Below are 49,148 nucleotides of genomic sequence, written 5' to 3'. Positions count from 1 at the left end.
TCTAGGTAATTCCCTGTTTCCTTTGCCAGATTCAAGAAAGAAAATATCATCACTCTCTACAATACCTTCAAAACCATCAGGAACAGCCCCTTCAAAGGCACTTAATATCTTATGCCGCCAGTCAAATGAAGTTTGGAGACAGATACCTGTCTGTTCAGCACATTTCTTTATCGAATTGCCTAATAGCATATGGTACAAATAAACACTAAGCAAGTTCCCCTTTTTTAAACCAAAAGTAACTTTACCTGTAGTTTCCCTAAAATACTTCTTGCACGATTTACAAAAATAACGTTGCACACCATTAGCCTTGCCATTTGCACGGATATCGATGTCTTGACAATTAGGGCAATGTAGTGACTGGATTTGTTGCACCTCGGAATGAACAGTATACAAGTCAGGCTCTGAAGGATCGACCATAGATAATAGCTCCCTAATTACGGTCTCACGACCCAATTCATCTAGGATTTTGAAAAATTCTGTGAAAGATTCTGGTACCATTTGCACTTGTTTTAAAACAAAGATAACTAGTTAAGTCGTATTATAGAATATAGCTTTTATTTATTACTTTTATTGTATTGATGGTAATTATAAAACTAGTGATGTTATTAATCTAGAACAAATTGAATACCTACCCCACAATGATTCACACTAATAAAACTAATACGCTAGTACTTGTCTTATTAAGTCTTGTATTGGACACATACTCCCAAAATTATATAACCAAGGATTTAGACAAGGATAAGATCAAGGATAGTATCTATATTAATCCTCAAAATTCATCTATCGTCTGTAAGCTTTCTACCCAAAAATATACTCCTATTGTAAGTAAAAGCATAGAGTCTACAGCAGACAATTCTTATGTCTCAGAGACAAAAAGCGGCTTTCAATACAACGTAAATTGGATGAGAGCGGGTTACAAAGCTCAATTCTGGTTTGACCCAAAAACAAAAACCATACAACTTATTGGCATGAGTAGATATGAATTTGGAAATGTTGCCAATGATGGTAGTGGTGAATCCAGTATTAATCTACTAACCAACAAATATATTGGAAACTGGAAGTGTATTGATATAATAACAGATTCCTTAATGATTATCCCTACGATACATAGTAAAATGAAACTTCCTAAAATCAGTTTAAAAAAATTTGGTGAAGCTTCCTTTGATACTTATTCTGATAAATGTACCAAACTATACCACAAATATAAGAAGCAAACTATTTGGGTTGCAAGTAAGGATAAGGAGTATAATACCAATATCAAACCACATAAAAATGACATCCTATTAGATAAAATACCTTTTACAAAAATTCCAAAATTTATTTCTTATGAAGGGAAAGCAAAAAATGTGATCAGTTGGAAAGATGCCTACGGAGAACATTTTGTTCTTACAAGTGAAACAGGAATTTATAGTAATTCAAAATTTTCTCATGAAGAGAATCAAGGTGCAGACGCAGAATTGTTTGCGTATCATTATATCAAAAAAAACAATGTACAAAAACGAATCTGGAAAGTCTATGATTTTATTACTGACTGCCCTGTAGAGATAGCATCTAGTTTTATAAAAAACACATTGTCAAGCATAGCAGGGCTATGGTCGTGTTTTATTTTAAAATATTAGACGAAAAAGCGCAGTTTTATTGCGTAAATTTAAGTTAGAAATGGTATAATCTTATTAATTTATTTCAAAACGTATAAAGCCTCGAATATTCGAGGCTTTATACTAATTTAACTTTCTAATGACGCATTAAAAAGACTTTATTTAATCAACTCAATATAACGAGCCCTTTCTTAGCATTTAGTCTAAAAGCTCCCCACCCTATCATTGTAATGAGTAGAGTAAACAACACCAGTACTACTATCTTGGTAGTGATGGTAACTTCTGCTTCTGATTGATATGTGAATTTTGGAAAATCGGCATACTGTTCTTTTGTAAATTCCTTATTCTTATACAATAACGGTATAAAAAAATCCTGCCATTGCTGAGCAAAAGAAGCTACTTGATTTCTATAATCCTCATAATTAGTAGAAGATGTTCCTGCCATTGCATTAAGACTTTGTTGTACTATAATTGCAGGTGAAGTATATTGAAACTGCTGAATCAATTCATGTTGTTTTCTCAATTGGCCATCATACTTATCTTGTAATAATGAGAGTTCATCATTAATAATTCTCTGTGAGGCCATATAACGATGCCAGAAGCTGGTTTTACCTTGGTCATCTTTTGAGGCATACTCTGGGTGGTCTCTGAGGAAGTTGTCTAAAATTTTATCCTGCTTCTTGGTTGTTTCTGCTTTTAATGCTCTCATCTCATTAAGCATTTTTGTTCTAGACGGAATTGGGTAAAAAGAAGAACTTAATTGCCCCATAATTGCAGGAATCAATAATACAAAAACTATCCAAAGCCCTAATAAGCTCATAGCATTTTTGGCAGAACTTTTCCCAAATAAATTAATTGCAAATGCCAATGCAAACCAAAACATCATATAAGCAACTACCAAAATTATACAAGACACAAAAGCACCTAGGTTTTCTGAAAAAGAAAACTCATTTATCACAAATACAATAGTTAGTACCAATATAGTAATCAAAACTAACCAAAAGAAACGTAGAATTACTTTTTGCAACACCCAATTTCGTATTGATAAAGGTTGTGAGGCTAATAAACGTAAAGAACCTGATTCTTTTTCTTGCGAGAGGATATTATACGTAAATGCAATAATAATAAGTGGTAACAAATAGATAACAACAAATGCCAAATCAAAACTACCAAAGAGTAATTGCACAGGGCTTGTCATTTCTGTGTGTTTAATTGTCAAACTATTATCAACAACCTTAGGTCGTGTATAATGGGTAAACAAATCACTTTGTCCAATTGCTACAAAAGCCATATCATGAGGTTGCATGGCCGCAACTCTGGGGTGGTAATTACCAACCGCCATAGGACTTGTAGGAACCCTCCATTTACTCAGATTTACTGTATGTCCCTGCTTTATAGAATCTAATTGCAATAACATCAATTGATCTTCTTGAGATACCTTATTCGTTATATTTTCTATATCTGCATTTCTTTTATCTACTTTTTGTTTCCCATTATATCCAGCAAATAGCATATTGATAATTATAATGACAGATAGCACTTGAATCCACTTATTACGTATAAGTAGCTTTAGTTCATATTTAAAATTATATAAAAACATAATTAAAGATTTTTGGTTGAAAGAAATAAAGCTCCGCTGCTTATACCAAGCCAGAACAGTAACATTATAATAATAGAAGTATTATCATTTAAAACATCAGACAAAGTAGGTGGAGAGTACTCAAAGGCTGGTAAGTTTTTCCAGGTATCTGAGTTTGCTTTATACCCCCAATCTTGATATTTAGAGTTTTTTGCATGATTATCATTCAAATATAACTGTGTATCGATTCGATAGTTTTCTGCTGCATCAGCAAAATCCCAATGTGTCTGGTAATTTGTATTAGCAATTGACATAGATAGGAACCTAACAGGCAAAAATGGAGAAATAACAGCTATTGATTGATAGATTCCTTTTTGATTTTTAAACTGTTCTTTTAGTATCTCATAATGCTTTTTATAAATCTCTGCCTGATGTTCTTCTCCTTTTTGCATTCTATATGCACTAAAATTAAAAGGTAATTGATGCAGACTATCAACTCCATACTCTTTGAGAACTTTTTTCTCTAATAGCTTTGCTTCTTCACTCCATGGATTATGCCCATCAAGTCCTTTCTTTTTTTCATATTCAACATTTTCTGTAAACTCTTGCCTTGTTGGGTATGGATATTTGAGATCTGCCAAATTACTAGCTATTTTTGGTGCTGCAAAACACCCTAAAAACCAAACTGTAAGAGAAATAACCAATGCTATCCCTGATTTTTTTGCTAGAGAAGATATCAATAAAGTAATGCTTGTAAACACCATATAGTATACTATAAATACACTGTATAATGCAAAAAGTGATATCCAACTAAATTCTCCATAATCTGATAAATTAGATAATAGAATACCTGCAATACCAAACAATATTGTTGCTAGGACTACTACAGGAAGTAATGATGCAATCCATTTACCTAGGGTTAATTTCCAATTACGAATACCTTGACTTTTAAGCAATGCTATTGTTCCTCCTTCTTTTTCTTTGGTAAATGTATTATAGCTAATCAGAATAATGATCAGCGGGAATATATAGAGTAACACAAAATCTGGAGTAAGTTCTCCAAATCGAGATAAACCTGTTTGATCAGCCGCTGCACTATATTCTGCTTCGTTTCTCTTATGTGCTTCTAGAAAAACAGAAACGCCTGTATACTTATCTACCCCTTGATCTATAAGAGATAATGGATATTTAGGTTTAAAAGCATAAGTCCCGTAATGAGCCGCAGAGTGTGGTGTTTTTTCTCCTTGAGAATCCCAATTAGCACGCTCTTTGGTTTTAGCTTCTTCATATTGCTTATTCGTATTTTTGTATTGATTACTACTTACAAAAATCGCAACAATAAGGAGCGACACTACAATGAATAAAGAAATTTTAAAACGATCGTCTCGTATTATTTCTTTACTTTCTTTACGTATTATTTTACCTATCATAATGCTACTTCATTATAGTTCATAGTTTGCAAATACAATTCTTCTAATCCTTGAATTGATATATCTTGTGTTTTAAAATTATTTTTTAAAACTCCATCTTTCATTATCCCTATATGGCTTCCTATGCTTTTTGCTCTAAATAAATCATGTGTCGCCATTAATATTGCAACCCCTTTATTACTCATTTCTTTTAGTAACTCTGAAAACTCATTACTTGATTTAGGGTCTAAACCAGAAGTTGGTTCATCGAGCAACAGTACTTTTGTATCTTTTGCTATCGCTAGTGCAATTCCTACTTTTTGTCGCATTCCTTTAGAGAAAGAATGAATACGTTTATGCAATGCTTCTTTTTGAAGCCCCGCTTCTAGAAGATATGTTTCTAGTTGTGATTTACTTATTTTTTTTCCACTAATCCCTGTAAAGTAATCTAAATTTTCTACAGCAGAAAGTGTTGGGTAAAGCATTAAGTTTTCTGGTATGTACGTCAAGAACGATTTTGTTTTTATCGGATCTTTAGTTACATCAATCCCATTGATCAATGCTTCTCCAGAAGTAGGTGTAATAAAATTAAGTAAAAGATTTATAGTGGTAGACTTTCCTGCTCCATTGGCCCCTAAAAGGCATAATATTTCGCCTTCCTTAACATCCAAATCCAGATTATTTACAGCAATGAAATCGCCATATTTTTTTGTCAAATTACGTGTTGTGATCATATATAAAATATATTCATTAGCTTTTGTTTGGATCAAACAATTACTAATCATTAATAAATGTGTTTAAGAAATGTATGCTACGTACCTAAGAATTGTACTGAATTTTAAACTTTTCCTTATTCTAAATTTTTGATCTATTACCAGAACTTTGATAAAAAGCTATAACTGGGTTAGTTATAGAAATAGATCAAAAATTTAGAATATTACAAAAAATTAAACCTCTGGTGGTGGCTTATTATGGTAATAACTAGTATGTACCATTTTTATAAATGGTGCAGTATATCTTATTATAGTATTTAATTCTGTATCAAAAAAATGAATATCAAAGTCAAACTGCGTATCATTTTTAAGTATCGTTGGAAAAGTATGATCTAATAACAGTACATCGCAAACATCACAATCAACAAAAGTTTTTTCATCATCAAAAACATGAGTATAACTATGTAGATCTACTACCTTTATAAATAAAAAAATAGCAATAAAAAATAAACTAATTTTATTTCTCTGTGAATATAGATACATCTTCTACAAAAGAAATTATTAATTAGGTATAGGTAGCCAAAAATATTGTTAATTTTTAGCCAACCGTTTCTATTCTCTTTTCAAAGGTGACTAGTTTATCTTTTTTCATAAAAATTGACGGTATAATCCTACCAAATCATCCTATTAAATCTCATATTTTTTGTCATTAATTATCGATCTATATGTATTATCTCATATTTGTTAAAATAACAGCACTAAGACTCTTTAAGACATTAAGTAATTATCATAATTAATACCATTTAATTAACAATTCAATAAAAATAACCTAAAATAAGCCCTTTATATTAAAATATTGTTAATTTTTCACTTTTACACCATTCATGATTTCTCAATAAAATCATTTTATACCTAACAAAATCTATCTTGTTTCTGGATAGTATTACATAATTCAAACTTCTATCATATTCTTGTTAAAAACTCTTCATTTTATTTTTTGAAAAAAGTTCAATATCAAATAATTGGCTGAATAAAAAGTGAAGTTTTATGTCATTTTTTTAGATACATTTGCCCTCGATTTCAAATAAAAAATTAAATCTGATGATCAAAAAACTACCATTTCTACTTGCAGTTATTGCTATCCTACTTTCATGTGAAAAAGAATCATTTGACGAAAGTGTGGTTTTACCAGAAAGTACTCCTGAGGAAAATATTCCACAAGAAGATTCTCCTCTTGTTCCAACAGAAAAAATTATTGATAATTATAATGAAGTTGACAGAGGATTAAATAACTAGAGTTATTCTCTTTTAAAACTTTGCCCTCAATTTTAAACAAAAAATTAAATCTGATGATCAAAAAACTACCATTCCTACTTGCAGTTATTGCTATCCTGCTTTCATGTGAAAAAGAATCATTTGACGAAAGTGTTGCTTCTCCAGAAAGTACTCCTGAGGAAAATCTTCCACAAGACGATTCTCCTATTATTACAACAGAAAAAATTATTGATAACTATATCGAAGTTGATGGAGGTTTAAACAACTAGTTCATACAACAAGTATGTTCTAAAAGTTTGCCTTCGATTTCAAATAAAAAAATTAAATCTGATGATCAAAAAACTACCATTTCTACTTGCAGTTATTGCTATCCTACTTTCATGTGAAAAAGAATCATTTGACGAAAGTGTGGTTTCACCAGAAAGTACTCCTGAGGAAAATCTTCCACAAGACGATTCTCCTATTATTACAACAGAAAAAATTATTGATAATTATATCGAAGTTGACAGAGGTTTAAACAACTAGTTCATACTTAAATCTCTTCAAAAATAGTTCTCTTTAAACAATTTAGAGTTAGCCAAAAAAATTAAAAAAGAGTCTATAAAAAAAGAAGCCCAAATTGGGCTTCTTTTTTTTATTTCACTATGTTCTTCACATACCTGTCTCGATAGAATTACACTACCTCGCCATACAAATCAAAATCTTCTGCTTCATATATTTTTACGGTTGCAAAATCTCCTGTTTTGAGATACTGCTTAGAAGCATCAATAAGCACTTCATTATCTACATCAGGAGAATCAAATTCTGTACGACCAATAAAATAGTTTCCTTCTTTGCGGTCTACAACAATTTTAAACTCTGCTCCTATTTTTTGTTGATTAAGCTCCCATGAGATTTGGGATTGTATCTCCATAATTTCATTTGCTCGTTGCATTTTTACTTCTTCTGGCACATCATCCTCTAATTTATAAGCATGCGTATTTTCTTCATGAGAATATGTAAAACATCCTAGACGTTCAAAACGCATTTCTTTTACCCAATCTCTCATGGTCTCAAAGTCCGCTTGAGTTTCTCCTGGATATCCAACAATAAGTGTTGTACGAATCGCCATTGCTGGAACAGCTTCTCTAAATTCCTGAAGGAGTTTTGTAGTCTTTGCTTTGGTTGTTCCTCGTCGCATTGATTTTAAAATCGAATCTGATATATGCTGTAAAGGTATATCGATATAGTTACATACCTTAGGTTCTTCTTTCATCACCTTAAGCACCTCCATAGGAAATCCTGTTGGAAATGCATAATGCAAACGTATCCATTCTATACCTGTCACTTTTACTAAAGCTTTCAATAGGTCTGCAAGTTTTCTCTCTTTGTACAAATCCAACCCATAATATGTTAAATCCTGAGCAATTAGCACTAATTCTTTTACCCCATTTGCCGCTAGCTTTTCTGCTTCTATTACTAATTCTTCTATTGGAGTCGATGTATGCTTACCTCTCATCAAAGGAATTGCACAAAATGAACAAGGACGATCACATCCTTCTGCTATTTTGAGATACGCATAATTCTTTGGGGTTGTAGTTAATCTTTCTCCTATTAGCTCATGTCTATAATCAGCCCCTAAAGCTTTTAATAAACCAGGAAGCTCCGTTGTTCCAAAATATTGATCTACATCTGGAATCTCTTCTTGTAAATCTGGCTTATACCTCTCTGATAAACAACCTGTAACAAAAATTTTATCTACCGCTCCTTCTTCCTTTTTCTGTACATATTCTAAAATAGTATTTACAGATTCTTCTTTAGCATTTGCAATAAATCCACATGTATTGATTACTACGATATTTCCTTCTTCTTCATGAACTACTTCTTTATTATTAGCGCGTAATTGCCCCATTAGCACCTCACTATCATACACATTCTTACTACATCCTAATGTAACTACATTGATTTTATTCTTCTTTAATGTCTTTGTTCTCATATCTTTTGGGTAAAGGTTTGCAAAGATACAAGGATTAACTCAAGTTTATGGTATAAATTCGATATCTCTATATCTTGTCCTTTTCAATACAATAGTAAGTATGCCTTAAACCTTTTGTATATTCACAAGTCTAACTCTATAAATCTAACTTCATGAAAAAAAACAACATACTACTTCTAGCAGTCCTGTTGTGTCTCATATCTTCTTGTTCTGATAATGATTCTACAGAAGAGCTTATGGATCAACAAGAAATAGACACCACTCCCGAGGTAAACATATTATATTTTCCTCCTATTGACTCTGACACCTGGGAAACCTCTTCATTACAAGAATTAGGATGGAATACTAGTAACGAACAACCTTTATACACTTTTCTTGAGAAGAGAGGTACAAAAGCTTTTATCATTCTTAAAAACGGAAAGATCGTAATTGAAAAATATTTTAATGGAGCAACCGCTTCTGATAACAACCCTTGGTTCTCTGCAGGAAAAACCTTAACCGCATTCACTATCGGAATAGCACAACAAGAAAATTTATTAAACATTGACGAAGCCTCTGCTACTTATCTGGGCGCTGGATGGACTAATATGACTATAGATCAAGAAAATGCCATTACAGTTAGACATCACCTTACTATGACTACTGGTCTGGACTACACTGTATCTAATCAAAACTGCACCAGTTCAAACTGCCTAACTTATCTAAATGACCCTAGCAGTTTTTGGTACTATCATAATGCTACATATACATTATTGGATAACATTATCACAGGAGCTACAAATCAAGAATACACTACATATTTTACCAATAAAGTCAAAAATAAAATAGGAATGAATGGCGCATGGGTTACTCTTGGTTATGCCAAAATATTTTATAGTACTGCCAGAAGCATGGCTCGCTTTGGTTTATTAAGCTTAAACAAAGGACTTTGGGATACAACAGAAATTTTAAATGACCCTGAGTATTTTACACAAATGACCACTACCTCTCAAAATATAAATCAAGCATATGGGTACTTATGGTGGCTAAACGGAAAAAGTAGCTTTAGAGCTCCTGCCTCAGAAACTCAATACACAGGAGAGTTAATTCCTGATGCTCCCGATGACTTGATTGCTGGACTTGGTAAAAATGACCAAAAACTGTACGTGGTTCCCAGTCAAAATCTGGTTATCATCAGAATGGGAAATGCTACAGGAGAAACATTATTAGGTCCTTCTGGTTTTGATAATGAATTATGGGAGAAAATTAACCTGTTAATTAATTAATGTAATTAACAGGTGCTTTTCTTTCATTTGTAGCTTGCTCATAGCCATATGCCAATTGCAACAATAAAGCTTCAGAAAAAGGCTTTGCTATAAATGTAAGCCCTTTTGGTTCTCCTTTTGCACTATAACCCATTGGCACAGTAAGAGCAGGGTATTTGGCCACAGCTGCATATCCTGCATCATAATTATTTATAGATAGTATTGCATCTAATTTATGTGCATCAATAGAGGTATCAAAATAACTTCTCGCTACCATTTTTAAATTTTCTTTTATACTAGCTAATTCTTTATCTGTGGTAGTATCTTCTAGAATACCTGTAAACATTTGTTGCCCATATGGTATTTGTATCAAAGAATCTTTCTGATTAAATATGGTTATGCCTTTTATATTCTCAATTGTAATATTATCACTTGCGTGTGTGTTTATGTATTTTGGCAAGTCATTTTTCATATCAATATTTAAAATATTTAAAAAACCTGGTAAATCAACTAATTCTGGTTCTATTTCTACAATAGTCCCTCCTGCCTTCTTTATATTTTCTATCGCTTTTTTATAAAGAGAATCTTTTAGTAATTCTTTGACTACTCCAAATCGCTTTTCTTTTAGTGAATGTTCTTTAACTGCCTTTACAAAATCAATAGCTACAGCCACTGAAGCAGGGTCACTAGTATCTTTACCTACTATAGCATTTAGTACAATTGCATTATCTATAACATGTTTTGTCATTGGCCCTGGAGTATCTAATGTACTAGATATAGGTACAATGCCAGTTCTACTTAGTACACCAATTGTTGGTTTTAAACCAACTACAGAGTTTTGGCTAGAAGGAGATAATATAGATCCACTAGTTTCTGTACCGATAGCAGCAACACAAAAATTTGCCGCAACGGTAACTCCACTTCCAGAGCTTGACCCACCACTTTCATAAACCATTCTTCCGTATGGATTCATTGTCTGCCCTCCAATTGCACTATACCCGACTGGACATCCTGAGCATAAAAAATAAGCCCACTCACTTAGATTAGCTTTACCTAAGATAAGGGCGTTGTTTTCTATAAGTTTATCTGTGATAAAAGCATTCTTTGCCTTATTATCTTTCAACACAACTGCTCCCGCTGTGGTCATCATATTCTTTGTACCTATATTATCTTTTAACAGTATAGGCATTCCAAAAACTGAATTAATATCTATTTTATTTTTATCAATCTTATCTAATGCTCTTGCTTGTTCTACAACATTGGGATTCAACGATATTAAAGCGTTTAATGATAATGAATTATCGCTTTCGTATTTTCTGATACGATAAATATAAAAGCATACCAATTCTTCATAAGTAAGATCTCCATTTTTGATATGCTTTTGTATCGTAGGAATATCTTTTTCTATAATAAATGGTTTCAGTAAATCATATTTATCTTTGGAAAAATAATCTAACTCAGGCTCCAAAACTCTCCATATATCATTCTTATCAGACACTTTAGAATTGATCAATTTTAGATGCATTCTCGTCTCCTCAAGTTTCTCTGTAGCTTTTAAGTCTTGTGTTTCATCATAAGCTTGCCATACGATTCTAGGTTCTTTTTGAGGGTGGGTTGTCTTTTTTTCTTGTTTTTTACAAGAAAAAAACAAACAAATTAACGCTAAAACATATAGTATCTTTCTCATTGTGACCGTATAAAAAATTATATTAAAAAAAGTTTCTTATACGCTTTCATACAAGAACTCATATTATTTACTTTTCTGAACAAAGGTTTAATTCTACTTTATCTATTCCGTAAAATACAATCGTTTTACCGTGTTTATAACGCCTTCACCCATAAATTGCAAAGTTCTATTTTACACAAAGTGGGTTTAAAATATAAAAAAAGGCGTTGAGAATATTTCTCAACGCCTTTTTTAACTATTCTGTAACAGTCTTTATTTAAAAAATGAATCTACAAATTCATATTTATTAAACACCTGTAAATCTTCTATACCTTCTCCTATACCTATATATTTAACAGGTATTTGAAACTGATCACTTATTCCTATTACCACACCTCCTTTTGCAGTTCCGTCTAATTTGGTTACTGCCAATGAGGTAACTTCTGTTGCGGCTGTAAATTGCTTAGCTTGCTCAAAAGCATTTTGCCCGGTTGATCCATCTAGAACTAACAATACATCATGAGGAGCATCTCCTACTACTTTTTGCATTACTCGCTTTACTTTTGTCAATTCATTCATCAAGTTGACCTTATTATGCAATCTACCAGCTGTATCTATAATGACTACATCTGCATCTTGATTGACTCCAGATTCCAATGTATCATATGCTACAGAAGCTGGATCACTCCCCATCTCTTGTTTTACGATAGGAACATCTACACGATCTGCCCAAACTTGTAATTGATCAATTGCTGCGGCTCTAAATGTATCTGCAGCTCCTAACACAACTTTTAATCCTTTCTTTTTTAATTGGTATGCTAATTTACCAATAGTTGTAGTCTTTCCTACTCCGTTTACCCCAACAACCATTAATACATATGGTTTTTTAATCTTAGGTATTTCAAAATCTGTAGCTTCTCCTACATTGGTTTCAGACAGCAAGCCTGCAATTTCTTCTCGTAGAATTTGATTTAACTCCTCTGTTCCCAGATACTTATCATTTGCTACTCGATTTTCTATACGCTCAATAATCTTAATGGTGGTTTTGACACCTACATCACTTGTCACCAAAACTTCTTCCAGATCATCCAACACATCGTCATCGACTTTGGATTTACCCGCTACTGCTTTACTTAATTTGGAAAAAAAGTTAGTTTTGGATTTTTCTAATCCTTTATCAAGTGTCTCTTTTTTCTCTGAAGAAAATATTTTTTTAAAAAGCCCCATTTGTACTATTCGATATGCTAAAAATTAAAAACTATAACAGTTAGTTAGATTGCTTAAATATAAAAAGAAAGAGCCATTTCAATACAATTGAAACGGCTTCTTTTTAAAATATCTTGTACGAAATTACTTTTTCTTTAAAAAATCGCTAACCGCCTCTGGCGTCATAATCGATTCTACAAAAGTATACGCTCCTGTCTTTGGAGATTTTACCATTTTTATGGCTTTAGTTAACCTCTTTGACCCTGTCTGTAACGATGCTACTGATTTCTTTGCCATTGCTTATTATTTTATTTCTTTATGAACAGTCATCTTCTTGAGGATAGGATTAAATTTCTTTAATTCTACTCTATCAGGAGTGTTCTTTTTATTCTTGGTTGTGATATATCTTGATGTACCTGGTTTACCAGTTGCTTTATGCTCTGTACATTCTAAAATTACCTGTACTCTATTACCTTTCTTTGCCATTATAAATATCTTTTAGAATAAGGAGATTATTTATTTAAGAAACCTTTTGCTCTTGCCTCTTTTAAAACAGCAGAGATTCCGTTCTTGTTTATATTTTTTAACGCAGCAGTAGACACTTTAAGTGTTACCCAACGATCTTCTTCTGGAATATAAAAACGCTTTTTTATTAAATTCGCATTGAATTTACGTTTTGTTTTATTCATCGCATGAGAAACATTGTTCCCTACCATTGCTTTTTTACCTGTAAGCTCGCAAACTCTTGACATCTCTTCTTAATTTTGGTATTATTTCAAAACAGGGTGCAAATTAACGAATTATTTACCTAACCCCCAATAATATTTTAGTTATTTTTTCTTCTTTTTTATTTTTTTTCTGTCTATCCAAAAAAACAAAAAACAGGTATTTTTACGTATTTCATAAACATCTACATACAACTACCTTTACATCAGTTGGTTTCATAATTGCAACTAACTACTTAATATGGGGTAATTAAGTAGCAAACAAAGTGGGTCATAAAACTATGATCCGCTTTTTTTGATCATCAAATTAGACTAAATTTGATATCAAACATAGTATCTTTTATAAATTATGCAATGGAAAATCAATAAAAGCCTTATAAAAAAGTATGATCTTGATATTGGTACAGTATACTTTTATCAGAATTATGTTGTTACCGAAATAAAAGAAGGCATGCTTCTCAATTATGAAAAAGCAGGTCAATTACTTTTACTTGGCAAAGAATATTATGGAAACAACGTTCCTTTTGTTTATATATCAAATAGGATTCATTCGTATTCTTTTGAGCCTACCGATCACTTTAAATCTACAGAATTGTTTCCTAACCTAAAAGGGTATGCTGTAATTACACATAATGTAATTGGAAACAAAATTGCAGAACTGGAGCAAGCTTTTTTAAACACTCCTACTCAGATCTTTGACAGCTTGGAAGAGGCTATTATATGGGTAGAACAATTAATTTCTCATGATTAACGCTTTTCTTAAACAAATTACTTAAGTAATTCATTATATAACAGCTCTAGTGATTTATTGACAGTTTTTCCTATGGTTCGCTCTCTAAGGTTACTAAATACATGTTTCTCAGAAAAAACACCCTCTGGAGTGGCTATTGCGATAAAAACAGTACCTACCTCTACATCTCCATCTCCTCTTGTTGGCCCTGCATTACCAGTTGTAGCTATTGCATAGTCCGTTTTTAACTTCTCTTTTACTTTCAAAGACATAGCTTCTGCTACTTCTGTGCTGGTTACTGTATATGTTTTTATAAGATCAGCATCTACCCCCAAAATATCAACTTTGGATTGAGTAGCATAGGTAACCACTCCTCCATTAAAATAAGCTGATGCTCCTTCATTAATTGTAAATGAATGTGCTATCATACCTCCTGTACAACTTTCTGCTACAGAAAGGGTCTTATTCTTCTTTACCAACAATTTACCGATCCCCTTTTCGATGGTTTGATCTTCTTCGTAACCAACAATAACATCTCCAATAATAGCATCTAGGGATATGACATTACTATTGATTGTATCTAGAAGGAGTTTCTCATCAGTACCTTTTGCGGATAACCTAAGGCGTACTCTACCTAGGCTTGGAAGATATGCTAATTTTATAAATTGGGGTAAATCATTTTCCCAGTCTTCAATTTTTTCTGCTATTGAACTTTCTCCCATACCATGGGTGAGTATGGTTTTATGAATTATATATGGCCTTTTGAACCTCTTTTGTATTCTTGGCAACACCTCATCTTTCATCAACCCCTTCATCTCATAAGGAACTCCAGGCATAGATATAAAAACTTTGTTGTTTTTTTCTAACCACATTCCAGGAGCAGTACCATATTGATTCATCAGAACCGTAGCCGTACTAGGAACCAAAGCTTGTTGCTTGTTTACTTCTGAAATTGGGGCTGAAATATACTTCGCAAATAATTCTTTTACATGTACTAATACTTCTTTGTTTAACACTAAAGTATCATTAAAATATTCACAAAGCGTATGCTTTGTAATATCATCTTTGGTAGGTCCTAACCCACCTGTAATCAAGACAATATCCGCTCTACTACTAGCTTCTTGCAGAGCATTGAGTATATCTTCTTTTTCATCTTTTATAGATGTGATTCTACAAACATCAACTCCAATCTTACTAAGCTCTTTGCCCATAAAAGCAGAGTTAGAATCAATAATTTGTCCGATAAGGATTTCATCTCCTATAGTAATTATTTCTGCATACATAGTTAGCTAAAATCTACTTTCAGATCATCTAACGCTTCTTTTACTATTGCTACAATATGATCTAATACAGGAAATATCTGTTCTTTTTCTTTTTTGGTTTTTGACCAAGCCTCTATTTGTTTTATTTCTTTTAAGAGATCAATATCAAATAATTGAAGATTCGGTTTCATTTTATGAGCATATTGATAGGCCATTTGTGGATTATCTGAATGTACAGCCTGCACCATACTATCTAAATCGGGAGGGATTTCTTCTAGAAAAGTCTGTACCAAAACAGCTATAAATTCATTATCGCCTCCTGATAACTCATTTACATTTTTTAAACTATATCTTTTGTTCATCTATTTAACTTTTATTGAAAAAAATTGTTGATTATTTATATATCCGCTCAAAATATCATTGGGATTTACCGCCCCAACACCTGCAGGTGTACCTGTAAATATAATATCTCCTATCTTTAAAGTAAAATATTTTGACACATATTCTATCAATTCATCAATCTTCCACAACATAAATCGGGTATTACCTTTCTGAACAACATCTCCATTTTTTTCTAGATAAAAATCAATAGCATCTACATCTTCAAATTCTTTTTTAGACACCCATTTTCCAATTACAGCAGCACCATCAAAGGCTTTAGCTTTTTCCCAAGGCAACCCTTTTTCTTTGAGTTCTGATTGCAAATCTCTAGCCGTAAAATCGATACCTAAACCAATTTCGTTATAATATTTATGCGCAAACTTCTTATCAATATGTTTTCCTACTCTATTTATTTTGACCAGCACCTCTATTTCATGATGTACATCATCAGAAAAATCAGGTATAAAAAAAGGTTGTTTTTTTAATAAGATAGAAGTGTCTGGTTTTATAAAAATAACAGGATCTTTTGGTTTTTTATTTTCCAGTTCTTCTATATGGTCTATATAATTACGACCTATACATATAAGCTTCATGATATAAGAATGATAAATACAATAATTATAAATTTAAACTATTATTAAGTTTACGTAGTCTAACAGCCGTAAGTACTTTTTTGGTATACAATGGAAAATCGGCATTTTGTATCCATCCAAAATAGCCTGGTTCTTCTTCCATTATTTTCTCTACCAGCTTTCCTTTGTGTTTTCCGAAAGAAAAAATTTCTTTTCCATTCTCATCATATGCAATAAAACCAGCAAAATCTGCAAATTGTTTTCTAGAACTAAACTCTGCCAAAAATTTAGCATCATTTTCTAATTCTGGATATCGATCTAGCTGCGCTTTTAGTACTTCATAAGTAGCCATTGTATCTGCCTCAGCAGAATGTGCATCTGTTAAGTCTTTATCACAATAAAACCTATATGCTGCGGATAATGTTCGTTTTTCCATCTTATGATAAATAGTTTGAACATCTATTGCCACTGTACTCTTCATATCAAAGTCTAATCCTGCTCTCAATAACTCTTCTGCTAATAATGGAATATCAAATCGATTAGAATTAAACCCTCCTAAATCACACCCCTTTATCATCTCATTGATCTTGGTTGCTATTTTTTTAAAAGGAGGTTCATTTGCAACCTTAGCATCATCGATACCGTGTACTGCTGTAGTTTCTGGAGGAATTGGCATTTCTGGGTTTACCAACCAAGTTTTGCTTTCCTGAGTATTATTTGGAAAAATTTTTAGAATAGAAATTTCTACAATACGATCTTTAGAAATATTTACACCGGTAGTTTCAAGATCAAAAAAACATATCGGTCTTTTTAAATTAAGCTCCATAAATTGATTGTGTGATACTCAAAGATAACAGCAATTCTCTAACTATCTTATAGAGTAACTCTATTTTAACATTTACAAATCTTATACTACCTTCTTAACGAATACATTATCGGCAAATTTTCTTGTAACAGTTTCTACTGTATTATCAAATTGAATACGAATAGATTTATCAAATTCTCGAATTTCCAGAATTTTTATTTCACTACTCAGTACCAGCCCTATTTTTGAAACATATTTTAAGAAGTTTACAGAACCATCATCTACAGCTACCAACTGACACACATCTCCTTCTGACAAGGAAGATAGTGTAATTCTTGGTAAAATAAAATATTCTCCATCTCCATTTGGAATAATTTCTCCATGAGGATCATTTTTAGGAAAATCCATAAACCTATCCAGCTCATCAATTAATTTCTGAGACTTGATATGTTCTAATTGCTCTGCTACATCATGCACCTCATCCCAAGTAAAGTTTAAATAATTATATAAAAAGGTTTCCCATAACCTATGCTTACGAATTAATCGCACAGCGATAGCCTTTCCTTCTTCAGTTAGGTCTAGTTTACCATACTTTTCACTCATCACATAATCTTTGGCTTTTAGCTTTTTGATCATATTATTTGTTGATGCTGGAGAAACTTTAAGGTACTCTGCCAACTGATTATTCCCCACTTTTACAGAATCATCCTCTATAAGTAATTGAAAAAGAGCTTTTAAGTAATCTTCTTCACTTTTTGTTAAATTGTTTAAATTTATCTTGTTAGTCATAACTAACTTTTTTAGTTTTGCGTAATTAATAGTTAAAGTCACATGTCGATAACATATAACGGTAATATGCACAAATATATTTACTTAATAGGTATCATATTTATTTTTAACACTGGCCTCGCACAAAACGGCACATTAAAAGGTTTAGTGTATGATGATAACGGTTTGCTTCCTTTTGCAAATATATTTATAGAAGGCACTAATTTAGGTAGTTCTAGCAATGAGAAAGGTGCTTTTGAAATTAAGAATATCCCTATAGGAACCTACAAAATAACAGCTTCATTTACAGGATATAATTCTATCAAGAAAAAATTCACCATTAAAGAAGGAAATAACCAAATTCGTTTTGTTTTAATACAAGGTTCATCATTAGATGAAGTGGTAGTTTCTGGTACTCTTAAACCTGTAAAAAGATCAGAGAGTCCCGTACCTGTTGAAATATTCACTTCTGCTTTCTTCAAAAAAAACCCAACACCAAGTCTTTTTGAAGCTTTACAAAATATTAATGGAGTAAGACCTCAACTCAATTGTAGTATTTGCAATACAGGAGACATCCATATTAACGGTCTTGAAGGTCCTTATACTCTGGTTATGATTGATGGTATGCCAATCGTTAGTGGTTTATCTACCATCTATGGATTATCAGGAATTCCTAATTCTTTGATCGAGAGAATTGAAGTTGTAAAAGGTCCTGCCTCTTCCTTATATGGTAGTGAAGCTGTGGGAGGATTAATTAATATCATTACAAAAAACCCTGATAACGCTCCACAAATTAGCACTGATGTTTTTGCTTCTGGCTGGGGAGAAACCAATATAGATTTTGGTTTCAAAGCAAATGTAGGTGCTGCAACAGCTTTGGTTGGTGCTAATTATTTTCTATACGATCAAATTATTGATAATAATGATGATGGTTTTACCGATCTAACTTTACAGGATCGTATATCTGTATTCAACAAATGGAATTTTAAAAGAAAAAGTGGAAAAAACTTTACATTAGCAGGTAGGTTTTATTATGAAGATCGATGGGGAGGAGAAAATGAATGGGATAAAACATATAGAGGCAGTGATCAAGTATATGGTGAAAGCATCTATACAAATCGTTATGAATTATTAGGTAACTATGAACTACCAATACAAGAATCTGTAGCATTGTCATTTTCTTATACAAATCATGATCAAAATTCTTATTATGGAGATCTATCTTATCAAGCTGAACAACGAATTGGTTTCACGCAGCTTACCTGGGATAAGAAAGTAAAATCACATGATCTACTTGCAGGAGTTGCTTTTCGTTATCAATATTATGACGATAATACGCCTGCTACAGCTCTTAATACTACTAATGCTCCTGAAGAAAAAAATGTACCAGGAGTATTCGTACAAGACGAGATAACAATAACTACAAAACAAAAATTATTACTAGGGACTCGATTTGACTATGATAATGATCATGGAACTATCTTTACTCCTAGAGTAGCGTATAAATGGAGTATCAATCCTAATAATATCGTTAGAGTGAATACTGGTACAGGTTTTAGAGTAGTTAACTTATTTACAGAAGATCATGCTGCACTTACAGGATCTAGAGATGTAATTGTTGAAGAAGATCTTAATCCTGAGGAATCTTATAATATCAACATCAATTATGTCAAAAAGATTTTTCTTGATAACGGATCATTCATTGGCTTAGATGCTTCTGCATGGTACACACATTTCTCTAATGCTATTCTACCTGATTATGAGACAGACCCACAAGAGATACGCTATAGTAATCTTAATGGGTATGCGGTTTCTAAAGGTGTAAGTTTAAATTCTAATGTTAATTTTTCTAATGGGCTAAAACTCATGGCAGGTATAAGTGCACTAAATGTTTCTAGAACAGAAAATGGTGTACGATCTCGTCAGGAATTAACAGAGAGCATTACTGGAACCTGGGGAGTAACTTATAAAATACAGCCCTTGCGTCTTACAATTGATTATACTGGTAATCTATACGGCCCAATGCGTTTACCAACATTAGGTCCTAATGACCCTAGAAGAAAAAACTCTCCTTGGTGGAGTATCCAAAATATACAATTCACTCACGCTTCCAAAAACAATCTTGAAATTTATGGCGGAATCAAAAACCTATTAAACTGGACTCCTAACAAAGGAAATCCATTTTTGATTTCACGTGCAGAAGATCCTTTTGATAATAATGTAGAATTTGATCAAAACGGAGATGTTTTGGTAACTCCAGACAATCCTTATGGACTTACATTTGATTCTACTTATATTTATGGTCCAAATCAAGGAATGCGAGCTTTTCTAGGAGTTAGATACAACCTTTTATAATATGAGAACACTAAATAACATAATAGTCCTTGTTTTATTTGTATTATGCCAAAGTGTAGTATCACAAATAAAGATAAATTCTTTTGAGTCTCTTGAAGATGCTATGAAAATTGACCCAAAACCTGTGGTTATTTTTATTCATACAGATTGGTGTATCTATTGTAAAAATATGGAGAGTACCACTTTCAAAAACAATGAGATCATCCAAAAATTGAATACCGCCTTTTATTTTATAACCTTAAATGCAGAAAACCGTGAAACGATTAATTTTCTTGATAACGACTTTCGCTTTAATTCAAATGGTCATAAAACAGGAATACATCAACTAGCAAAAGAGCTTGCAGTAATAAACAATAAGATTGCGTATCCTACATTAACAATACTTAACAAAGAATATGAAATTATATTTCAGAAACAATCTTTTTTAAGCGCAAATCAACTTCTTAAAATTTTAGAAAAAATATCTTAAAAATGATCAAACACATAGTACTTATATGCGCATGTATTGCGACTTTATTTTCTTGTAAAAAAGAGACCAGAGATAAAAACGAAAAACTCAATATAGTTACTACTACTTCTATGATTACAGATTTAGTAAAAAATATTGGGGGTGATCTAATTGAAGTCAATGGATTAATGGGCAGTGGTGTAGATCCACATTTATATAAAGCCAGTGAGGGTGATGTTTCTAAGTTAATACAGGCTGATGTAGTTTTCTACAATGGCCTTCATCTAGAAGGAAAGCTCGTAGAAGTATTTAAAAAAATGGCCCATCAAAATACCAAAACTATTGCTATTGGAGAAAGTATCGACAAAAACACATTGATCGGTTCAGACTATTTTGCTTCAAACTACGATCCACACATATGGTTTGATGTGGCAAATTGGAAAATTACCACCACATTCGTTATTGATCAACTCAAAACTATTGATCCAAAAAATGCAGAAGCTTTTGCTAGTAACGGAAAAATATACCTAGATCAACTTGATAAACTAGAAACTACTTTAAAAAATACGATCAACACACTACCCAAAGAAAAACGAATTTTGGTTACTGCTCATGATGCTTTTAGTTATTTTGGTAAAGCCTATGATTTTAAAGTAGTTGGACTACAAGGACTATCAACAGCTACAGAAGCTGGAGTACAAGATGTACAAAAATTAGCTAGTTTCATCATTGATAACAAGGTGAAAGCTATCTTTGTAGAAAGCTCTGTCCCTAAACGAACTATAGAAGCCTTGCAAGCAGCGGTAACATCCAAAAATCACCAAGTCACCATAGGAGGCACATTATTTTCTGATGCTCTTGGTAATCCTGACACTAAAGAAGGAACATATATTGGTATGTTTGAATATAATGTAAACACAATTATAAATGCACTAAAATAACTACCATATAAAAAAGAAGTATTTATTACTATTTTGATAAGATATGCCATATCCAAATTACATCAAAAAACATTTATTTTTATTAATCTATTCTGTTATATTTATCAATATTTCTCTGATACAGCAATATGTTTGCTATTATCTCTTCAACAAAACGATCAATGATATATGAGTAATAAAATTGCAGTTCAAATAGATGACCTTACTGTAGCATACAACTACAAACCTGTATTATGGGATATTGACCTAGCAATACCCGAAGGAGTACTTATGGCAATTGTAGGACCTAACGGAGCAGGAAAATCTACTTTGATCAAGTCTATTTTAAATATCATAAAACCCATTGCAGGAAGTATTCAAATCTATGGGAAACCATATCAAAAACAGCGTTCTCTGGTTGCCTATGTTCCTCAAAAAGGAAGCGTAGACTGGGACTTCCCTACAACGGCACTAGATGTTGTAATGATGGGCACTTACGGTAGTCTTGGATGGATTAAAAGACCTGGTCAGAAAGAAAAAAAAGCTTCTCTAGAAGCATTGGAAAAAGTAGGAATGCTCGCTTTCAAAAACAGGCAAATTAGCCAACTATCAGGAGGACAACAACAACGTATTTTTCTAGCAAGAGCCTTGGTACAAAATGCAGCTATTTATTTTATGGATGAACCTTTTCAGGGAGTCGATGCAACGACAGAAAAAGCAATTATCAATATACTTAAAGAGCTTAGAAAATCGGGAAAAACAGTTATCGTAGTCCATCATGATCTACAAACCGTTCCTGAGTACTTTGATTGGGTAACGTTTTTAAATGTAAAAAAGATTGCTACTGGTCCCGTAAAGGATATTTTTAATGATGATAATTTAACCAAAACATACGGAATTAATTACAAGGTCAGTGTACAACAATAAAAATTAGTTTTTGGAGAAAAAAAAGAAATGTAATTAGTAGACAAAAATGAGTTATATAATAGTTTATGCAAAAAGTGAAATTTAATTTTGAATACGTAATAACCAACCCTTGTCACAAATTTCCTAAAATAAAAACATTCACCTAAGTACTAATGGATATAAAAGAATACATAGAACTTGTCTTTACAGATTATACACTACGCACCATTACATTAGGAACTGCAATACTAGGAGCTATATGTGGTATGTTAGGTAGTTTTGCCGTATTGCGCAAACAAAGTTTATTGGGTGATGCTATTTCTCATGCTGCACTACCAGGTATTGCAATTGTTTTTCTTATTATTGGCACCAAAAACAGTTCTCTATTTTTGTTAGGAGCATTAATTAGTGGATTGATAGGAACATTCTGGATTCGAGGGATAATTAGTAAAACCCACCTTAAATCAGACACAGCTTTGGGCTTGATATTATCTCTTTTCTTTGGTTTTGGGATGTTATTATTAACGTATATCCAAAAAATGCCTAACTCAAATCAAGCTGGATTAGAAAGCTACCTTTTTGGGCAAGCGGCAACTCTTCTAGAAAGTGATGTATGGCTTATGGTAATCGTTACAGCAATCAGCTTGGTTGTTTTATTACTTTTCTGGAAAGAACTCAAAATATTGTTATTTGATGCTGACTACACCAAAACACTCGGTTTTAATACCCAATTTTTAGATATACTTATCACTACCTTTATTGTCATTGCCATAGTATTAGGCTTACAAACCGTAGGTGTTGTACTTATGAGTGCTATGTTACTTGCCCCTGCTGCTGCTGCAAGACAATGGACCAATAGTCTTGGAGTTATGGTTACACTCGCAGCAATATTTGGAGCTTTTTCTGGGGTTTTAGGAACCGCTATTAGTGCCAGTCATAACAATTTATCTACTGGACCTGTGATTGTATTGGTTGCTGGTGTATTTGTTTTGTTTTCCTTTATATTTTCTCCAGGACGGGGGCTATTATTTAGAGAAATTCGATTTAGAAAAAACCGAAATGATCTACAATTACATAAAACACTCTCTTTTATGTATGATATTGCCAGTACACATGAGGATATTTCTCATCCACATGCGATTAAAATTTTAAATAATTTTCAAGGATTTACCAGAAAATCACTTCAAAAATTAGAAGATAAAGATTATGTAAAAATTCAAGGTAATATGTGGTACATGACAGAATCAGGATATCATACTGCTTCTAATTTATACAACCAATTAATCAAAGAAGAAGATGAGTAGCGCACAAATAGAAATACAACTCATTGCAAGCCTTGTAGCAATAGCATGTGCTATTCCTGGTACTTTTCTTGTATTACGAAAAATGGCACTAATTACAGATGCTATTAGTCATTCTATACTACCTGGGATTGTTATTGGTTTTTTTATTACTCATGATTTATCCTCTCCCTTATTAATTATTTTGGCCGCTGCAAGTGGTGTTCTAACTGTAGTGTTAGTAGAATTTATTCAAAAAACAGGATTAGTAAAAGAAGATACAGCTATTGGCCTTGTTTTTCCAGCATTATTTAGTATCGGTATTATACTTATTGCTCAAAACGCTAATGATGTACATCTAGATGTTGATGCTGTGCTATTAGGAGAACTAGCCTTTGCCCCTTTTGATCGTTTATATATAGGAGACACTGATGTAGGGCCTAAATCTTTGTGGATTATTGGTAGTATTGTTGTGATTACCTTAGGTCTTTTATTCACTTTTTTTAAAGAATTAAAAATTAGCACCTTTGATACTGGTCTTGCCGCCGCTCTAGGATTATCACCAGTTATAATGCATTATGGATTAATGACCGTTGCCTCAATAACTACGGTTGGAGCTTTTGATGCAGTTGGTGCTATTTTGGTGATCGCATTAATGATTGCTCCTGCCGCTACAGCATATCTACTAACAAATGATTTAAAAAAAATGCTTCGACTCGCGGTCTTTTTTGGGGTGAGTAGTGCTATTATAGGATATTGGGTAGCACACACACTAGACACTTCTATTTCTGGATCAATGACTACTGTTTTAGGACTTATATTTTTATTTGTGTATTTATTTGCTCCCAACAAAGGATTATTTTCTGTGTTATATAGACAAAAACAACAACGTATTGAGGTTTCTTTACTTACTTTTCTTCTACATTTGGGAAATCACAAAGAAGAAGACGAACGCCATGTAAAACATTTAAACGAGCATATTAACTGGCAAAAAGTACAATCAAAATCTGTTCTTGATCTGGCTCTTAAAAACAATATGATTACTATTGATAATGATATTGTTTCTTTGACAAAAAAAGGCAAAAAGTTTACTACAAAAGCTATTGATTATATCATAAGCAATAAAAACTCTGAAATAGAAACTATGAAAGATCGTTTTTTCTTATTCAGAGGGTAGTAACCATAATAATTCCAAATAAATTACCTGTATCACATGTCTATAGTACCACCTAAATATTATCTACTTCTATTCGTAACTCTATTCTTTACAATCATATCTGGATATAGCCAAATTGGTACTGTACACTTGATAGAAAAAAAGTTAAAAAAACGTACAATCATTTATATACAAAATGATACCGATAAAGAAAAGAATGTGTTTCTAAAAATAAACCCTGTAGGATATAGAAAAAGTGCACAACGACCAATTATCAAAAATATCCCTGCCAAAAGTAAAATGCAGATGCGCATCCTCATTCCTTTACTTAATGTAAAATCTCACTATACATATGATTTGATTGTAAATAAAGAAGCTGAAACTATAGATATAAACAATGTAAAACTAAAACCAAATGACAGCCTATAACAAAGACTCTTTGTACCTAAACTAATAATTCCTTGCAAAAGATAAAGATATCCTCTTTATTTTCTGCTCACTTACCACCGTTTCTTCTATCTTTTTTAATCTTGAAATAGCTCAGCTTATTTTTTTATTTTCTTACCTAAATCAAAAATCTACCACTCATCTTTAGCTAAATTCAAACAAAAATTGGTACAAAAAGTCTTTTTACTGCTTTTAATTATCAAGTAAAATGCAACAATTCTATAAAAAACCATAGTAATCTTCTTATTTATCTAACAATCTCTTAATAAAATCTATTTTTATTTAGATTTATTACAGATAACCTTGGATAATTACTATCCCCCCACTACATTTGCGCGAAATGGACTACTTAAAATAACAAATAAAAGTAATGAAAAATCAATTATCAATCTTATTCTTTTTGACCTTAGGCGTCCTTGGGTTTTCCCAAAATGGAACAGTCAAAGGAACAATAACAGATAATACCCAAAGTGTATTATCTGGAGTTAACGTTTTAATAAAAAATTCAACTCGAGGAGTACAAACCAATGAAAACGGAATTTTTGAAATAGCAAACATACCTAATGGGGATCATACACTGGTAGTGTCGTATTTAGGATTTAAAACAAGAGAGTTCTCTCTTACAATAGCTAATAACGAAACAAAAGAACTCGGTGGGATCATTTTATATGAAGGAAATGAAATACTATCAGAAGTTTTTCTGGTGGGAGAACAAGCAAATAAATTTTCTAGAAAAAAGACAGCATATGTAGCTAAATTACCATTAAAAGATTTAGAAAATCCTCAAGTATACAGTACTGTTACTTCTGAGTTATTAGAATCTCAACTAGTAACTAGTTTTGACGATGCCTTAATCAATGCTGCTGGAGTTAATAAACTTTGGGAAGCTACAGGACGTTCTGGTCAAGGAACCAGTTATTACAGTATGAGAGGTTTTTCTGGCCAATCTTCATTTATTGATGGTCTTCCTGGATTTACATTTAGTGCTGTTGATCCTTCTTATATAGAACGTATAGAAGTATTAAAAGGCCCTACCGCTACCCTTTTTGGTAGTACTGTACCATCATTAGGAGGGCTAATTAACGTAGTTACCAAAAAACCGTATCAAGGCTTTGGAGGAAGTGTTACCTACACTGGAGGTTCTTTTAATACACACCGAGTATCTGTAGACATCAATACTCCTCTAGGAAACTCAGAAAATCTTTATTTTAGATTAAACACTTCTTATCTTACACAAGATAGTTTTCAGGATGCTGGGTTCAAAAAAACATTCTTTATTGCACCTTCTTTTTCATACAGGGTAAATAATCGACTTAACCTTTCTTTTGGTATTGAATATTCACGCACCAAACAAACCAATCCTTTGATGGTTTTCTTGCGCAGAGGATACCCAATGGTTTCTAATACTATTGAAGAATTTGGCCTGGATAATGACAAATCATTTACCAATGATGATATTTTCTTAACGGTACCAACTTTGACTACACGAGCAATAGGCGATTACAAAATTTCTGACCAATGGACTTCTCAAACTATAGTAGCTACCAGTAATACAGATAGTGATGGATATTACCAATACATGGTAGAAGGAGCAGCGGTACCATTATTAGCTTCTCCTGATCCTAATACTCAAGCTTTTGCTAATCAACTTTTACAACAAAATGTACTTACCAGAGTAATGGATAAAAGAGATGAATATGCCTCTACTATAAATGTTCAACAGAATTTTATTGGAGATTTTAAAATTGGTAAAATACGTAACAGAATGGTACTCGGTTTGGATTATTTCACCAAATCCAGTGGGTTTCGCAATAAATTTAGCAACCCTAACCTTCCAGGGTTTCCATTTTTTGATGCTTTCTTTTTACCAAATGGAGAGGTATTACCAACCCCTTTTACTCCTAACAGTAATTACAGAATTACCAGAGCTGAACTTGATCCTATTTTTGATTTGATGCCTGCTACTGTTATCGATACTAAATCTCAAACTTTTGCAACATATGTATCTGATGTAATCAATTTTTCTCCCAACTTATCTGCAATGATTGGATTGCGTTTAAACTATTTTGATCAGGATGGTGATGAGAACGAACCTTTGGACGACTATACTAAAACAACATTTTCTCCAACTGCAGGAATTGTATATCAACCTATATTAAACAAATTATCTTTATTTGCTAATTACCAAACTGGTTTTATCAATGTTGATCCTAATGTAGGTACTGATGGTACTGTTACAACTTTTGACCCTTTAAAATCAGAACAATTTGAGGCTGGTTTTAAAACCAATTTGTTTAATGGTAAACTTAATGCAGGAATTAGTTATTACCACATAATAGTAAATGATAAAGATGCTGGCGATCCAACTGACCCATTATTAGTACGAAGAATTTCTATTGATGAAACAATAAGTCAAGGAGTTGAAATTGAAGTTAATGCAACTCCAATTAATGGATTAAACATAAGAGCTTCTTATTCTTATAATGAAAGTGAGATTTCTAATACTGATTTTGATGTTTTAAAAGATACTAGACCAGAAGAAGCTGGACCAGAAACTCTTTATAACTTCTGGGCAGATTATAAATTCCAGAAAGGAACATTCTTAGAAAATTTTGGTATCGGAGCTGGTTTTAATGGAGCTTCTGAATACTTTACTTTGAACAATAATATTTCAGGTCAATTTACACTTCCTGAATATACTATAGTAAATGCATCTGTATACTATGATGCTAAAAAATTCAGAATAGGGATAAAAGCAAATAACCTTACAGATGAAGAGTACTATAAAGGTTGGAGCACTATAAATCCACAAGCATCACGTGCGTTTTTAGGTACTATATCATACAAGTTTTAATGTGTTTTATAGTTGACCTTAACTAACATCTTAAGCACTCAAATAACTCTAAGTTAAACTACTTAGAGTTATTTGGGTTATAATAAACAGATGATTACTTATAATATCAAATTACCATATAGTTTTATTTTAAATTCTATTTTTCACATTTTTAATTTTCAAATTTATATTCTACGCCATGCCAGCAAATCCTAAATATTTAAATAAATCACCTTGGCAGCAATTTGCCAAAATTTCGGCAGGAATAGTAGGTGGTTATATTATCAGTGCTTTATTGCATATGTGCTTACCACTATTTTTACCTAATCCTAAAGAAATTTTAATTTCATCAATATTCACTTCATTTATTGTCTGGTGCACGTTTTTGATTATCCCTTTCTTATTCAAAAATGGATGGAAAGTTTGGTTACTATACCTTACTATCACTGGAGTACTCTTTGGAATATATTATCTAGGAAATCAAAATAATCCATTTATCTAATGAATAAAAGAAATCACAACGTATTATTCAACACGCATACTGTAAGTGGTATTGTTATAAGTTTTGCATTATACGTAATTTTCTTTGCCGGTGCATTTGCATTGTTTAGAGAAGAAATCACAATATGGGAAGAGGGAAAAACAAAAACACATATTGAAGGAAAAGACATTGATTATGATCATATATTAAAAAAATTAGATACCGAATATGAATTAACTGGTAGGGATATTCAGTTTAACATAGAGACTCAAGCTAATAAACTTTATGTATCTATGGATGTTAGCAAAGATTCCTTGGCATCCGAAAAAGGAAAAGAGTATCATTATTTATATTTAGACATTAATTCATTAGAGACACAATCATATACCGAGTATTATAGTCTAGGTGAATTCTTATATCGATTACACTTCTTCGATCAGTTCTCCTATATAGGTATTTATCTTGCTGGCTTTGTATCCTTATTTTTTTTATTTGCTATCGTTACTGGTGTTATTGTTCACTGGAAAAAAATTATCCCTAATTTTTATGCCTTTAATCCCAGAGCTACACTAAAACGGCTTTGGACAGATGCACACACCGCTTTAGGAATAATAGGACTTCCTTTTCAATTTATCTTTGCCATAACAGGTGTATATTTCTGTTTAAGTCTATTGGTACTTATTCCTGCAAATTTTCTATACAATGGGGATCAAGATAAACTTATAAAAGATTTACGCCCAGAAAGCGAGGTTATTGAATGGGTTAAAAAAACTGATCAAAATATTCCTGAATTCAATCAATTTGCTCAACAAGCATCAGATCGTTGGGATAACTTTCATCTAAAAAAAGGGTTTATTCGTAATTACGGAGGAACCAATATGAAATATATTTTGAATGGAGAATTGGAAAGTGATCAACGTTTTATTGGTAAAGGACGTCTTTCTTATACGATTACAAAAGGGAAAATTGAAGTAGAAAAAGACCCCTATAAAACGGTTTACAAAGAAGATGTTCAACGAGTACTAGGGCGTCTTCATTTTGCCGATTATGGAAATATTGCTGTAAGAATCGCGTATTTTATTCTAGCATTGATTACTTGCTTCGTTATTATTACAGGTGTTTTAATTTGGATCGAAGCGCGTAATAAAAAGAATATGTCGATTAGTCAACGATTATACACTGCCAAAGTAGGGCATATCTATATGGCAATCTGCTTATCAATGCTTCCTGTTACTGCACTGGCATTTATATTTGTCAAAATATCAAATGGATATTTTGAAGACAAGTTAACCACTATCTATTATTTCTATTTTATCACATGGTTAATCACAATTCTATTTTTTAGATTCAAAAGAGATAATTATTTCACAAACAAATGCAGCCTATTACTTGGTGCAATATTTGGTTTTTTAATTCCAATTATTAATGGATTTGTATCAGGAAATTGGATATGGGACACCTATATCAATCATCAATTTGATATCTTATTTATTGACCTTCTATGGATTATCATAGCAGTATTTTCTTTGATCTTTTATTTTAAAATACAACCTCAGGTAAAAGAGCAAAGCGCATACAACAAAAACCCTATAGACTATAAAAACATTGCTTCTTTAAAAGAAGAAGAAAGACAACTTACTTCTAGAGAAAATATAGATAGCACTCTAGCAAGTGAATCATTAGAAACAGAAAAAAACAATTCAAATTATATAACAATGAAAACAAAAATTATCATACTATGGATGTTTATCATCCTTGGATTTATGTTTCACCATATTTATGGACTAGCGACTGTATTCTTTAATGAATCTGTATTTATTGAAGGGTCTACAGGGGAAACGCCTTTTTGGGCACATCAATGGCGTATCTTGATGGAAGGTCTTGCCTTTTTGTTTGCTGTACTCACGGTGCAACTATCGCAAAAATGGTTTCGATGGGTATCATTCATATGGGCAATTATCGTTGCTCTATTTAACGTATATCATGTAGCAGAAGCAATTATGCATGAAGCCTCCAACTACTCAGAAATATGGATTCTTTTATTGATGGCGGTAGCTAGCATCCTACTCGTTATCAACTTACATAAATGGAAAAAAGAAAATAACTAAATCTATATAATATGATAAAAGCTCAGGTCTGATGAAGACCTGAGCTTTTATCATATTATATAGTTCTTTATTATAAACTGTTCTTCAAACCCTAACCCTAGATATATATTTTTTCCCATCGCAGAGGCTTGTAATGTCATATACTCACTTCCTCTAGTAATAGCATCGTTTATTAATAATTTCATTATTTGTCCAGCAAATCCTCTTTTTCTCATTGCTGGAATAACACCAATACCATGCACTCCTGTAATTTTGCCAGTTTGATGTACTATTATTGTCGCAACAGGTTGGTTTTGATAATATGCTAAATAATACTGAATATCATTTTGAGTTCTCATCAATATATCAGAGGGTATTTTATATCCAAATGCCATGGGGTATAATTCTGCCCATATTCTAGCTTCTTTTTCTTTTATAACAGGTACTATAGTTACTGTTTTTTCTACCTCAAAAAGGGTATGCAACCTTAAATGCATTCCTGTTTGTTCAAATTTTAGTTTAAATCCATTTTCTTCAAAAAGTTGATATGAATCACCTCCTTTTATATCCCAATGAGGAACGATCAAGCCAGAAGTTCTTATTTTTTCTTTAGTTAAGTCAATATTTTTTTGCGCTACTTTCTTATGAAACCACAATCTGTTAGGCCAATCTCCTTTTTTTATTGCTAAACAATAGTCAAATTCTGGCGTTGTTGCATAAGTGTCAAAAGGAACACCTACTGTCTTCCATAAAGAAGTAAGATTATTGATATTAGATACTATCATTTTTGACATTTCTTTCATGTGTCTAATTATATTATTTTTTTAAAATATGAAACTCTTTAATGATTTTACTTTATAGTGATAAGTATGATCCCTATACTCATCGAGACTACTCCTATTATTCTTTTGAGTGTCATAGGTTCTGTAGGCAAATTCAACCACCCAAACTGACCAGCAAGTAGTGAAAAAACTAACTGCCCACATAGTCCAAGTGAGATCATTGTTGCAATACCTAATTTTGGAATTGTATAATAATATAAGCTAACTCCAATAACACTACATAATCCACCTGTAAACCATAAATAAACAGGTACATCCTTTAACTCACTCAAACTCGGTACATCTCTTACACTTACAACTATAAATATAAATGCAAAAATTAGACTGCTAAAAAAAGCTACAGCTGATGCTATCAATGGGTTTTTTAAAATCACTCCAAGATGCGCATTCAATCCCCCTTGCATAGCCAGAAATATACCTCCTACAAATGCTAAAACCACCAAGACATACTGATTCATAGGGTTTCAAATAGTTTATCCATAGGTTTTCTTGTTTTTGGTATGAATTGTGTTTGATCATGATCTGATCGATACCCTATTGTAGCAATAACCGCTGTACTTACCCCTTTTTCTCTAAGCTTCAATATTTCATTATATTTCTCAGAAACAAATCCTTCTATTGGGCAAGCATCAATCCTAAGCTCAGCACAAACATTCAATAAATTACCAAGAGTAATATAAGTCTGTAAAGCAGTCCAATGAGCAATTTCTGATTTTGACTTTTCTTTAATTTTACTTTTTATAAAATCGCCATACTGTACCAAATCATTCTTACTTGCTTGTGTCATTACCTCTTTGAGTGCTATATATTGATCTATATCTTGATCTGTTACTGTAGTATAATTACAAAATACGATGAGATGAGAGGCATCTGTTATCTGGCTTTGATCCCATGAAAATCTCTTTAATTCCTCTCTCAATTCTTGATTCTGTATGATTAATATTTTATACAATTGAAGACCATACGAAGATGCCGATAATCGAAGTACTTCTTTTATTGTAGCTAAATCTATATCAGATATTTTTTTTGAAGGATCAAAAAGTTTTGTGGCATAACGCCATTCTTGGTTCTGTAATACTGTCATAATACTCTATCTTAAATTTAGTACAAAAATAAAATAGAGTACCCAGCTATGCATTTACATATGTTGATTCAAGAGTTTTTCTTTATCTCTTTTCTTATTCTACTAAGCTGAGTAGGTGTCACTCCTATATGTGACGCTATATGTAATTGTGGTATTCTTTGATCTATATTTGGGTATTGTTGCAAAAGTTGAAGATATCTTTGTGTTGCATTCTGCATAACCAAAGAGATTTCTCTTTGCTCTTTTTCTATTACCCAGTTTTTTTCGAGATAAGCGATATAGAAATTTTTGAGATCTTCTTTTTTTGTAATGAGATCTCTATATTTCTTATAATTAATAGCTATTAATACAGAATCTTCTAGAGCTTCTAATGTAAAAGCTGAAGGTGTCTTTTGTAAATAGGATACTGTTGATCCCGCAAAATTATTTTCAAGAAAAATATTTTTATTATACGTATCACCATCACTATTAGTAAAATATGCTCTTAATGCTCCTTTGCATACGTAATAAAAGTTTTTTGCTACCTCTCCATGCCTAAGCAAAACTTCTTCTCTTTTCAATATTTGAAAATCAATAATAGATCGCATCAACAACCAGGATTCTTGTTCTATAGAAGCGTAACTTTCGAATTTTGATTTGAGTTCCACAATACATGCCTCTTTATCGATCATCATTTTTAATACTGTTTATTTTATTTCGGATAACAAATCATCTATAGCCTCATCTACCAAAATTCTTATATGTTTGTCAGAACCTTTGATATTACATATTTCTTTTCTTTCATCTCCTAAAAAATAACCCCATTCATCTTGGCTAAAGTTTACAATGAGTAAAATAACTATAATAAAAATCATTTTTTCTATAATTATATTCCTTTTTTATTTCATAAATTCTACTCAAGAAAAATCTATTTTCCTTGTAGAAGAAAAACAAAAAAAGCGAACGATCATATACATCCAAAATGATACTGATCTAGATAAGAGTTTATTTTTAAAAGTAAGTCCTATTGGGTATCAAAGAAATGCTCAACGACTAATTATAAAAAGTATCCCTACAAAAGCAGGGTGCAACTGCTAATTTTAATTCCACTAACAGATGTAGCATCACACTACACTTACAATCTGATTATAAATAAAAATTAGGAAAGTATAAATGTAAGGCGTATCAAAAGCGAAAAATCAAAAGACAGTATTAGACTAGTTATTGAAAATTATTAACGTTTAGTTCTTAGTTTCTATCAACTTTTTAACTAAAGATTTTAGCTCTTCTATTTCTTTTTGTTGTTGGATAGTCTAAAGTGTTAATTCTTCGACTTTTTGTAATAACTTAGCATCCATTTCTCCTAAAAAAATACCGTTTTCCTCTACCTCTTTTGCACTAGGTATATCTTTTAAATGTCCTTTTTCTTTAATATGATTTTCTACTTCAATTAATGTAGGCAACTCGTAATTATCATAAAATACAAAATCAGACCATCCAGTATCCACTTTGATTTCTTTAGCTCTTATTTTACCATTTACAGCTAATTTATATCCCTGAGTATCTCTTGTACCAATACCAACATCCCAAGGAATCATAACTTTACTATTCCAATCTTCTCTTCCAATCATAATACCTCCTCTAATTGTTTGCGCCCCCATAGTTATCTTAAATGGATCATCCGAAGAATTTGGTTTTTGAATATATAGAGTTGCCTTTCCATCTCCTGAATCCATCGAAACACTACTTAATTTTAAATTACCTTCAACAAATACATTCCCTTTAACTGCCAACTTATTACCTCCAAGATTTGTAGTACCTATACCAACATTCCAAGGGATTAACACTTTACTGCTCCAGTCCTCTCTTCCAATCATAATACCTCCTTTAATAGTTTGTGATCCCATGGTTATCCTAAAAGGATCGTTTGAGGATTGAGGTCTCTGAATAAAAAGCCCGCTCATTCCATCACCCGATGTCATTTTGAATTGGGTTGCACTTACTGTCCCAGAAGTGGTATTATCACCATTAGAATTCCATTGAGCTTGAGCATTATAAAATACACTAAGCAAAGTCATCATCAACATTATTCTTTTCATGATATATTAATATTTATCTATTTAATTTTTAGTATTACCTATTTAATGTCTTGCCGAATACAAATGTTACCGTTTAAACAAATGGTTTTATATTATTCTTTTACTATAATCTTATTAATTATTTGCTCATTAGAAATAGTAACGTTTAAAAAATAAACCCCTAAATCTAAAGTATTAGTATTTATCATAATACTAGTATTCTTATCATTATTACCTGCTAAAACCTCTAAACCTTGACTATTCCTTATTCTCCAATCAATAATTCCTTCTTTATATTCTAGATTTAGCACATCAGAGAAGGGGTTAGGATAAAAAGAAAAAAGTTCAGTTTCCCCTTGGCTAGCACTATTCTCTTTGGATAAAGTGATATTTTGACTTTTAACATTAGAAGATTGTTTGTTAACTGGCTTAATAATTTCACATGGATTAGTTTGAATTTTTAAAGTAATCGTTTTGGTATTACCAGTTGGTCGAATACTTATATTTGATTCTCCTTTTATTGAAATCCCTTTACCAGCAATAATATCATATTTTGGATAAACTCCCCCCTGCACCTGATTAACAATAGAAGGATAATCAGCAGATCTGAGTTCTAATTCATAACAAGCTCCAAATGTCTGAGTATCTGAAGAAGACTTTGAGGTAGTTACATCAATATGTTTATTCACTCTACTTGCATATAATGATTGCTTATCTAAAAGGGAATATGGGCATCCTCTATATTTTTTAATACCTTTTTGGTATCTGCAAAAATCTTCATGATCAGGCACTCCATCTCCATCAGAATCGATTCCATTAGAGTTTTCATCATTCAAATCTCCCTTAACAACTCTACTTCCATAAATACTGCCATTATAACTACCAAATCCATATAAATCCAATACTACAATTTCATAAGTTTTAGCATTTAACACATCATCTGGTTTTATATTTTTTATTAAATCTCCAAAGAAATTTTCTGCGTCAGTGGTAAGTTTTATTTCAAAATTGAGAGGCTCATATACTTTTTTAATTATTGAACGCCCATATTTACGCTCTCTTTTTCCATATTCTGCCACGTATATTCCATCTGGTGTATCAAATGTCATTATAACGTTAGCTTGGGATTCATTTCCAAAAACATCATTAAATTCTTTACCTAAACCTTTCAGCAAGCCCTTTAATCCTTTAGAAATAAGTTTATTTATATCAATATCTATTCTTAATGTATCTAACTTTTTTCCAACATTATGATAAATTTCATAATTAAATCCATTTTTAAAAGGAAACTTTTCAAAAATATTAGTAGTACCCTGAATACCTGTATGCAATGTATTACCATTAATATCAATTACTCGGTTGTAATTATTATCTTTAATTAAAAAACTGTGGTTAAAAGTAGGAGGAGCTGGATATTCAACAGGATACCTAAGAACCACTGTTCTTCCCATCTCTAAATACCTACAAAAATTATCTTTCTTCCAAATAGAAATTCCTAAAATTTTCTTTTTTTTCTGAGATTTTACTTTTGCATATACCGAAGAAAAAAGTAAATAATTCTGGTTTGAAAATTTTGTACGAATTCTCTTATCATTGTTAATATAACTTCTACAGACCTCTGAACTTCCAGGAAGGAATGATTCAAAAAAACCAGAATCATCAAAATTACAATTCTCTAAAGTATAGGGAGGTGCATAGATATCAGTGTTTGATACTTTAGCCTCAAAATTTTCTGGAAGAGCAGAATTTCTATTACTAATAGAATTTTCGTAATTAAAATTAAAAAACTTCACATTGTCTCCTAAATCATATACTATATTATTATTTATCGTTTGAGATGGGAAATTAACATATGATTTTGACGATTTTTTTTTAGCATTTACTTTTTGCTTAATATCACTATTGACACCATTCACAAAATACACTCCATTAGATTCATATTTATAAACATTACCTCCAACTACAATTTCTCTATTATTATTAAGCAAACGTGCTAACCTATCATCTCCAATTAATGGATCATCCTCTATATCTCCCTCAGGGATATCTATTAAATTTTGTTTATAATATTCAAGTTTTTTGGCTTGATTTAACAAGCTTTCAAACCCTTTACTTTCTAACATTGAAACTACACTGATTAACCGATCTTCATTATCATCAGAAGTATAAAATTTTATAAAATCTTGTAGATGTTTTTCTGAGTTAAAAATTAATCGCTTTTTTATTTTATCAACAGTTGGGTTCTCTATTTGGGAATTCCCTATGAACGACATTCCTGTAAAGATTAATAATAAAATAATTTTATTCATATCTGTTTAGTTGTTTATATATTTATGTCTTATCGAATAAAAATGTTACCTACTTAGCACTCTTTTTGTTTTCCGATTTATGTAAAAAATGGAAAACAAAAAACCACAACAAGATTTGCTGTGGTTTTTATAATTTCATTATGAGTAGTATAACTTTAGAACTCTCTATTTACATCCCAAGCTTCGAGGTATTCTTGTACTCGTTGCACAAACTGTCCTCCTAAAGCACCATTTACAACTCTATGGTCATATGAATGCGATAAGAACATTTTATATCGAATACCAATAAAATCTCCGTCAGGAGTCTCAATTACCGCAGGAACTTTTCTTATGGCTCCCAACGCGAGTATACCTACTTGCGGTTGATTGATTATTGGTGTTCCCATGATACTCCCAAATGTACCTACATTGGTTACCGTATATGTTCCTCCTTGTATATCATCTGGTTTTAAAGCATTATTACGTGCTCTATTTGCCAAATCATTTACTGCTTTGGTCATACCTACCAAATTCAACTGATCTGCATTTTTGATAACAGGAACTATCAAATTACCGTCTGGTAATGCTGCAGCCATACCTAGGTTTATGTTTTTCTTTTTAATGATGGTATCTCCAGAAATAGAGATATTCATCATTGGGAAATCTTTGAGAGCTTTAGCTACTGCTTCCATAAAGATTGGAGTAAACGTAAGGTTTTCTCCTTCTCTTTTCATAAAATCTGCCTTTATTTTCTTTCTCCAATTCCAGATATTGGTTACATCAGCTTCTATGAATGACTGTACATGTGCTGATTTTTGAATAGATTCTACCATATGATGAGCAATTAGTTTACCCATTCTGGTCATTTCTATAATTTCATCTTCTCCCGATGCTACTACAGGAGTTACTTTTGATACTTCTTTCTTTTTGACAGGAACTGCTTTTACTTGTACTTCTTCTTTTACAGGCTTAGCTACTATTTTTCCATTCTTACGATCCTCTACAAATTGTAAAATATCGTTTTTGGTTACACGACCATCTTTACCTGTTCCTGATATAGATTCTAATTCGTTTAACGAAATATCTTCTGCTGTTGCAATATTTTTTACTAACGGAGAATAAAATTTACTACTCTCTGAGAAATCTGTAGTAGTTCCTACTACTTCTGTAGCTTCTTCTATTTGCGTTTCTATCTCCACTGCTTCTTTTGGAGCTTCTTGAGATGTTGTTACTTCTTCTACTACTGAATCTACAACTCCTTCTCCTTCTGTCTCTATGATAGCTATCGCCTGGCCTACCTGTACCACATCATCAACCTCAAAAAGTTTTTCGATCAGTACTCCTTCTACCTCACTAGGCACCTCACTATCTACCTTGTCTGTTGCAATCTCTACAACTGCATCATCTAGTTCGATAGTATCTCCAACTTCTTTTAACCAAGTTGTTATTGTTGCTTCTGCAACACTCTCACCCATTTTTGGAAGCTTTAGCTCAAATTTTGCCATATCCTTAATCAAAAGTGTTTATTAGTTATGTTTTTTGCGAATTTAATTAAAATTCAACTTAAAAATTAATTTTTATCCAAAAATTAGCTTTTATATTGTTTTGCAACCTACCACATCTGTCAGCTCAGAAAGCCAAAATCCCTGCAATTATTTCATTCTTCCTCTCTCCTATATTACGAATTTCTCAGTGCTTTTTCAAAAGGAATTCTATTACGTATACTTCTTCCCAAAGTAACTTCGTCTGCATATTCTAGTTCATCATTAACGCCAATTCCTCTTGCTATAGTAGAGGTTGTTATGTCAAAACCTTCTAGTTGTTTATATATATAAAAATTCGTTGTATCTCCTTCCATAGTTGCACTCAGTGCAAATATCAATTCTTGTATTTCTCCTGATTCAACTTTCTGAATCAATGAATTGATAGTTAACTCTTGTGGCCCAATACCATCCATTGGGCTTATTTTACCACCAAGAACATGATATAATCCTCTGTATTGCCCTGTACTCTCAATAGCCATTACATCCCGTATATCCTCTACTACACATACAATCGCCCTATTTCTAGATGGGTTATTACAAATATCGCATATATCAATATCGCTAATACTATGACATGTTTTACAAAACTTGATATTTTGCCTTAATGTTCCCAAAGCATTTACCAAATGCTCAGTTTGAGTCTTAGGTTGTTTAAGTAAATGTAATACCAATCGTAGAGCCGTACGTTTTCCTATACCTGGTAACTGTGATATTTCATATACTGCATTTTCTAATAATTTCGAAGAAAATTCCATAGCGCGACAAATTTAGCATTTTTAATGAACAACTCTTTATAAATAGTATAGTAATCTTACTATGAGATTGAGACGTTTTTTTGTTATTTTTACTTCAAAAGTAAAATAATGCTAAATTCACTTTCTCAAGAAACTCAACTTATTCTTATGGTTATTGCCATAGGAATTCTATTTGCTCTTGTTACTTGGAATACCAAACGAAATAAAAAGAAGCTTTATAATCGTGATGAACGGAATTTTAGGAAAAATTATTCTAAAAAGAAAAGTAGAAAATAGTTACGCTTACTAAAATGAAGAAAACACGTGTAAGAAAAGCTACCTTCAAGGATTTAGCATGGATAAATACCACTTATCAAAATATAGACTTTTTATCTTCAGATTTTAATACAGAATATATTGCTTTAGCAGAAATAGAAGGTATAAAATGTGGCCTAGGAAGAATTATCTATATCGATAAAAACAACCTAGAATTAGGAGGTATATATGTGTTAGAGCAATTTCGAGGAATAGGAATCGCACAAGAGGTTGTCTTACATTTATTAGAAAATCATAAACAATATAAAAAAATATGGTGCCTACCATTTAAACACCTTTATCTTTTTTATTCCAAGCTAGGCTTTCTAGATCAAAAAATACATGACTACAAAATTCCAGACAAAATAGATCATAAACACAAATGGTGTAATCAAAACTATAATAAGGAAGTACTTTTATTAGTTAAGTAATTATCTATCAAAAAAATAAATTTGCAATTCAATGAAAATATATACAAAAACTGGAGACAAAGGAACCACCGCTCTTTTTGGTGGTACCAGAGTACCAAAACATCATATTCGTATTGATAGTTACGGCACTGTTGACGAATTAAATTCTTATATAGGGCTTATCAGAGATCAAAAAATAGATTCTCAAAGTACGCTAACATTAATAGACATCCAAAATAAACTTTTTACTGTGGGAGCTGTTCTTGCGACTGATCCTGAAAAAGCAATCTTGAAAAGTGGTGAAAAACGATTAAATATACCTACAATATCTAGTAAAGATATTGAGTTACTTGAAAAAGAAATTGACAAAATGAATGAATCGCTTCCTCCTATGACACATTTTGTATTACCAGGAGGGCACCAAACTGTGTCATTCTGTCACGTTGCGCGTTGTGTCTGTCGAAGAGCAGAGCGTTTGGCTACGGCATTATACGAGATTGAGCCTTTTGAAGAAACAACACTACAGTACTTAAACCGACTATCTGACTATCTTTTTGTACTGGCACGAAAGTTGACACTCGATCTTAAAGCAGAAGAAATTGAATGGATTCCTAAAAAGAATTCTTAAATTTTAAAAACTGCATAAAATTAACGAGGGAAACCTTATAAAAATTCACGTTCTTATTATTATTGTTGAAATAATCAATTTTTTACTTGACTTTTTAAACTAAAAAATTATTTTTGCAAAAAATTAAACCAGTAAGCATATGTATTGGACTTTAGAATTAGCATCTTATTTAAGTGATGCACCCTGGCCAGCTACAAAAGACGAATTAATCGATTACGCAATTCGTACTGGAGCACCTTTGGAAGTTGTAGAAAACCTACAAGCAATTGAAGATGAAGGAGATTCATACGACTCCATAGAAGAGATATGGCCAGATTATCCTACAGATGAAGATTATCTTTGGAATGAGGATGAATATTAAATTAACGAAATAGTATTAAAAGTCTCGCAAGAGGCTTTTTTTTTGCGTAAATTACGCCTCTCTTGTGATGATTTTACATTACAAAAGTATTGTATAATATGGCCTGTATAGGTCCTGAGATAACAATAGATTTCCAAATATTGGATTAGACTAGAATGTTGCCTATTGAAAAAAATAATAGTTTCTTTTTTGAAACTAAAATCTCATTAAACACACAACCATAAAATTATGGGAATATTAGATTCTGTATTAAAAGTATTTGTTGGAGATAAATCCAAAAAAGATATAAAAGAAATTCAACCCAAAGTTGAACTTATAAAAAAAGCAGAGAAGACCGTAGAAGGGCTTTCTCATGATGAATTACGTGCCAAAACTTTTGAATTTAAAAACAAAATAAATGATGCTCGTACTGAAATCAATGCTAAAATCGAAGCACTTACCGAAGAAGCTAATACTACTGAGGATATTGACAGAAAAGAAGATATCTACGGAGAAATTGATAAACTAAAAGAAGAAGCTTATATAGCTACAGAAAAGGCATTGAATGATATTCTTCCTGAAGCCTTTGCTGTTATAAAAGAAACTGCCAAGCGTTTTGCTAATAATGATTCTATAGAAGTTACTGCTTCTGCATATGATCGTGAGCTTTCTGGCAGCAAAGAACATATCACTCTTACTGATGAAAAAGCTATTTGGGCTACAAGCTGGGATGCTGCTGGTAAAGAAGTAAAATGGGATATGATTCACTATGATGTACAACTTATAGGGGGTATTGCCTTGCATGAAGGGAAAGTTGCAGAAATGCAAACTGGAGAAGGAAAAACACTAGTAGCTACACTTCCCGTATACCTCAACGCATTATCTGGTAATGGTGTTCACCTTGTAACCGTAAATGATTATCTAGCACGTCGAGATAGTGAATGGATGGCTCCTATTTTTCAGTTTCATGGACTTACAGTAGACTGTATCGATAATCACAGACCTAATTCTGAAGAGCGTCGAGCAGCATACAACGCTGATATTACTTACGGAACTAATAATGAATTTGGTTTTGATTACTTGAGAGATAATATGTCTCACGCACCAAAAGACTTGGTACAACGCCCGCATAACTATGCTATCATAGATGAAGTAGATTCCGTATTAATTGATGATGCTCGTACCCCATTGATCATTTCTGGTCCTATTCCAAAAGGAGATATCCACGAGTTTGATGAATTAAAACCTAAAATTGCAGATATTGTTTCTGTACAACAAAAATACCTTACTACAGTTCTAGCAGAAGCCAAAAAACTAATCAAGGAGGGAGATGCAAAAGAAGGAGGTTTCAAATTATTACAAGTATATAGAGGGATTCCTAAAAACAAAGCATTAATTAAGTTTTTAAGTGAAGAAGGGGTAAAAATGCTTCTTCAAAAGACAGAAAACTTTTATATGCAAGATAACAATCGTGAGATGCATAAAATTGATGCAGATTTGTATTACGTTATCGAAGAAAAGAATAACCAGATTGACCTTACCGATAAAGGAGTTGATCACCTTTCTGGAAAAGATGACCCTGATTTCTTTGTTTTACCACAAATTGGTATGGAAATCGCTAAAATCGAAGGTTTAGAGTTATCTAAAGAAGAAGAAGCCGAAAAGAAAGAAGACCTTTTTAGAGAATATAGTGTAAAAAGTGAACGTATTCATACCCTACGCCAGTTACTAAAGGCATACTCATTATTTGAAAAAGATGTAGAGTATGTGGTAATGGATAATAAAGTAAAGATTGTTGATGAACAAACTGGTCGTATCATGGATGGTCGTCGATATAGTGATGGATTACACCAAGCTATTGAAGCAAAAGAAAATGTAAAAATTGAAGATGCTACCCAGACCTTTGCAACAGTAACACTCCAGAACTATTTTCGTATGTATGGTAAACTGTCTGGGATGACAGGTACCGCAGTAACAGAAGCAGGAGAGCTTTGGGAGATCTATGAACTCGATGTTGTAGAAATCCCTACCAATCGACCTATCGCAAGGTATGACCGTGAGGATTTGGTATACAAAACCAAACGAGAGAAATACAATGCTGTTATAGAGGAAGTTACCGCGTTATCTAATGCAGGAAGACCTGTACTTATTGGTACTACCTCTGTAGAAATATCTGAGCTATTAGGTCGAATGCTAACCATTAGAAAGGTACCTCATAATGTATTAAATGCAAAACTTCATAAAAAAGAAGCTGATATCGTTGCCGAGGCTGGTAATGCTGGTATAGTAACTATTGCTACAAACATGGCAGGTCGTGGTACAGATATTAAATTATCTGACGAAGTAAAAGCTGCTGGTGGTCTTGCTATTATAGGTACCGAACGTCATGATTCTCGTCGAGTAGATAGACAGCTTCGTGGTCGTGCAGGTAGACAAGGGGATCCAGGAAGTTCTCAGTTCTACGTATCATTAGAAGATAATCTGATGAGATTATTTGGATCTGAGCGTATTGCTAAGATGATGGATAGAATGGGATTAAAAGAAGGAGAAGTGATCCAACATTCTATGATTTCTAAATCTATAGAAAGAGCGCAGAAAAAAGTAGAAGAAAACAATTTTGGAGTGCGTAAGCGATTATTAGAATATGATGATGTAATGAACGCCCAACGTGAAGTAGTATACAAACGTCGTTATCATGCGCTATTTGGTGAGCGTCTTCGTGTAGACATTGCCAATATGATCTATGATACTGTAGAAGTAATCACAGAAGGAAATAAAGTTACTCAAGATTTTAAAAACTTTGAATTTGAACTAATTCGCTACTTCTCTATGAGTAGTCCTATTTCTGTAGAAGAATTTGAAAAAATGGATCCTCAAAAAATTGCTGGAGAAGTTTATAAAGTTGCATACGTACATTACCAAGACAAAATGGAACGTAATGCAGAGGCAGCTTTCCCTGTCATCAAACAAGTTTATGAAGACCCAGCTAGTAAATATGAGCGAATTTTAGTGCCATTTACAGATGGTGTCAAAAGTATTAATGTAGCAACTGATCTTCAAAAAGCATATGATTCTGAAGGAAAACAACTGATTACCGATTTTGAAAAGAACATTACACTTGCCATTATTGATGATGCATGGAAAACGCATCTTCGTAAAATGGATGAACTGAAACAGAGTGTACAATTAGCTGTTCATGAACAAAAAGACCCATTATTAATTTACAAGTTCGAAGCTTTTGAATTATTTAAAGCAATGATCGAAGAAGTTAACAAAGATGTTATTTCGTTTTTATTCAAAGGAGAATTACCTACAGGAAATACTCAAGATATTTCTGAAGCTAGACAAGTACGTAAAAAAGAAAATCTAGAGACCTCTAAAGAGGAAATTCCTAATATGGATGAACGTGCTGCACAAAATAGAGCTGCTGGAGAAACACAAAACAGGCCACAAGTTACCGAGACAATTACACGAGAGCAACCAAAAATAGGTCGTAATGACAAAGTTACTATTAAGCATGTAATGAGCGGAGAAAACAAAACTGTAAAGTATAAGCAAGCGATTCCATTAATCGAAAAAGGAGAATGGGTTATCGTAGACGAATAAAAAAATAATTACATATAAAAAACCCTGAAGTAGTTACTTCAGGGTTTTTTATATGTAATTATTTTTTTGATTCTGGCGAAAAACAGTTATTTTTTATAGCGAATTGAAAAAAGTTTAAATCACTTCATACTATAAAAAACTAAATACTTACTTTTTCATACAACAATGTAATCTCATTAAACACCTTGGTTAGCTCATTACTCATTTTATACACTTCTGCTTCATCAAACTCTTGATTTGTTAATTTACTCGCATTTTTCTTAATCGTATTCCATTTAGAAAATGCTAATCCAATCTTTTCATCGATTTTAGGAGTATTAAACTTAGATATTAGTAATTTATTAATCGCTCCATCCAATTCATGAAAAACATTACGAAGCATTTGGGTAGAGTTTTTATTTTTAAGTTCTAGTTGATTTGCAAAATAATAAAATGCCAAACGCTGTGATAACATTCTTTGTCTTCCTGAAATATTTATTATAGTCTCTAACTCTATTATATCTTCTATCGCATCAGGCTCTTCGATACTATTTTTATTATTTTGAATGGATTTTTTGGATGCTGAAATAATAGATACCACCACATCATTCGTTGCCTTTAATAAATCTGTATTTATATCTATTAGTTTTTTAGCATTATCATAATTTGGTTGCCCGTCAATAAGGTTTTTAAAATTCTTCCATAACTCATTGACTTTTACTAATCGATCAGTAGTTTCTTTAAACTTACAGTTTTGTATAAGAACTCGGTTTTGTTCTTCAAAAACTATTTGACTTGTTAGTAAATCTCTTTTTGCTTGAGCATCGTCAGTATTGTTTAATAAATATAAATACGCTTTAGATATTTTTTGAGTAAACATTCGTTGTTTCCCAGAAACATTAATAGCATTATTAAATGATAATGATCCGTATTCATTACTTTTCTGTGCATGAAGTTGTATTGAGTTTATATATACTAATCCTATTACAAATAACATTAATACAAACTTAAAAGAGGGATTTTTACTTTTCATCTGGATAGATTCAATTATTTATTATTTTTAAAATTTCCTAGCAAATAATAAGAAGTTAAGCCTGTCTTTTTATCAATCCTCAAAAGCATTCTTATCAATTTGCAACCGCAAAAGTATTCTAGACAATACTCAAGAAATATGACCTTTATCAGTATATAAGTCCGTCTAAATAATTATACCAAGACTTAGCTTACTGTTTAACAGTATTAATTTTGATTTTTATTTAGAGAGTTTTAACTAAAAAATAATTTCGAACTTGTTATTGAGTCCTTTCAAGTCACTTATAATTACAAAAAAGTTTCAGTTATAGTCAAAAAAAACTACAATATGAAAAAGTAGTTCTCTTAAAAAAAGTGTTTATTTTATAAATATGCAGACAATCGTTTTTATGTTTTAGTTATAAGAAATAAAGACCTATAACACCTGTATTACATGGAAAAATTTTTATCTATCCTTCTTTTCAATATTGGTATTTGAACAAAAAACAAAATTGCAAGAAACAAAATACCGTAAATAGTTGATTTAGGAAATATATAGTTCGAAAATGGATTTTTTATATTTGGTAATGATTTTATAAAAGAAAAATCAATCCAACTTAATAATGATATTTTTGTATCTGATAAAAATGGGATGCTACCCAACAACAACACCAATAGTAAACCAATACCCCACCAAACCTTTTTAGAAATCAAAGGCTTATACACAAACATCGATGCATCTTCAGCAATATTTACCTGATTCATAATATTGTCTATAAAATTCACAGGTGGTTTTTCTACTCCTGCTTCTTTGATTAGGTTTCTAATATTTTTATATTTCTCTTCCATTGCTACCACTCATTTCTGGATATATGTAATATTGAATATAGCTTTTTTCTACTACGATACAATTTTATTTTTACATTATCAGCTGTTAAATTCACTATTTCTACAATCTCTTTCACACTTTTTTCTTCAAAATAATAAAGTGTAATAATTGCTGCTTCGTCTTCTGGAAGTTTCATAATACTATCCAAAATAATTTGCTTCCTTTCTTTTGCTTGTAAACAACTTAACGCATCCTCTACAAGTTCAATATTTTCCTCTCCTATTTCTTTTATATCACTAGAACTCACAAAACGTTTATTTACTTTTAATGCATCCAAACTCTTACGATATGCAATTGTATATAACCAAGTGGAAAACTTAGCATCACCTCTATATCTATCAAGAGCCTTATATGCTTTAACAAAAGTATCTTGAGCAACTTCTTCTGCTTGTTCCTTGTTCTTAAGCATACGATACACCACAGTGTACACTAAACTCTGATAACGTTCTACTAAAACTGAAAACATATTTACCTGCCCGTCGAGAACTTTATCTATATAATATTGATCTGATTGATGGTTCATTTTGTTATAAGACGTCACCATATCTTCTTTGGTTACATCTTTTTCATTAAAAAGTATAAAACTTTTTTATCTTTTTTTGTAACCCCTTTGAATCATTATTCGTCTTAATTAGAAAACGAACAGTATTAATTAATTTTTTAAATCAAAAAAACATGGGAGCAGAAGTAATCATAATACCTATACTATTTGGTAGTGTCTTTGGAATCTTATACCTATTCATTTCAGCCAGAAATAAAGAACGAATGGCTCTTATAGAAAAAGGAGCAGACGCATCTATATTTTATAGTAGTAAAAAGAAAAGAACAACCTCTCTCTGGAAAGTTTTTATTTTGAATTTATCTCTACTACTAATGGGGATAGGTGTTGGGATTTTTATTGCTGGTATTTTACATCTTTCTATAGGGGTAGAAGAAGATATTGCTTACCCAGGGACTATCTTTCTAATGGCTGGAATCGGCTTATTTACAGGATTTACTATGACAAAAAACCTTGACAAACAAAATAACATCGATGAATAGGTTATATCACAACCCATCCCTACAGCATTCATCTATCAAAATCCCAATACTTATCACATTGGGATTTTTTTTATACAAGATATGCGGTCAATAGTAATACCGTATCATCAGCTCATATTATGTAGTTTACTATATCAGTCACAGAAGATCACAATTAAGCTATATGTTTTTCCTCTTATAAAAACTTATGCAATACATTTTATCTATAAAAGACAAAAGACCTTCTTGAGAATCAAGAAGGCCTTTTTTATATTGTTTTTATACTTTTATTACATATCTACTATAAGATCATCGCTATTATCGAACTTTTCTATTACAACAGCATCACCTCTATTATTCTCAAGAACATAAATTCCTGCTGGTAATTGACTAAGATCTATAAAGTTGGTTGTCTTTGATAATATATGTACTGTATCCTTTACTTCAAATAATTTTATCTTATCTCCTTCTTCAAAATCAATTACAGTAACAAAATCCCCTTCTCTCTCTATTTCTAAAATATTCATTTCTGAATTTTTATAGTAACGCATAAACTCTTCCTCTACACCTTCTGCCTTAAGCTCCTGTACACCATTTTCTGCATCATTTTCTACTATAAAATTATTTTTGATATTTTCTAGTGTTCCTACTACATCTATCTCTTCTTCTGTACGCACAATAACAACAGATTCTCCTTGATTATTCTCTAACAAGTAAGCTCCTAATGGCAATTGACTAAGGTCAATCTCTCCATGTGTTTTAGACAAAACATGATCCCCGCTTTCTACTTCAAATAATTTTATCTTATCTCCTTCTTTAAAATCTACAACCACAACTACAAGACCTTCTTTCTCTACTTGTAATATTTGGTCTGCATTATTTGCATAACTGTTTACAAATAAAAATAAGCTAAAAAAATATGTTATTAATTTCATCATTTTATTACTTTACAGCGGGTATGTTATTACTTTCTTACGGTTTTCCCATACAATTATATTACATAATTATAGTTAAAAAAATTAAAAACCAGACTTTTAGATCAAGTGTTTTCGATATTCGACAAAAGACACAAAAAGTGTTAAACAATCCTTTACAAAATGCCAAATAACTGATAAACAATTACTTAGCTTTGCTTATTTTCAAAAAAATCAGATAAAGTGTACTATTAAACAGACTAACAGATCATGATGACTTATCTATGTTAAATCAATAAGATTTGAAAAAGGGATTTTATAGTATATTTTAGAAACGAAGTTTTGGAAGAGAAATAACACCATTTACACTTTGAATTTACCGCAATAAAATTCTCTTTTTCGCCTATGCTTCAGAATAAAATACATCGATACCATCTCTGAATTTTATTTTTTTTCCTAAACCAAAAATAATTTAATTCGGATCACAGTGATTTCAATTGAGAATTTATAACCTAAAAAAAGGTATAAAAATCTTCTAAGTACATGACAAAAAATGGTTTATGTTTATATTTGTTTGATTTAAAACATTTAACAATGTGTTAGCTATATAGTCTAACCCATATTTAAATATTGTTTTAGCTTTTCTCCCATGTTTTTTGATGATGA

The 49,148-nt window shown here is 31.8% G+C and carries 50 protein-coding genes and 1 pseudogene; 22 read left to right on the top strand and 29 right to left on the bottom strand.

The window, feature by feature from the left end; genetic code table 11:
* A pseudogene (locus CVD18_RS08490) lies at positions 1 to 498 on the bottom strand (hypothetical protein); the annotation flags it as partial.
* A 140-nt stretch (positions 499 to 638) separates the two neighbouring features.
* Here CVD18_RS08490 and CVD18_RS08485 point away from each other — a divergent pair.
* On the top strand, positions 639 to 1,619 hold the full coding sequence (locus tag CVD18_RS08485; protein WP_103865012.1) for a hypothetical protein: 981 nt from the start codon (positions 639 to 641) through the stop codon (positions 1,617 to 1,619).
* Positions 1,620 to 1,764: 145 nt separating this feature from the next.
* Here CVD18_RS08485 and CVD18_RS08480 read toward each other — a convergent pair whose 3' ends face one another.
* The 4 genes from CVD18_RS08480 to CVD18_RS08465 form a co-directional block, all read right to left on the bottom strand.
* On the bottom strand, positions 1,765 to 3,198 hold the full coding sequence (locus CVD18_RS08480; protein WP_103865011.1) for a DUF3526 domain-containing protein: 1,434 nt from the start codon (positions 3,196 to 3,198) through the stop codon (positions 1,765 to 1,767).
* A gap of 2 nt (positions 3,199 to 3,200) precedes the next feature.
* Positions 3,201 to 4,607: a DUF3526 domain-containing protein gene (locus CVD18_RS08475; protein WP_103865010.1), complete on the bottom strand. Its 1,407-nt coding sequence runs from the start codon at positions 4,605 to 4,607 to the stop codon at positions 3,201 to 3,203.
* On the bottom strand, positions 4,604 to 5,371 hold the full coding sequence (locus CVD18_RS08470) for an ABC transporter ATP-binding protein (RefSeq protein ID WP_328515274.1): 768 nt from the start codon (positions 5,369 to 5,371) through the stop codon (positions 4,604 to 4,606). The genes CVD18_RS08475 and CVD18_RS08470 overlap by 4 nt, the downstream gene beginning before the upstream one ends.
* A 162-nt stretch (positions 5,372 to 5,533) precedes the next feature.
* Positions 5,534 to 5,842, bottom strand: coding sequence for a hypothetical protein (locus CVD18_RS08465; protein WP_103865009.1), 309 nt, complete (start codon positions 5,840 to 5,842; stop codon positions 5,534 to 5,536).
* Between the two features lie 558 nt (positions 5,843 to 6,400).
* On the opposite strand from CVD18_RS08465, the gene CVD18_RS08460 reads away from it, so the two are divergent.
* The 3 genes from CVD18_RS08460 (at position 6,401) to CVD18_RS08450 (ending at position 7,099) form a co-directional block, all read left to right on the top strand.
* Positions 6,401 to 6,595 (top strand): hypothetical protein, encoded by a 195-nt coding sequence (locus CVD18_RS08460; protein ID WP_103865008.1) that lies wholly within the window; start codon positions 6,401 to 6,403, stop codon positions 6,593 to 6,595.
* Between the two features lie 20 nt (positions 6,596 to 6,615).
* Complete coding sequence (locus CVD18_RS08455) at positions 6,616 to 6,843, top strand: hypothetical protein (RefSeq protein WP_146052738.1); 228 nt, start codon at positions 6,616 to 6,618, stop codon at positions 6,841 to 6,843.
* Between the two features lie 61 nt (positions 6,844 to 6,904).
* Positions 6,905 to 7,099 (top strand): hypothetical protein, encoded by a 195-nt coding sequence (locus CVD18_RS08450; protein ID WP_103865006.1) that lies wholly within the window; start codon positions 6,905 to 6,907, stop codon positions 7,097 to 7,099.
* A gap of 148 nt (positions 7,100 to 7,247) precedes the next feature.
* Here the strand turns inward: CVD18_RS08450 and rimO are convergent, their stop codons facing one another.
* Positions 7,248 to 8,549 carry a 30S ribosomal protein S12 methylthiotransferase RimO gene (rimO, locus tag CVD18_RS08445; protein WP_103865005.1) on the bottom strand — a complete coding sequence of 434 codons (1,302 nt, stop codon included), beginning with the start codon at positions 8,547 to 8,549 and terminating at the stop codon, positions 7,248 to 7,250.
* A 152-nt stretch (positions 8,550 to 8,701) separates the two neighbouring features.
* Between rimO and CVD18_RS08440 the strand changes: the two genes are divergently transcribed.
* Positions 8,702 to 9,814 carry a serine hydrolase gene (locus CVD18_RS08440; protein WP_103865004.1) on the top strand — a complete coding sequence of 371 codons (1,113 nt, stop codon included), beginning with the start codon at positions 8,702 to 8,704 and terminating at the stop codon, positions 9,812 to 9,814.
* Here CVD18_RS08440 and CVD18_RS08435 read toward each other — a convergent pair.
* From CVD18_RS08435 to rpmB, 5 genes are all read right to left on the bottom strand, one after another.
* Positions 9,807 to 11,480 carry an amidase family protein gene (locus CVD18_RS08435; RefSeq protein WP_103865003.1) on the bottom strand — a complete coding sequence of 558 codons (1,674 nt, stop codon included), beginning with the start codon at positions 11,478 to 11,480 and terminating at the stop codon, positions 9,807 to 9,809. The genes CVD18_RS08440 and CVD18_RS08435 overlap by 8 nt on opposite strands.
* A 252-nt stretch (positions 11,481 to 11,732) precedes the next feature.
* Positions 11,733 to 12,686: a signal recognition particle-docking protein FtsY gene (gene ftsY, locus CVD18_RS08430; RefSeq protein ID WP_103865002.1), complete on the bottom strand. Its 954-nt coding sequence runs from the start codon at positions 12,684 to 12,686 to the stop codon at positions 11,733 to 11,735.
* Between the two features lie 123 nt (positions 12,687 to 12,809).
* On the bottom strand, positions 12,810 to 12,962 hold the full coding sequence (locus CVD18_RS08425) for a DUF4295 domain-containing protein (RefSeq protein ID WP_103865001.1): 153 nt from the start codon (positions 12,960 to 12,962) through the stop codon (positions 12,810 to 12,812).
* A 6-nt stretch (positions 12,963 to 12,968) separates the two neighbouring features.
* A complete protein-coding gene (rpmG, locus tag CVD18_RS08420) occupies positions 12,969 to 13,151 on the bottom strand; it encodes a 50S ribosomal protein L33 (protein WP_103865000.1) in 183 nt (60 codons plus the stop codon).
* A 26-nt stretch (positions 13,152 to 13,177) separates the two neighbouring features.
* The gene (gene rpmB / locus CVD18_RS08415) at positions 13,178 to 13,417 is read right to left on the bottom strand and encodes a 50S ribosomal protein L28 (protein ID WP_024771296.1); all 240 of its coding nucleotides are present in this window, start codon (positions 13,415 to 13,417) and stop codon (positions 13,178 to 13,180) included.
* Positions 13,418 to 13,739: 322 nt separating this feature from the next.
* Here rpmB and CVD18_RS08410 point away from each other — a divergent pair, with 322 nt between their 5' ends.
* A complete protein-coding gene (locus CVD18_RS08410; RefSeq protein WP_103864999.1) occupies positions 13,740 to 14,141 on the top strand; it encodes an STAS/SEC14 domain-containing protein in 402 nt (133 codons plus the stop codon).
* Between the two features lie 17 nt (positions 14,142 to 14,158).
* On the opposite strand, the gene CVD18_RS08405 is transcribed toward CVD18_RS08410, so the two are convergent.
* From CVD18_RS08405 to CVD18_RS08385, 5 genes are all read right to left on the bottom strand, one after another.
* Positions 14,159 to 15,403 carry a CinA family nicotinamide mononucleotide deamidase-related protein gene (locus tag CVD18_RS08405; protein WP_103864998.1) on the bottom strand — a complete coding sequence of 415 codons (1,245 nt, stop codon included), beginning with the start codon at positions 15,401 to 15,403 and terminating at the stop codon, positions 14,159 to 14,161.
* Positions 15,404 to 15,405: 2 nt separating this feature from the next.
* Positions 15,406 to 15,744 (bottom strand): Hpt domain-containing protein, encoded by a 339-nt coding sequence (locus tag CVD18_RS08400; RefSeq protein WP_103864997.1) that lies wholly within the window; start codon positions 15,742 to 15,744, stop codon positions 15,406 to 15,408.
* Positions 15,745 to 16,356, bottom strand: coding sequence for a fumarylacetoacetate hydrolase family protein (locus CVD18_RS08395; protein WP_103864996.1), 612 nt, complete (start codon positions 16,354 to 16,356; stop codon positions 15,745 to 15,747).
* A gap of 25 nt (positions 16,357 to 16,381) precedes the next feature.
* Complete coding sequence (locus tag CVD18_RS08390) at positions 16,382 to 17,161, bottom strand: 3'-5' exonuclease (protein WP_103864995.1); 780 nt, start codon at positions 17,159 to 17,161, stop codon at positions 16,382 to 16,384.
* An 81-nt stretch (positions 17,162 to 17,242) separates the two neighbouring features.
* Positions 17,243 to 17,929 carry a metal-dependent transcriptional regulator gene (locus CVD18_RS08385; protein WP_103865014.1) on the bottom strand — a complete coding sequence of 229 codons (687 nt, stop codon included), beginning with the start codon at positions 17,927 to 17,929 and terminating at the stop codon, positions 17,243 to 17,245.
* Positions 17,930 to 17,995: 66 nt separating this feature from the next.
* Between CVD18_RS08385 and CVD18_RS08380 the strand changes: the two genes are divergently transcribed.
* The 10 genes from CVD18_RS08380 to CVD18_RS08335 all read left to right on the top strand — a co-directional run bounded on the left by CVD18_RS08380 (position 17,996) and on the right by CVD18_RS08335 (position 30,842).
* Positions 17,996 to 20,263 (top strand): TonB-dependent receptor, encoded by a 2,268-nt coding sequence (locus CVD18_RS08380; protein WP_103865013.1) that lies wholly within the window; start codon positions 17,996 to 17,998, stop codon positions 20,261 to 20,263.
* A gap of 1 nt (position 20,264) precedes the next feature.
* Entirely contained in the window at positions 20,265 to 20,732 is a 468-nt protein-coding gene (locus tag CVD18_RS08375; protein ID WP_103864994.1) for a thioredoxin fold domain-containing protein, read from the top strand.
* 2 nt (positions 20,733 to 20,734) lie between these two features.
* Complete coding sequence (locus tag CVD18_RS08370) at positions 20,735 to 21,652, top strand: metal ABC transporter solute-binding protein, Zn/Mn family (RefSeq protein WP_103864993.1); 918 nt, start codon at positions 20,735 to 20,737, stop codon at positions 21,650 to 21,652.
* Between the two features lie 168 nt (positions 21,653 to 21,820).
* Entirely contained in the window at positions 21,821 to 22,558 is a 738-nt protein-coding gene (locus CVD18_RS08365; protein ID WP_103864992.1) for a metal ABC transporter ATP-binding protein, read from the top strand.
* A gap of 152 nt (positions 22,559 to 22,710) precedes the next feature.
* On the top strand, positions 22,711 to 23,841 hold the full coding sequence (locus CVD18_RS08360) for a metal ABC transporter permease (protein WP_103864991.1): 1,131 nt from the start codon (positions 22,711 to 22,713) through the stop codon (positions 23,839 to 23,841).
* Positions 23,834 to 24,994 carry a metal ABC transporter permease gene (locus CVD18_RS08355; RefSeq protein ID WP_103864990.1) on the top strand — a complete coding sequence of 387 codons (1,161 nt, stop codon included), beginning with the start codon at positions 23,834 to 23,836 and terminating at the stop codon, positions 24,992 to 24,994. The genes CVD18_RS08360 and CVD18_RS08355 overlap by 8 nt, the downstream gene beginning before the upstream one ends.
* 36 nt (positions 24,995 to 25,030) lie before the next feature.
* On the top strand, positions 25,031 to 25,402 hold the full coding sequence (locus CVD18_RS08350; protein ID WP_103864989.1) for a hypothetical protein: 372 nt from the start codon (positions 25,031 to 25,033) through the stop codon (positions 25,400 to 25,402).
* Between the two features lie 388 nt (positions 25,403 to 25,790).
* On the top strand, positions 25,791 to 28,274 hold the full coding sequence (locus CVD18_RS08345) for a TonB-dependent receptor (RefSeq protein WP_103864988.1): 2,484 nt from the start codon (positions 25,791 to 25,793) through the stop codon (positions 28,272 to 28,274).
* 178 nt (positions 28,275 to 28,452) lie between these two features.
* The gene (locus CVD18_RS08340) at positions 28,453 to 28,755 is read left to right on the top strand and encodes a hypothetical protein (protein ID WP_103864987.1); all 303 of its coding nucleotides are present in this window, start codon (positions 28,453 to 28,455) and stop codon (positions 28,753 to 28,755) included.
* A complete protein-coding gene (locus CVD18_RS08335; RefSeq protein WP_103864986.1) occupies positions 28,755 to 30,842 on the top strand; it encodes a PepSY domain-containing protein in 2,088 nt (695 codons plus the stop codon). The genes CVD18_RS08340 and CVD18_RS08335 overlap by 1 nt, the downstream gene beginning before the upstream one ends.
* 50 nt (positions 30,843 to 30,892) lie before the next feature.
* Here CVD18_RS08335 and CVD18_RS08330 read toward each other — a convergent pair whose 3' ends face one another.
* The 9 genes from CVD18_RS08330 to recR all read right to left on the bottom strand — a co-directional run bounded on the left by CVD18_RS08330 (position 30,893) and on the right by recR (position 39,391).
* Positions 30,893 to 31,624, bottom strand: coding sequence for a GNAT family N-acetyltransferase (locus tag CVD18_RS08330; protein WP_103864985.1), 732 nt, complete (start codon positions 31,622 to 31,624; stop codon positions 30,893 to 30,895).
* 47 nt (positions 31,625 to 31,671) lie between these two features.
* On the bottom strand, positions 31,672 to 32,121 hold the full coding sequence (locus tag CVD18_RS08325; RefSeq protein WP_103864984.1) for a DMT family transporter: 450 nt from the start codon (positions 32,119 to 32,121) through the stop codon (positions 31,672 to 31,674).
* The gene (locus CVD18_RS08320) at positions 32,118 to 32,747 is read right to left on the bottom strand and encodes an NAD(P)H-dependent oxidoreductase (RefSeq protein WP_103864983.1); all 630 of its coding nucleotides are present in this window, start codon (positions 32,745 to 32,747) and stop codon (positions 32,118 to 32,120) included. The genes CVD18_RS08325 and CVD18_RS08320 overlap by 4 nt, the downstream gene beginning before the upstream one ends.
* A 68-nt stretch (positions 32,748 to 32,815) precedes the next feature.
* The gene (locus CVD18_RS08315) at positions 32,816 to 33,421 is read right to left on the bottom strand and encodes a Crp/Fnr family transcriptional regulator (protein ID WP_103864982.1); all 606 of its coding nucleotides are present in this window, start codon (positions 33,419 to 33,421) and stop codon (positions 32,816 to 32,818) included.
* A gap of 12 nt (positions 33,422 to 33,433) precedes the next feature.
* A complete protein-coding gene (locus CVD18_RS22530) occupies positions 33,434 to 33,601 on the bottom strand; it encodes a hypothetical protein (protein WP_158250414.1) in 168 nt (55 codons plus the stop codon).
* A 438-nt stretch (positions 33,602 to 34,039) separates the two neighbouring features.
* Positions 34,040 to 34,825 (bottom strand): hypothetical protein, encoded by a 786-nt coding sequence (locus tag CVD18_RS08310; RefSeq protein ID WP_146052737.1) that lies wholly within the window; start codon positions 34,823 to 34,825, stop codon positions 34,040 to 34,042.
* Between the two features lie 92 nt (positions 34,826 to 34,917).
* Positions 34,918 to 37,113, bottom strand: coding sequence for a T9SS type A sorting domain-containing protein (locus CVD18_RS08305; protein WP_103864980.1), 2,196 nt, complete (start codon positions 37,111 to 37,113; stop codon positions 34,918 to 34,920).
* Positions 37,114 to 37,268: 155 nt separating this feature from the next.
* A complete protein-coding gene (locus CVD18_RS08300) occupies positions 37,269 to 38,597 on the bottom strand; it encodes a dihydrolipoamide acetyltransferase family protein (protein WP_103864979.1) in 1,329 nt (442 codons plus the stop codon).
* 173 nt (positions 38,598 to 38,770) lie between these two features.
* Entirely contained in the window at positions 38,771 to 39,391 is a 621-nt protein-coding gene (gene recR, locus CVD18_RS08295) for a recombination mediator RecR (protein WP_103864978.1), read from the bottom strand.
* A gap of 108 nt (positions 39,392 to 39,499) precedes the next feature.
* Between recR and CVD18_RS22525 the strand changes: the two genes are divergently transcribed.
* From CVD18_RS22525 to secA, 5 genes are all read left to right on the top strand, one after another.
* Entirely contained in the window at positions 39,500 to 39,667 is a 168-nt protein-coding gene (locus tag CVD18_RS22525) for a hypothetical protein (RefSeq protein WP_158250413.1), read from the top strand.
* Between the two features lie 14 nt (positions 39,668 to 39,681).
* Entirely contained in the window at positions 39,682 to 40,116 is a 435-nt protein-coding gene (locus CVD18_RS08290) for a GNAT family N-acetyltransferase (RefSeq protein ID WP_103864977.1), read from the top strand.
* 31 nt (positions 40,117 to 40,147) lie between these two features.
* Positions 40,148 to 40,723, top strand: a complete 576-nt coding sequence (locus tag CVD18_RS08285; protein WP_103864976.1) for a cob(I)yrinic acid a,c-diamide adenosyltransferase — start codon at positions 40,148 to 40,150, stop codon at positions 40,721 to 40,723.
* 139 nt (positions 40,724 to 40,862) lie between these two features.
* Positions 40,863 to 41,084 carry a DUF2795 domain-containing protein gene (locus CVD18_RS08280; RefSeq protein ID WP_008272287.1) on the top strand — a complete coding sequence of 74 codons (222 nt, stop codon included), beginning with the start codon at positions 40,863 to 40,865 and terminating at the stop codon, positions 41,082 to 41,084.
* Between the two features lie 228 nt (positions 41,085 to 41,312).
* On the top strand, positions 41,313 to 44,669 hold the full coding sequence (secA, locus tag CVD18_RS08275) for a preprotein translocase subunit SecA (protein ID WP_103864975.1): 3,357 nt from the start codon (positions 41,313 to 41,315) through the stop codon (positions 44,667 to 44,669).
* 139 nt (positions 44,670 to 44,808) lie between these two features.
* Here secA and CVD18_RS08270 read toward each other — a convergent pair whose 3' ends face one another.
* The 3 genes from CVD18_RS08270 to CVD18_RS08260 form a co-directional block, all read right to left on the bottom strand.
* Positions 44,809 to 45,681 carry a type IV pili methyl-accepting chemotaxis transducer N-terminal domain-containing protein gene (locus tag CVD18_RS08270; RefSeq protein ID WP_103864974.1) on the bottom strand — a complete coding sequence of 291 codons (873 nt, stop codon included), beginning with the start codon at positions 45,679 to 45,681 and terminating at the stop codon, positions 44,809 to 44,811.
* A 428-nt stretch (positions 45,682 to 46,109) separates the two neighbouring features.
* The gene (locus tag CVD18_RS08265) at positions 46,110 to 46,508 is read right to left on the bottom strand and encodes a hypothetical protein (protein ID WP_103864973.1); all 399 of its coding nucleotides are present in this window, start codon (positions 46,506 to 46,508) and stop codon (positions 46,110 to 46,112) included.
* Positions 46,509 to 46,510: 2 nt separating this feature from the next.
* On the bottom strand, positions 46,511 to 47,071 hold the full coding sequence (locus CVD18_RS08260; protein WP_233194509.1) for an RNA polymerase sigma factor: 561 nt from the start codon (positions 47,069 to 47,071) through the stop codon (positions 46,511 to 46,513).
* A 152-nt stretch (positions 47,072 to 47,223) separates the two neighbouring features.
* Between CVD18_RS08260 and CVD18_RS08255 the strand changes: the two genes are divergently transcribed.
* A complete protein-coding gene (locus CVD18_RS08255; protein WP_103864972.1) occupies positions 47,224 to 47,589 on the top strand; it encodes a DUF6249 domain-containing protein in 366 nt (121 codons plus the stop codon).
* 269 nt (positions 47,590 to 47,858) lie between these two features.
* On the opposite strand, the gene CVD18_RS08250 is transcribed toward CVD18_RS08255, so the two are convergent.
* The gene (locus CVD18_RS08250; protein WP_146052736.1) at positions 47,859 to 48,506 is read right to left on the bottom strand and encodes a hypothetical protein; all 648 of its coding nucleotides are present in this window, start codon (positions 48,504 to 48,506) and stop codon (positions 47,859 to 47,861) included.
* Positions 48,507 to 49,148 lie beyond the last annotated feature (642 nt).

It is taken from the genome of Aquimarina sp. I32.4, assembly GCF_002924285.1.
In the GTDB taxonomy this organism is placed as follows: Bacteria; Bacteroidota; Bacteroidia; order Flavobacteriales; family Flavobacteriaceae; genus Aquimarina.
Note: the sequence above shows the minus strand (reverse complement) of the source record. Positions and strands in the feature narration are given on the sequence as shown.

Excerpts from the sequence above, each read along its gene's own strand:
- CVD18_RS08350 (WP_103864989.1), top strand. The coding sequence starts at position 25,031 with ATGTCTATAGTACCACCTAAATATTATCTACTTCTATTCGTAACTCTA.
- CVD18_RS08305 (WP_103864980.1), bottom strand. The coding sequence starts at position 37,113 with ATGAATAAAATTATTTTATTATTAATCTTTACAGGAATGTCGTTCATA.
- CVD18_RS08280 (WP_008272287.1), top strand. The coding sequence starts at position 40,863 with ATGTATTGGACTTTAGAATTAGCATCTTATTTAAGTGATGCACCCTGG.
- CVD18_RS08300 (WP_103864979.1), bottom strand. The coding sequence starts at position 38,597 with ATGGCAAAATTTGAGCTAAAGCTTCCAAAAATGGGTGAGAGTGTTGCA.
- recR (WP_103864978.1), bottom strand. The coding sequence starts at position 39,391 with ATGGAATTTTCTTCGAAATTATTAGAAAATGCAGTATATGAAATATCA.
- CVD18_RS08440 (WP_103865004.1), top strand. The coding sequence starts at position 8,702 with ATGAAAAAAAACAACATACTACTTCTAGCAGTCCTGTTGTGTCTCATA.
- CVD18_RS08270 (WP_103864974.1), bottom strand. The coding sequence starts at position 45,681 with ATGAAAAGTAAAAATCCCTCTTTTAAGTTTGTATTAATGTTATTTGTA.
- rimO (WP_103865005.1), bottom strand. The coding sequence starts at position 8,549 with ATGAGAACAAAGACATTAAAGAAGAATAAAATCAATGTAGTTACATTA.
- CVD18_RS08335 (WP_103864986.1), top strand. The coding sequence starts at position 28,755 with ATGAATAAAAGAAATCACAACGTATTATTCAACACGCATACTGTAAGT.
- CVD18_RS22525 (WP_158250413.1), top strand. The coding sequence starts at position 39,500 with ATGCTAAATTCACTTTCTCAAGAAACTCAACTTATTCTTATGGTTATT.
- CVD18_RS08330 (WP_103864985.1), bottom strand. The coding sequence starts at position 31,624 with ATGAAAGAAATGTCAAAAATGATAGTATCTAATATCAATAATCTTACT.
- CVD18_RS08380 (WP_103865013.1), top strand. The coding sequence starts at position 17,996 with ATGCACAAATATATTTACTTAATAGGTATCATATTTATTTTTAACACT.
- CVD18_RS08360 (WP_103864991.1), top strand. The coding sequence starts at position 22,711 with ATGGATATAAAAGAATACATAGAACTTGTCTTTACAGATTATACACTA.
- CVD18_RS08365 (WP_103864992.1), top strand. The coding sequence starts at position 21,821 with ATGAGTAATAAAATTGCAGTTCAAATAGATGACCTTACTGTAGCATAC.
- CVD18_RS08485 (WP_103865012.1), top strand. The coding sequence starts at position 639 with ATGATTCACACTAATAAAACTAATACGCTAGTACTTGTCTTATTAAGT.
- CVD18_RS08265 (WP_103864973.1), bottom strand. The coding sequence starts at position 46,508 with ATGGAAGAGAAATATAAAAATATTAGAAACCTAATCAAAGAAGCAGGA.
- CVD18_RS08325 (WP_103864984.1), bottom strand. The coding sequence starts at position 32,121 with ATGAATCAGTATGTCTTGGTGGTTTTAGCATTTGTAGGAGGTATATTT.
- rpmG (WP_103865000.1), bottom strand. The coding sequence starts at position 13,151 with ATGGCAAAGAAAGGTAATAGAGTACAGGTAATTTTAGAATGTACAGAG.
- CVD18_RS08470 (WP_328515274.1), bottom strand. The coding sequence starts at position 5,371 with ATGATTAGTAATTGTTTGATCCAAACAAAAGCTAATGAATATATTTTA.
- CVD18_RS08480 (WP_103865011.1), bottom strand. The coding sequence starts at position 3,198 with ATGTTTTTATATAATTTTAAATATGAACTAAAGCTACTTATACGTAAT.
- CVD18_RS08475 (WP_103865010.1), bottom strand. The coding sequence starts at position 4,607 with ATGATAGGTAAAATAATACGTAAAGAAAGTAAAGAAATAATACGAGAC.
- CVD18_RS08410 (WP_103864999.1), top strand. The coding sequence starts at position 13,740 with ATGCAATGGAAAATCAATAAAAGCCTTATAAAAAAGTATGATCTTGAT.
- CVD18_RS08400 (WP_103864997.1), bottom strand. The coding sequence starts at position 15,744 with ATGAACAAAAGATATAGTTTAAAAAATGTAAATGAGTTATCAGGAGGC.
- CVD18_RS08390 (WP_103864995.1), bottom strand. The coding sequence starts at position 17,161 with ATGGAGCTTAATTTAAAAAGACCGATATGTTTTTTTGATCTTGAAACT.
- CVD18_RS08255 (WP_103864972.1), top strand. The coding sequence starts at position 47,224 with ATGGGAGCAGAAGTAATCATAATACCTATACTATTTGGTAGTGTCTTT.
- ftsY (WP_103865002.1), bottom strand. The coding sequence starts at position 12,686 with ATGGGGCTTTTTAAAAAAATATTTTCTTCAGAGAAAAAAGAGACACTT.
- CVD18_RS08355 (WP_103864990.1), top strand. The coding sequence starts at position 23,834 with ATGAGTAGCGCACAAATAGAAATACAACTCATTGCAAGCCTTGTAGCA.
- CVD18_RS08315 (WP_103864982.1), bottom strand. The coding sequence starts at position 33,421 with ATGATGATCGATAAAGAGGCATGTATTGTGGAACTCAAATCAAAATTC.
- CVD18_RS08405 (WP_103864998.1), bottom strand. The coding sequence starts at position 15,403 with ATGTATGCAGAAATAATTACTATAGGAGATGAAATCCTTATCGGACAA.
- CVD18_RS08340 (WP_103864987.1), top strand. The coding sequence starts at position 28,453 with ATGCCAGCAAATCCTAAATATTTAAATAAATCACCTTGGCAGCAATTT.
- CVD18_RS08450 (WP_103865006.1), top strand. The coding sequence starts at position 6,905 with ATGATCAAAAAACTACCATTTCTACTTGCAGTTATTGCTATCCTACTT.
- CVD18_RS22530 (WP_158250414.1), bottom strand. The coding sequence starts at position 33,601 with ATGATTTTTATTATAGTTATTTTACTCATTGTAAACTTTAGCCAAGAT.
- CVD18_RS08465 (WP_103865009.1), bottom strand. The coding sequence starts at position 5,842 with ATGTATCTATATTCACAGAGAAATAAAATTAGTTTATTTTTTATTGCT.
- CVD18_RS08375 (WP_103864994.1), top strand. The coding sequence starts at position 20,265 with ATGAGAACACTAAATAACATAATAGTCCTTGTTTTATTTGTATTATGC.
- CVD18_RS08435 (WP_103865003.1), bottom strand. The coding sequence starts at position 11,480 with ATGAGAAAGATACTATATGTTTTAGCGTTAATTTGTTTGTTTTTTTCT.
- CVD18_RS08260 (WP_233194509.1), bottom strand. The coding sequence starts at position 47,071 with ATGAACCATCAATCAGATCAATATTATATAGATAAAGTTCTCGACGGG.
- rpmB (WP_024771296.1), bottom strand. The coding sequence starts at position 13,417 with ATGTCAAGAGTTTGCGAGCTTACAGGTAAAAAAGCAATGGTAGGGAAC.
- CVD18_RS08285 (WP_103864976.1), top strand. The coding sequence starts at position 40,148 with ATGAAAATATATACAAAAACTGGAGACAAAGGAACCACCGCTCTTTTT.
- CVD18_RS08310 (WP_146052737.1), bottom strand. The coding sequence starts at position 34,825 with ATGAAAAGAATAATGTTGATGATGACTTTGCTTAGTGTATTTTATAAT.
- CVD18_RS08370 (WP_103864993.1), top strand. The coding sequence starts at position 20,735 with ATGATCAAACACATAGTACTTATATGCGCATGTATTGCGACTTTATTT.
- CVD18_RS08425 (WP_103865001.1), bottom strand. The coding sequence starts at position 12,962 with ATGGCAAAGAAATCAGTAGCATCGTTACAGACAGGGTCAAAGAGGTTA.
- CVD18_RS08320 (WP_103864983.1), bottom strand. The coding sequence starts at position 32,747 with ATGACAGTATTACAGAACCAAGAATGGCGTTATGCCACAAAACTTTTT.
- CVD18_RS08345 (WP_103864988.1), top strand. The coding sequence starts at position 25,791 with ATGAAAAATCAATTATCAATCTTATTCTTTTTGACCTTAGGCGTCCTT.
- CVD18_RS08290 (WP_103864977.1), top strand. The coding sequence starts at position 39,682 with ATGAAGAAAACACGTGTAAGAAAAGCTACCTTCAAGGATTTAGCATGG.
- CVD18_RS08395 (WP_103864996.1), bottom strand. The coding sequence starts at position 16,356 with ATGAAGCTTATATGTATAGGTCGTAATTATATAGACCATATAGAAGAA.
- secA (WP_103864975.1), top strand. The coding sequence starts at position 41,313 with ATGGGAATATTAGATTCTGTATTAAAAGTATTTGTTGGAGATAAATCC.
- CVD18_RS08250 (WP_146052736.1), bottom strand. The coding sequence starts at position 48,506 with ATGATGAAATTAATAACATATTTTTTTAGCTTATTTTTATTTGTAAAC.
- CVD18_RS08385 (WP_103865014.1), bottom strand. The coding sequence starts at position 17,929 with ATGACTAACAAGATAAATTTAAACAATTTAACAAAAAGTGAAGAAGAT.
- CVD18_RS08460 (WP_103865008.1), top strand. The coding sequence starts at position 6,401 with ATGATCAAAAAACTACCATTTCTACTTGCAGTTATTGCTATCCTACTT.